This window comes from Enterobacter sp. 22452, assembly GCF_052045065.1.
Taxonomy (GTDB): domain Bacteria; phylum Pseudomonadota; class Gammaproteobacteria; order Enterobacterales; family Enterobacteriaceae; genus Enterobacter; species Enterobacter mori.
The window spans coordinates 407,817-465,341 of sequence record NZ_JBQEOB010000003.1; the positions used below are offsets into that span (position 1 = coordinate 407,817).

51 protein-coding genes, 1 other RNA gene and 3 pseudogenes (1 of these 55 cut by a window edge) are annotated in these 57,525 nt (G+C 54.8%); 24 read left to right on the forward strand and 31 right to left on the reverse strand.

Going from position 1 to position 57,525, the window contains the following annotated elements; translation table 11 throughout:
• The 3 genes from ACTJJA_RS11825 to ACTJJA_RS11835 all read right to left on the reverse strand — a co-directional run.
• Positions 1-2,831: Ig-like domain-containing protein (locus tag ACTJJA_RS11825; protein ID WP_440668116.1), on the reverse strand; the 2,831-nt coding region annotated here is incomplete at its 3' end.
• 40 nt (positions 2,832-2,871) lie between these two features.
• The gene (locus tag ACTJJA_RS11830; RefSeq protein ID WP_440668118.1) at positions 2,872-4,542 is read right to left on the reverse strand and encodes an Ig-like domain-containing protein; all 1,671 of its coding nucleotides are present in this window, start codon (positions 4,540-4,542) and stop codon (positions 2,872-2,874) included.
• Between the two features lie 66 nt (positions 4,543-4,608).
• Entirely contained in the window at positions 4,609-5,919 is a 1,311-nt protein-coding gene (locus ACTJJA_RS11835) for an Ig-like domain-containing protein (RefSeq protein ID WP_440668120.1), read from the reverse strand.
• A 1,256-nt stretch (positions 5,920-7,175) separates the two neighbouring features.
• Between ACTJJA_RS11835 and ACTJJA_RS11840 the strand changes: the two genes are divergently transcribed.
• From ACTJJA_RS11840 to ACTJJA_RS11850, 3 genes are all read left to right on the forward strand, one after another.
• A complete protein-coding gene (locus ACTJJA_RS11840) occupies positions 7,176-7,358 on the forward strand; it encodes a hypothetical protein (RefSeq protein WP_440668121.1) in 183 nt (60 codons plus the stop codon).
• Between the two features lie 372 nt (positions 7,359-7,730).
• Positions 7,731-8,705 carry a glutathione S-transferase family protein gene (locus ACTJJA_RS11845; RefSeq protein WP_440668123.1) on the forward strand — a complete coding sequence of 325 codons (975 nt, stop codon included), beginning with the start codon at positions 7,731-7,733 and terminating at the stop codon, positions 8,703-8,705.
• Positions 8,706-8,811: 106 nt separating this feature from the next.
• A complete protein-coding gene (locus ACTJJA_RS11850) occupies positions 8,812-9,177 on the forward strand; it encodes a DUF805 domain-containing protein (protein ID WP_010435895.1) in 366 nt (121 codons plus the stop codon).
• A gap of 41 nt (positions 9,178-9,218) precedes the next feature.
• On the opposite strand, the gene yhaJ is transcribed toward ACTJJA_RS11850, so the two are convergent.
• On the reverse strand, positions 9,219-10,121 hold the full coding sequence (yhaJ, locus tag ACTJJA_RS11855) for a DNA-binding transcriptional regulator YhaJ (RefSeq protein ID WP_003862655.1): 903 nt from the start codon (positions 10,119-10,121) through the stop codon (positions 9,219-9,221).
• Positions 10,122-10,225: 104 nt separating this feature from the next.
• Here yhaJ and ACTJJA_RS11860 point away from each other — a divergent pair, with 104 nt between their 5' ends.
• Positions 10,226-10,927 carry a pirin family protein gene (locus ACTJJA_RS11860; protein ID WP_010435898.1) on the forward strand — a complete coding sequence of 234 codons (702 nt, stop codon included), beginning with the start codon at positions 10,226-10,228 and terminating at the stop codon, positions 10,925-10,927.
• Between the two features lie 101 nt (positions 10,928-11,028).
• Here ACTJJA_RS11860 and ACTJJA_RS11865 read toward each other — a convergent pair.
• Positions 11,029-11,160 (reverse strand): annotated as a pseudogene (locus ACTJJA_RS11865) (hypothetical protein); the annotation flags it as partial.
• 275 nt (positions 11,161-11,435) lie between these two features.
• On the opposite strand from ACTJJA_RS11865, the pseudogene ACTJJA_RS11870 reads away from it, so the two are divergent.
• The 3 genes and pseudogenes from ACTJJA_RS11870 to ACTJJA_RS11880 all read left to right on the forward strand — a co-directional run bounded on the left by ACTJJA_RS11870 (position 11,436) and on the right by ACTJJA_RS11880 (position 12,734).
• Positions 11,436-11,908: pseudogene (locus ACTJJA_RS11870) on the forward strand (STM2901 family protein).
• Between the two features lie 2 nt (positions 11,909-11,910).
• Positions 11,911-12,228 carry a DUF1493 family protein gene (locus ACTJJA_RS11875; RefSeq protein ID WP_440668127.1) on the forward strand — a complete coding sequence of 106 codons (318 nt, stop codon included), beginning with the start codon at positions 11,911-11,913 and terminating at the stop codon, positions 12,226-12,228.
• A gap of 21 nt (positions 12,229-12,249) precedes the next feature.
• Positions 12,250-12,734 (forward strand): annotated as a pseudogene (locus tag ACTJJA_RS11880) (Hcp family type VI secretion system effector).
• A 75-nt stretch (positions 12,735-12,809) separates the two neighbouring features.
• Here ACTJJA_RS11880 and ACTJJA_RS11885 read toward each other — a convergent pair.
• From ACTJJA_RS11885 to ACTJJA_RS11935, 11 genes are all read right to left on the reverse strand, one after another.
• Positions 12,810-13,220, reverse strand: a complete 411-nt coding sequence (locus ACTJJA_RS11885) for a Spy/CpxP family protein refolding chaperone (protein ID WP_440668129.1) — start codon at positions 13,218-13,220, stop codon at positions 12,810-12,812.
• A 153-nt stretch (positions 13,221-13,373) separates the two neighbouring features.
• Complete coding sequence (gene pflB / locus ACTJJA_RS11890; protein ID WP_440668131.1) at positions 13,374-15,668, reverse strand: formate C-acetyltransferase; 2,295 nt, start codon at positions 15,666-15,668, stop codon at positions 13,374-13,376.
• 15 nt (positions 15,669-15,683) lie between these two features.
• Positions 15,684-16,892 (reverse strand): propionate kinase, encoded by a 1,209-nt coding sequence (gene tdcD, locus ACTJJA_RS11895; RefSeq protein ID WP_440668271.1) that lies wholly within the window; start codon positions 16,890-16,892, stop codon positions 15,684-15,686.
• A gap of 30 nt (positions 16,893-16,922) precedes the next feature.
• Positions 16,923-18,254 (reverse strand): threonine/serine transporter TdcC, encoded by a 1,332-nt coding sequence (gene tdcC / locus ACTJJA_RS11900; protein WP_010435911.1) that lies wholly within the window; start codon positions 18,252-18,254, stop codon positions 16,923-16,925.
• Between the two features lie 9 nt (positions 18,255-18,263).
• Positions 18,264-19,253, reverse strand: a complete 990-nt coding sequence (tdcB, locus tag ACTJJA_RS11905; protein WP_421511081.1) for a bifunctional threonine ammonia-lyase/L-serine ammonia-lyase TdcB — start codon at positions 19,251-19,253, stop codon at positions 18,264-18,266.
• A gap of 100 nt (positions 19,254-19,353) precedes the next feature.
• The gene (gene tdcA, locus ACTJJA_RS11910; protein WP_440668134.1) at positions 19,354-20,274 is read right to left on the reverse strand and encodes a transcriptional regulator TdcA; all 921 of its coding nucleotides are present in this window, start codon (positions 20,272-20,274) and stop codon (positions 19,354-19,356) included.
• A gap of 663 nt (positions 20,275-20,937) precedes the next feature.
• Positions 20,938-21,314, reverse strand: an RNA gene (gene rnpB, locus ACTJJA_RS11915) — RNase P RNA component class A.
• Between the two features lie 32 nt (positions 21,315-21,346).
• On the reverse strand, positions 21,347-22,492 hold the full coding sequence (garK, locus tag ACTJJA_RS11920) for a glycerate 2-kinase (protein WP_440668136.1): 1,146 nt from the start codon (positions 22,490-22,492) through the stop codon (positions 21,347-21,349).
• A gap of 76 nt (positions 22,493-22,568) precedes the next feature.
• Positions 22,569-23,459 carry a 2-hydroxy-3-oxopropionate reductase gene (gene garR / locus ACTJJA_RS11925; protein WP_010435921.1) on the reverse strand — a complete coding sequence of 297 codons (891 nt, stop codon included), beginning with the start codon at positions 23,457-23,459 and terminating at the stop codon, positions 22,569-22,571.
• Positions 23,460-23,479: 20 nt separating this feature from the next.
• Positions 23,480-24,250, reverse strand: a complete 771-nt coding sequence (garL, locus tag ACTJJA_RS11930; RefSeq protein WP_440668138.1) for a 2-dehydro-3-deoxyglucarate aldolase — start codon at positions 24,248-24,250, stop codon at positions 23,480-23,482.
• A 15-nt stretch (positions 24,251-24,265) separates the two neighbouring features.
• Complete coding sequence (locus ACTJJA_RS11935; RefSeq protein ID WP_010435927.1) at positions 24,266-25,600, reverse strand: MFS transporter; 1,335 nt, start codon at positions 25,598-25,600, stop codon at positions 24,266-24,268.
• Between the two features lie 411 nt (positions 25,601-26,011).
• Between ACTJJA_RS11935 and garD the strand changes: the two genes are divergently transcribed.
• The 8 genes from garD to ACTJJA_RS11975 all read left to right on the forward strand — a co-directional run bounded on the left by garD (position 26,012) and on the right by ACTJJA_RS11975 (position 34,061).
• The gene (gene garD / locus ACTJJA_RS11940; RefSeq protein ID WP_440668140.1) at positions 26,012-27,583 is read left to right on the forward strand and encodes a galactarate dehydratase; all 1,572 of its coding nucleotides are present in this window, start codon (positions 26,012-26,014) and stop codon (positions 27,581-27,583) included.
• Between the two features lie 177 nt (positions 27,584-27,760).
• Positions 27,761-28,615, forward strand: coding sequence for a tagatose bisphosphate family class II aldolase (locus ACTJJA_RS11945; RefSeq protein ID WP_108416143.1), 855 nt, complete (start codon positions 27,761-27,763; stop codon positions 28,613-28,615).
• A gap of 34 nt (positions 28,616-28,649) precedes the next feature.
• The gene (gatZ, locus tag ACTJJA_RS11950) at positions 28,650-29,921 is read left to right on the forward strand and encodes a tagatose-bisphosphate aldolase subunit GatZ (protein WP_440668143.1); all 1,272 of its coding nucleotides are present in this window, start codon (positions 28,650-28,652) and stop codon (positions 29,919-29,921) included.
• Positions 29,922-29,934: 13 nt separating this feature from the next.
• On the forward strand, positions 29,935-30,402 hold the full coding sequence (gene gatA / locus ACTJJA_RS11955) for a PTS galactitol transporter subunit IIA (protein WP_440668145.1): 468 nt from the start codon (positions 29,935-29,937) through the stop codon (positions 30,400-30,402).
• A 28-nt stretch (positions 30,403-30,430) separates the two neighbouring features.
• Positions 30,431-30,715, forward strand: coding sequence for a PTS galactitol transporter subunit IIB (gene gatB, locus ACTJJA_RS11960; protein ID WP_021242240.1), 285 nt, complete (start codon positions 30,431-30,433; stop codon positions 30,713-30,715).
• Positions 30,716-30,719: 4 nt separating this feature from the next.
• Positions 30,720-32,093: a galactitol-specific PTS transporter subunit IIC gene (locus ACTJJA_RS11965; RefSeq protein ID WP_440668147.1), complete on the forward strand. Its 1,374-nt coding sequence runs from the start codon at positions 30,720-30,722 to the stop codon at positions 32,091-32,093.
• Positions 32,094-32,133: 40 nt separating this feature from the next.
• On the forward strand, positions 32,134-33,177 hold the full coding sequence (gene gatD / locus ACTJJA_RS11970; RefSeq protein ID WP_440668149.1) for a galactitol-1-phosphate 5-dehydrogenase: 1,044 nt from the start codon (positions 32,134-32,136) through the stop codon (positions 33,175-33,177).
• A gap of 110 nt (positions 33,178-33,287) precedes the next feature.
• Complete coding sequence (locus tag ACTJJA_RS11975; RefSeq protein WP_100166503.1) at positions 33,288-34,061, forward strand: DeoR/GlpR family DNA-binding transcription regulator; 774 nt, start codon at positions 33,288-33,290, stop codon at positions 34,059-34,061.
• A 120-nt stretch (positions 34,062-34,181) separates the two neighbouring features.
• Here ACTJJA_RS11975 and rsmI read toward each other — a convergent pair whose 3' ends face one another.
• Positions 34,182-35,045 carry a 16S rRNA (cytidine(1402)-2'-O)-methyltransferase gene (rsmI, locus tag ACTJJA_RS11980; RefSeq protein WP_063146524.1) on the reverse strand — a complete coding sequence of 288 codons (864 nt, stop codon included), beginning with the start codon at positions 35,043-35,045 and terminating at the stop codon, positions 34,182-34,184.
• A 62-nt stretch (positions 35,046-35,107) separates the two neighbouring features.
• Here rsmI and ACTJJA_RS11985 point away from each other — a divergent pair, with 62 nt between their 5' ends.
• The 4 genes from ACTJJA_RS11985 to dolP are packed head-to-tail and all read left to right on the forward strand — an operon-like array spanning position 35,108 to position 38,798.
• Positions 35,108-37,249 (forward strand): penicillin-binding protein activator, encoded by a 2,142-nt coding sequence (locus ACTJJA_RS11985; protein ID WP_440668151.1) that lies wholly within the window; start codon positions 35,108-35,110, stop codon positions 37,247-37,249.
• Complete coding sequence (locus tag ACTJJA_RS11990) at positions 37,207-37,602, forward strand: YraN family protein (protein WP_440668153.1); 396 nt, start codon at positions 37,207-37,209, stop codon at positions 37,600-37,602. Before ACTJJA_RS11985 ends, ACTJJA_RS11990 begins: the two co-directional genes overlap by 43 nt.
• A gap of 20 nt (positions 37,603-37,622) precedes the next feature.
• Complete coding sequence (gene diaA / locus ACTJJA_RS11995) at positions 37,623-38,213, forward strand: DnaA initiator-associating protein DiaA (RefSeq protein ID WP_003861754.1); 591 nt, start codon at positions 37,623-37,625, stop codon at positions 38,211-38,213.
• A 9-nt stretch (positions 38,214-38,222) separates the two neighbouring features.
• The gene (dolP, locus tag ACTJJA_RS12000) at positions 38,223-38,798 is read left to right on the forward strand and encodes a division/outer membrane stress-associated lipid-binding lipoprotein (protein WP_089599837.1); all 576 of its coding nucleotides are present in this window, start codon (positions 38,223-38,225) and stop codon (positions 38,796-38,798) included.
• Between the two features lie 50 nt (positions 38,799-38,848).
• Here the strand turns inward: dolP and ACTJJA_RS12005 are convergent, their stop codons facing one another.
• Both ACTJJA_RS12005 and ACTJJA_RS12010 read right to left on the reverse strand, forming a co-directional pair.
• Positions 38,849-39,886, reverse strand: coding sequence for a permease (locus ACTJJA_RS12005; protein ID WP_440668155.1), 1,038 nt, complete (start codon positions 39,884-39,886; stop codon positions 38,849-38,851).
• A gap of 40 nt (positions 39,887-39,926) precedes the next feature.
• Positions 39,927-40,571, reverse strand: a complete 645-nt coding sequence (locus ACTJJA_RS12010) for an NAD(P)H-binding protein (RefSeq protein ID WP_108416137.1) — start codon at positions 40,569-40,571, stop codon at positions 39,927-39,929.
• A 135-nt stretch (positions 40,572-40,706) separates the two neighbouring features.
• Here ACTJJA_RS12010 and ACTJJA_RS12015 point away from each other — a divergent pair, with 135 nt between their 5' ends.
• Entirely contained in the window at positions 40,707-41,225 is a 519-nt protein-coding gene (locus ACTJJA_RS12015; protein WP_440668157.1) for a type 1 glutamine amidotransferase domain-containing protein, read from the forward strand.
• Here the strand turns inward: ACTJJA_RS12015 and ACTJJA_RS12020 are convergent.
• Positions 41,205-41,639 (reverse strand): YhbP family protein, encoded by a 435-nt coding sequence (locus tag ACTJJA_RS12020; protein WP_440668159.1) that lies wholly within the window; start codon positions 41,637-41,639, stop codon positions 41,205-41,207. The two genes, ACTJJA_RS12015 and ACTJJA_RS12020, sit on opposite strands and share 21 nt — an antisense overlap.
• Positions 41,640-41,653: 14 nt before the next feature.
• On the opposite strand from ACTJJA_RS12020, the gene ACTJJA_RS12025 reads away from it, so the two are divergent.
• Complete coding sequence (locus ACTJJA_RS12025) at positions 41,654-41,983, forward strand: GIY-YIG nuclease family protein (protein ID WP_440668161.1); 330 nt, start codon at positions 41,654-41,656, stop codon at positions 41,981-41,983.
• Here ACTJJA_RS12025 and ACTJJA_RS12030 read toward each other — a convergent pair.
• Both ACTJJA_RS12030 and ubiT read right to left on the reverse strand, forming a co-directional pair.
• The gene (locus ACTJJA_RS12030) at positions 41,970-42,473 is read right to left on the reverse strand and encodes a GNAT family N-acetyltransferase (protein ID WP_010435964.1); all 504 of its coding nucleotides are present in this window, start codon (positions 42,471-42,473) and stop codon (positions 41,970-41,972) included. The two genes, ACTJJA_RS12025 and ACTJJA_RS12030, sit on opposite strands and share 14 nt — an antisense overlap.
• Positions 42,467-42,991: a ubiquinone anaerobic biosynthesis accessory factor UbiT gene (gene ubiT, locus ACTJJA_RS12035; protein ID WP_010435965.1), complete on the reverse strand. Its 525-nt coding sequence runs from the start codon at positions 42,989-42,991 to the stop codon at positions 42,467-42,469. Before ubiT ends, ACTJJA_RS12030 begins: the two co-directional genes overlap by 7 nt.
• Before the next feature lie 220 nt (positions 42,992-43,211).
• Between ubiT and ubiU the strand changes: the two genes are divergently transcribed.
• From ubiU to ACTJJA_RS12050, 3 genes are all read left to right on the forward strand, one after another.
• Positions 43,212-44,207: a ubiquinone anaerobic biosynthesis protein UbiU gene (gene ubiU, locus ACTJJA_RS12040; RefSeq protein WP_440668164.1), complete on the forward strand. Its 996-nt coding sequence runs from the start codon at positions 43,212-43,214 to the stop codon at positions 44,205-44,207.
• A 7-nt stretch (positions 44,208-44,214) separates the two neighbouring features.
• Positions 44,215-45,093, forward strand: coding sequence for a U32 family peptidase (locus tag ACTJJA_RS12045; protein ID WP_042715089.1), 879 nt, complete (start codon positions 44,215-44,217; stop codon positions 45,091-45,093).
• A gap of 78 nt (positions 45,094-45,171) precedes the next feature.
• Positions 45,172-46,179, forward strand: coding sequence for a luciferase-like monooxygenase (locus ACTJJA_RS12050; RefSeq protein ID WP_047646424.1), 1,008 nt, complete (start codon positions 45,172-45,174; stop codon positions 46,177-46,179).
• A 96-nt stretch (positions 46,180-46,275) separates the two neighbouring features.
• Here ACTJJA_RS12050 and mtr read toward each other — a convergent pair whose 3' ends face one another.
• From mtr to infB, 9 genes are all read right to left on the reverse strand, one after another.
• The gene (gene mtr, locus ACTJJA_RS12055; protein WP_029485209.1) at positions 46,276-47,520 is read right to left on the reverse strand and encodes a tryptophan permease; all 1,245 of its coding nucleotides are present in this window, start codon (positions 47,518-47,520) and stop codon (positions 46,276-46,278) included.
• Positions 47,521-47,661: 141 nt separating this feature from the next.
• On the reverse strand, positions 47,662-49,557 hold the full coding sequence (locus ACTJJA_RS12060) for a DEAD/DEAH family ATP-dependent RNA helicase (protein WP_174340073.1): 1,896 nt from the start codon (positions 49,555-49,557) through the stop codon (positions 47,662-47,664).
• On the reverse strand, positions 49,550-49,630 hold the full coding sequence (gene yrbN, locus ACTJJA_RS12065; RefSeq protein ID WP_098946273.1) for a protein YrbN: 81 nt from the start codon (positions 49,628-49,630) through the stop codon (positions 49,550-49,552). Before yrbN ends, ACTJJA_RS12060 begins: the two co-directional genes overlap by 8 nt.
• Before the next feature lie 106 nt (positions 49,631-49,736).
• Positions 49,737-50,621 carry a lipoprotein NlpI gene (nlpI, locus tag ACTJJA_RS12070; protein WP_350361089.1) on the reverse strand — a complete coding sequence of 295 codons (885 nt, stop codon included), beginning with the start codon at positions 50,619-50,621 and terminating at the stop codon, positions 49,737-49,739.
• Between the two features lie 109 nt (positions 50,622-50,730).
• Positions 50,731-52,863 (reverse strand): polyribonucleotide nucleotidyltransferase, encoded by a 2,133-nt coding sequence (pnp, locus tag ACTJJA_RS12075; protein ID WP_440668167.1) that lies wholly within the window; start codon positions 52,861-52,863, stop codon positions 50,731-50,733.
• Between the two features lie 242 nt (positions 52,864-53,105).
• Positions 53,106-53,375: a 30S ribosomal protein S15 gene (gene rpsO / locus ACTJJA_RS12080; RefSeq protein WP_003861789.1), complete on the reverse strand. Its 270-nt coding sequence runs from the start codon at positions 53,373-53,375 to the stop codon at positions 53,106-53,108.
• A 155-nt stretch (positions 53,376-53,530) separates the two neighbouring features.
• Positions 53,531-54,481: a tRNA pseudouridine(55) synthase TruB gene (truB, locus tag ACTJJA_RS12085; protein WP_172701276.1), complete on the reverse strand. Its 951-nt coding sequence runs from the start codon at positions 54,479-54,481 to the stop codon at positions 53,531-53,533.
• Positions 54,481-54,885, reverse strand: coding sequence for a 30S ribosome-binding factor RbfA (rbfA, locus tag ACTJJA_RS12090; protein ID WP_010435986.1), 405 nt, complete (start codon positions 54,883-54,885; stop codon positions 54,481-54,483). The genes truB and rbfA overlap by 1 nt, the downstream gene beginning before the upstream one ends.
• A gap of 106 nt (positions 54,886-54,991) precedes the next feature.
• Positions 54,992-57,525, reverse strand: partial view of a translation initiation factor IF-2 gene (infB, locus tag ACTJJA_RS12095; RefSeq protein ID WP_089599828.1) — the 3' portion only. It continues 154 nt past the right edge of the window; only the last 2,534 of its 2,688 coding nucleotides appear in the window; its start codon lies beyond the right edge, outside the window; the stop codon is at positions 54,992-54,994.

Genomic DNA, 57,525 nt, shown 5'->3' on the forward strand with positions numbered 1-57,525 from the left:
GCCGTTCCGGTATCGCCGGTATCGCTCAGGGTCACGCTGGTATTTCCGTTCGCATCCGTGGTGGAGGTTGTCGCACTGAGCGTCCCCAGCGTCGTCGCCCAGGTCACCTGCACACCGCTGAGCACCGTACCCGTCACAGAGTCCTTCACCACGGCGGTCAGTGTAGCGTAGTCCGTCCCGTCGTTCGTGATGGATGCTTTATCGCTGGTCAGGGAATCGATGACCGGCTCAACGGCGCTGGCGGAGAGTGCCAGTATGGATTTATACTCCCCGGCCTTATCCGTGGCCTGCGGCGGCAGCAGCTTCCAGTCAGCCGGCGCGTCGCTCCCCAGTATCACCTCCGGTAACTGCGACGTCCCGTTCCAGGTCGCTATCAGCGACGTGGTGGTCTGCCAGCTCACCAGCCCCGTGGTCGTATCCAGCGCCCCCACCTTCAGCGGGAACGTCCTCAGCCCCTGGTTTTTGTTCATCACCACCAGGACGCCCGCCTGCGTCAGAACGCCGTCGGTGACGCTGGCCAGATATTCTGCGACGATGCTCCCCGGATAGCTCTGCTGCGCCACGGCCACCACCGACTGACTCCGGTCTGACGGCACCAGCGTCACCCGGACCACCACGTCGTCGCTTCCCAGGCTCGTTCCCTGCACTGCCGCCCCCGCCACCACCGGGTAGTTTGCCGTCAGGTCCGGGTTGTCCGTCACGTCATAACTGTCCCGGTATGTCCGGAAATCGAAGGCGGTAATATCCCCCGTCAGCGTATGCCCGAACAGATGGCTGCTTCCGGGTTTCACTGACTGCCAGCTCCACTGATACAGCGGACTGCGCAGCATCTCACTGCTGCCTGTCGCCAGCGTCTCGCTGGTACCGCCATAGTTCATGGACTGGTACAGCATGGCCCCGGCAGCGACAGCCGTAATCAGCACGTCAACCGACTGGCTGCTGCCGGTAATACTGGCCGTTACGGTGGAGCTACCGGTATCCCCGGTGTCACTCAGGGTCACACTGGTTTTGCCGTTTGCATCCGTGGTCGTCGTGGTCTCACTGAGCGTCCCCAGGGTTTTCGTCCAGCTCACCTGCACACCGCTGAGCACCGTACCTGTCACGGAGTCCTTCACTACGGCGGTCAGGGTGGCGTAGTCCGTACCATTATTGAGAATGGATGTTTTGTCACGCTGCAGGGAATCAATCACCGGCGTCACCGCGCTGGCAGAGAGCGCCAGAATGGATTTGTACTCCCCGGTTTTGTCCGTAGCCTGCGGCGGGTACAGCGTCCAGTCAGACGGCGCATCGGCACCCAGTCTGACCTCCGGAACCTGTTTATCTTCATTCCAGGAGGCGGTGAGTGACGAAGTGAACTGCCACGTCACCAGGCCGGTAGTGGTATCCAGACTCCCCACGTTCAGCGAAACCGTGGTCAGTCCCTGTTTTTTGTTCAGGATGACCAGTACGCCCTCCACCGTCTGCAGGCCATTTGACACGCTGGCCGTTTCTGTCACTTTTGGCCAGGACTGTGTTGCCGTTGCCACCACAGACTGGCTGCGGTCAGCGGGGAACAGCAACACCCTGACCACCACGTCATCCCCGCCCAGGGCAGTGCCCTGCACGGCAGGGGAGGACAGAAGCTGGGGATACCAGGCCGTCAGGTCAGCGTTATCGCTGACATCGTAGCTGTCCCGGTAGGTTCTAAAATCGAATGCCGTCCGGTCTGCAATCAGCGTATGACCAAACAGGTGCTCGCCGTTCAGTCGGACGGACTGCCAGGCCCACTGAGACACGGCATTACGCAGCTGTTCGCTGTTCTCAATAGCCAGAGGTTCGCTGTTACCACCGTAACTGATAGTCTGATACAGCGTCAGGCCGGCGGACTGAGAGGACAGCGTGATATCCACGGAGCGGAGGCTGCCGGTAATACTGGCCGTTACGGTGGCGATGCCGGTACCGCCGGTATCGGTCAGCGTGGTGATGGCCTGACCGTTTGCTCCGGTCTGCGAGGCGCTGGCGCCCAGATTACCCTGAGATGTCGTCCAGTTGACAGTCACGCCGGCAACGGGCTGTCCCGCGCCGTCGGTAACGGTTGCCGTCAGGGTAGCCGTATCTGTCCCGTTGTTGGCAATCACCGTTTTATCAGATGTCAGGCTGCTGATGGTGTCCGTGGCCGGCGTGCCGCCGCCAAGCGTGGTGTGCCAGGTTCCGTCCCCTTTCAGCACCGGGTCTGAGAAGACCCAGTTCGCCGGGAATCCCCCCGCGTTAATCAGTGTGACGGCATTATTCTGATACTCCACAACGAGCGTGCCGGTACCGGTCCAGGCGACAGTCCCGGTGGTGGCATCGTAATCACCGTAGCGACAGGAGGCGACCACTGAGCTTCCGTTCGTGGGAGCAACAAACCCCAGCGCGGCAGGCCGACCCGGCAGGGACAGCGTGGTGACGCTCTGTGAACTACCACCTACCAGCGCGGAGGATGCCACCGCGTTGGGGGCCGTTTGTGCGGCGTCAATATCCAGCCAGACCAGCACGGCGGCATCCGGGTCAATCCCCAGGTACTGGAGCGGGAACTGATCCTGAGCCGGGTAGAGCTGCTGTAAATCCGCGAACTGTGCGGAGCAGACCTCTTCAATATGGTTAAGATAGCTAAGGGAGGCGTCGGCAGTATCGACCTTACTCCAGGCATAAGAGTACATGGTGGTCATCGCCACGGAGAGGTAGTTCCAGTTGCTGGTGCTGGCGGCAATCACTCCCGTCCCGCCATGGTCAATGCTGTCCGGGGCACCCACGAAATCGGTTTCTTTGTAATAAAGCAGGCTTTTTCCTGCGGCTACATTACTGGTCATCGGTATATCTCCACATAATATTTAGTGTTTTATTTTTTTACTATATAAACACCAGTGAACCACTGATGTCAGAGCCGGGTATCTCCGGTAAGGACAGTGTGAAGGCCACCGTTTCTGGCACGGTATCGGTTATATCAAATGCACAGGCATGAGAGTCTTTCACGTCATTAACTGCGGTTGTAGCATTGCTCTGGGTGATGATGGCGTGCGTGTTTCCCGTAAGCGTCAGCCTCGCGACCGTTGCCGTTGAGCTGTACGTTGTCTGCAGGTACACGCTGCAGACACTGCGACCGTCAGCCCGTGAGCCTGTTGACACCCCGTAACTGAGCAAATCACCCCGGCCTGGCAACCAGTCAAGAAACCGCATACTGACATTCGCGGTTACGCCGGGTTTACTGATTAAACTGGCCTGTATCTGTACTGATTCAGCCGAAAAGTCATAGATTTGCGCCACGCCATATCCGGTATCATCCAGTGTGATGAGCTGCGTGTCCTGCCCGTCGGGATAAAAACATGCCGATGTCGGGGCCAGAATGGTTAATTCAACGGCTGCACTGGCAGGGCCTGTCAGGTTGATCGAATTGACGGGACGAACTGGCACCGCCGGAATAAACACCGGCGCACCAGTACTGCAGTTCATTGCCAGCTCACCGCTGATATTCACATCTCCGGGAAGGGAAAGTGCCGTTTTCCCCTGAAGGTCAGTCACATGATACTGCCCCTCTCCCTGTCCGTTACCGACAGGCAGGATGTTCGATTCCGGTATATGAAAAACGGCTTTTTGAGCGACAACCTCACCGGTGGTCACGGTCCGGGTGTCCGTCCACTGCGTTCCGGGGATTGGCGTATCGGGCGAATCCTTAAACCCAAACCATGTTGCGGTAAGGGTGTCACCTTCAGCCATGCCCGGGTAAACCACCTCCAGAGCGGTGCCGTTATTTGCCACGACCGAGGCATAACTGATCGTATTAGTTGAATCGGCATCAGGGAAAACAGGAGCAGGCAGCGTGGCCGGAGGGGGACATCCGACGATTTCTACTGTAAAGGGGAGCGAACTGTGAATATTTTGTGACTGCTCGATATAATCATAAAACAGCTCATAATGACCATTATAAAAACAGGATGCAGGCAAAGCGGCTGTTGCATCTATTGATAAAGGGAAAACGGGAGGATCCTGTATCACGTATGTTTTACTTGCCAGCCCATCCCAGTAAAAAACAATAAGCTCCCCGGGTAAGGGTTTAAAATAAGCGGCAGGCTCCGGTACATAAACCGTCACCCCTAATGAAATTTCATATGCATCCAGCTGATGGTCCGTTTCTGCATTGACAACCACGGGCGCACCAAGCAGAGGATCGCTGAAATGGATACTGCAGTCCGAGGTTATTGTTCCTGCCCTGGCCCTGACTATCCCGCCTGAAGGTGAATCCGCCGTAGCCTGAATGGTGGCTGAGCCAGCGGCATCCGTCACAGATGCATTGCCTGACAGTGTGATATAGAGCTGTCCGGAAACAAGTTCCCATATAACATTCATACCCGAAACCGGTAAACCATCAGATGTCTGAACAACGGCGGTCAGGACAACTGTCGTTCCCGGACTGGTTACGACAGGCGACGCGGTAACACCTGCAATAATATAATCATCCGACAACGGTAAATTGTTGTTAACCTGATTATCAGGAGTCAGTGATGACGAGATTTTTTCATTCATATATAAATCCCGGAGTTGGTCCTTGCCATGAAGTGCCGCCATATCCGGCGGCACTTCATGTAAGGGTTAAATTAAGTCAACATTGACGGTAGCCGTCGCTGAATTCTCCGGATTTCCTGTGCCAGAACGCTGAACGGTATAAGACCCCTGAGCGGTACCACTGGTACGTACTGCAGTAATATATTCCTGATCAATAATGAAGGTACAGAATCTGAGCGTCACATCAGTAGATTTAACGGTAATAGAGGTGCTTGTTTCTGACCCCGAAACAGGGACACCGGTAGACGAGTATTCCTGCCAGGAGGCGAGCACAATATCCCCCGCCGCCATACCGGAATAGCTGATCCGCATATTTGTCCCGCCGGCTGCCGCATTCGCATTAATCGTGTTGTTGGTCGCTTCCGGGAAGGAAGGTGCAGGCAGTGTTGCCGGTGGTGTTACACCATCGACGGTCAGGGCAAAGTTTTGTGAACAGTGCGTGTTCTGGTTTGCATCTTCAAAAACATAGAACACTGAATACTGGCCATTATATAAACACGCGGAATTAAACTCAGATGAAATGTTTACTGAAATAGGGAATTTTGTTGTGGAGTCGACCGGATACTGTCTGGAATCAATGATATCCGCCCCTTCCGTCCAGTAAAGCGTCACAAAGTCCCCGCTGGAGTAAGGTCCCTTACCCGGATCATTAATATACAACTGGACACCCAGTTTAATTTCGTCAGCATTCAGGGTGTGATCGTCATCGGCATTGAGAATTGAAACCACTGGTACTGTCGGGCTGCTAAAAAACACATTACAGGATGCAGATGTCCGGGCATCTACTTTCGCAGTGATAATTCCGGCCACCCCTGCATTTGAACAGGTTGCAGTAACAGTAGCAGTACCAGCAGCGTCTGTCACTGAAGATGAATCACTGGTTATAATGTAAAGGCCGCCAGCATCGACTGACCAGTCGACTGTTTTCCCGTCGACTGGATTTCCACTGGAGTCAAGCAGTGTTACCGTCAACGTAACCGTACCGTTCAGGGTGGTAATAAGCGGATCGGGTGTCAGGATGATCGTTGTTTCAGGTACTGCAGTGAGCACCGCATCCCCCGTTACTGAGATGTCATCACTCTCAGTCGCCGTGATGGTATAATCCCCCGGAATGATGCAGGTTGCTGTAACTGATGCAATCCCTGATGTCGTATCAGTTGTTCCTGATGTTGCAGACAACGAACAACCAATGCCGGGGGTGACAGAAAAATTGACAGTCGTTGCAGTTGTTACAGGGGTTGTTCCATCGCTGGTCAGAAGCGCACTCACTGTTGCGGGTGTTGTATTGTCATCAGGGATACTGACTGGGTCGATAGTAACAGCAATTTGATTTGGCATGATATTAATCCTGTTGGTGATGAATTAGGCCCTTGCACGTTTCTGACTTGCCGGCCAAATGAGTCTTAAGTATTGAGCAATAATCCAGTAAATCAATTTTCTGACCGGTGGATTTTTTCCGGTATCCGGAGAAAGAAACACCCCGTTGAAAATTAAAAACAATCTTCATAATCTGTATCGCTCAACAATGAATGTGTGACATGATGAACGGTCACGACACATGTTTTTGTACCTCTGGTGAAAATCACCGGTATGTCATACATGACAGAGTACAGAGTACAGAGTACAGAGTAATTGAAATTAGAATGCGTCATTTTTGCATATAGAGTGTGCCAGAAAAGAAGCTTACTCATTATTGGCAGGGCATAGAATGCGCAAATAAGGTTTTGTAGGATTCAGGCAAGGGAAAGCAGTCAATATAATGATAGTTGCTGTTGCGCGAGAGTTGACTGGCTTTATCTTGGATATGAGACGGATGGAGATATCTTGCGCACAACAACCATTGAATCAACAAGCTATATAAGAGCACCATGAACAAAAAAAGTATCAGTTCCCTGAAGATGGCCAGGCGCGGTACAAGAGTATCCCACGTTGACACCTGGCAACATCAGAACAATGCTGATTCGCGACGTAAAAATGTGGTAGACTCATATGACGGGTACTGTAATGCGGTACCCGAGAATATGCAGAGGTACCTATACAAAAAAACAGGCTGTTAAAGTGGTGGGGATGGAAAACCTTCCTCCCGGAAGAAGGCGTATCAGTTGAATATGGCAGAATATTTATCAGATTATTTTAACATGTGTGCTTGTTGCTATTGCTTGCCCTGAGTGTTCTATGCTCGTTTTTCTGGGTTCAGATTTCTCAATCTCATCACGATACTCCTGTTGTATTTTTTCTTCTTTCTGGCCCTTCGGTAAGGGATAACATGGTTTTTATTAATTTGCACGTAAATATTATACCATTTCTTTTGCAAATATGTTTATTTGTTGTCGCAATGAATCATAAAATGAAAATATTTATTTTATTTCGACATCAAATTTTATATGTGCGATGCAATAAACAACACCAGGTGAATAAATTTTATGCGTGGAACATATTTTTAAATTAAATCAAATACAACGGGGTAACTTCCGAAGTTAAAGTGTTCATGTGACTATCAACGCAATATACACTGAGGGACTCGTATTATACCTGTTTCTGCTACTCTACGTTCAGTTCAGATAATGCAAACAGAACATTAGCGCCAGGATACGTTGAAAACCGCCGTTGAGACTTTACTGGCACCGGCTGAGAGTAATTTTATCAATATTGAACCCTTCCTGTACGCCATTGGCAGGGATGATTTGAATGATCTACTGAATGATATTCTGATGCGGCGGGAACTGCTTTCCGGACATAATTTTTTGTCTGAAGATCACGTTTATCTGCATCAATAGCATGGTTTTCATTTACTGATGCGTTTTATCAGTCAGGGGCCGCGGGAAACGTTTTATCTCAATAAATATGACGTTTTCATTCTGAATCCTACACTAAAGACGGTTCGCCTTCTTTTTTTTACGCCGTCATCACTACCAGACCGCAACAGCACGGCACTTCACGGTTCATTGGTCAGGGGGACGATCTTGTGCTTGGACCCGGGGAGTAGTATTGAGTCAGCACGTATCAGGGCGTGATAGATTTTAATGAAGAGAGCATCTTCCATATTACTAAATTTGTTATTTTCGAGAGTTTTCCCTATACAAAAAATGAGTCAAAACATTATTTATTGTGTTGATAATGCTTGATTTTTTAAATAATCGAGAGTTTTTTTGAGCAAACATGTAGGGGTAATATGGTATGACACCAAATCCACCGGGGGTCGCTTCAAGCGCTCTGTTTCGGCCTTCCGTAACTGGCTGACCGCCGACGGCGCACCGGGCCCGAGCGGCGAAGGCGGCTTCGCGGCAGAAAAAGACCGTTATCATCTCTATGTTTCTCTCGCCTGCCCGTGGGCACACCGCACGCTGATTGTGCGCAAGCTTAAGGGGCTCGAATCCTTCATTCCGGTTTCGGTGGTCAACCCGCTGATGCTGGAAAACGGCTGGACGTTCGACAGTGATTTCCCTGCCGCCACCGGTGACGACCTTTATCACCACGATTTTCTCTACCAGCTTTACCTGCGCGCCGATCCACACTACACCGGACGCGTCACCGTACCGGTATTGTGGGACAAGAAAAACCAAACGATCGTCAGCAACGAATCGGCGGAGATCATCCGCATGTTCAACACCGCGTTTGATGCCCACGGTGCCCGCGCCGGTGATTATTACCCGGTTGAGCTGCGCGATAAAATTGACGAGCTGAACGGCTGGATCTACGACAACGTGAACAACGGCGTCTACAAGGCCGGTTTTGCCACCAGCCAGGAAGCGTATGACGAAGCGGTTGGAAAGGTGTTTGAATCGCTGGAGCGCCTGGAGCAGATCCTCGGCCAGCATCGCTACCTGACGGGCGACCAACTGACGGAAGCTGATATCCGCCTGTGGACGACGCTGGTGCGTTTTGATCCGGTGTACGTCACCCACTTTAAGTGTGATAAACACCGCATCAGCGATTATCTGAACCTGTATGGTTTCCTGCGCGATATCTACCAGATGCCGGGTATCGCCGAAACGGTCGACTTCGACCATATTCGCACCCACTATTTCCGCAGCCACAAGACGATTAACCCAACGGGCATTATCTCCATTGGGCCATGGCAGGATCTGGATGAACCTCACGGGCGCGACGTTCGTTTCGGATAAATATTCAGGGCATCAATAGATGCCCTTTTTTAATTCACAATCTCCATCTATCCTTACCTCGATCGCTTAGAAAACAAGTGATTGACTGACTAATGAGGCAAGGAAAATGGACTGGTATTTAAACGTACTGCGCAACTACATTGGATTTGGTGGCCGCGCCCGCCGCAAAGAGTACTGGATGTTCGTTCTGGTGAACTTCATCCTCGCCCTGGTGTTGAGTATTGTGGACAAAATTCTGGGCTGGGAGCGTGCCGGAGGAGAAGGCATTCTCACCACGATTTATGGCGTGTTTATAATGCTGCCTTCCTGGGCGGTTCAGTTCCGACGCCTGCACGATACCGATCGTTCAGCCTGGTGGCTCTTGCTGCTGTTGATCCCGATCGTGGGCTGGATTGTGATCCTGGTCTTCAACTGTCAGAACGGCACGCCGGGTGAAAACCGCTTTGGTCCGGATCCGAAAGCGGGCATGTAAATCAGAGCCCGGTGGCGCTTTCGCTTACCGGGCCTACGATTTTATTTATTGTGGTGGGCAAACAGCTTTGGTATTTCGCGCAGGCACCAGGATTTGGCTTCGCCCATGCTGTCGCGTCGCCACGCCATAATGATATCCACCTCGCTGGTATATTCCGGGCTGACAACGCGCAGTCGCCCTTCCGCAATGTCCTTTTCAACAAAAGGATAAGGCATCGTCGCCACACCCAGCCCGGCCAGCAATGCCTGACGCTTATCTTCCAGCGACGTGACGGTTAAACGCGGCTGTTTATCCAGCAGCTGTACCGTTAACACCGGACGTTCACGGGCGGTATCTGCTACCGCAACGCCACGATACTTCACGCGCGTAACCTCCGAAAGCGGCTCAGGCTCCTGATGGATCGGGTGATCCGGCGCGGCGACATAAACGTTCATCACGCTATAGAGCTTGCGGGAGTTAATTTCTGACGAAGAACGGAAGTGCATGTCCGGCGCAATAACAATATCCGCCCTGCCCGTTTCCAGACGCTCCCACGCCCCTGCCAGCACCTCGGTAATGATCGACAGCTGCGTATTGGCTTTCGCAGCCAGGCGGTCCACCAGCGGGAACAGCGCTTCAGTCGGCACCAGCGCTTCGGTAACTAACGTCAGATGGGTTTCCCAGCCGCGCGCCAGCGCTTCGGCGTCCGTCGTGAGTTTATCCGCCGCTTCCAGCAGCACACGACCGCGTTCCAGCAGCATGCGGCCAACGTTCGTGAATTTTGTTCGATGGCCGGAGCGGTCAAACAGCACCACGTCCAGCTCTTCCTCCAGCTTCTGCATGGTGTAGCTCAGCGCAGACGGAACGCGCCCCAGTTCATCTGCCGCCGCAGCAAAACTGCCGCGTCGGTCAATCGCGTCCATGACGCGCAGCGCCTCAAGCGTCAATGCTCTCTCTTTAGCCATCTCGTTCTCATTCAGGAAATTTGAACATACCGGGCAGAATATCTGGCTAACAATGCAGCGTCCATACCTTTACCATTGTTTTAGTGTAAAGAGAGGTCAAGTTTATGATTACGACAAGAACAGCTAAACAGTGCGGACAAGCCGATTTCGGTTGGCTGCAGGCCCGCTACACCTTTTCCTTTGGACACTACTTTGACCCTAAACTCCTCGGTTACGCTTCATTGCGCGTGTTGAACCAGGAAGTGCTCGCTCCGGGCGCCTCCTTCCAGCCGCGTACGTATCCGAAAGTCGATATCCTGAACCTGATCCTGGAAGGCGAGGCAGAATACCGCGATAGCGAGGGCAATCATGTCCAGGCAAAGGCTGGCGAAGCGTTGTTAATTTCCACGCAGCCGGGCATCAGCTACAGCGAGCATAACCTCAGCAAAGACAAAACGCTGACCCGCATGCAGCTGTGGCTGGACGCCTGCCCTGAGCGGGAAAATCCGCTGGTTCAGAAGATAGATTTAACGGACGATAAACAGCAGCTGATTGCGTCGCCGGACGGCAGCAAAGGCAGTTTGCAGCTCCGTCAGCAGGTGTGGCTGCACCACATCGAACTGAAGAAAGGCGAACAGGCTAGCTTCCAGCTTCACGGTCCGCGCGCCTATCTGCAGTCGATTCACGGTACGGTGCATGCGGTGACGCACACGGAAGAGAAAGAAGCGCTCACCTGCGGTGACGGCGCGTTTATTCGTGATGAAGCGAATATCACCCTGGTGGCGGATACGCCGCTGCGCGCGCTGCTGATTGATTTGCCGGTTTAAAAATCCCCCTCACCCCAACCCCTCTCCCCAAAGGGGCGAGGGGCTCGATTGGTTCCCTCTCCCCTTTGGGGAGAGGGCTAGGGTGAGGGGAGAGGAACTATTCACAACACCTTACTCGCCATAATCTCAATAATCTGCCGGTCCGTTGCCTGCATTGAGCGGCAGGCCAGTGCGCACAGGTTCGAGATAGACTGTTCCACGTCGTGGGCCACAATCCCCTCGTTGCCTGTTAGCCCCCGTCGCAGATCGTCCCGCTAGCGTTGCCGACTATGTTGCCGATTTCCAGCGATTGCGATTCAGATTGCAGCAGGTACTTAATGTTGGTGTGAGAAAATCTCAACCGGAGCAAGGGAGAAAAAATCCCCATGAACTGATAAAAAAAATAACCAAGACTTTCTAAGAATGATGTACTTTTAAAAATAGTAGCCACTCGTGAAAAAACGAATATTTCGGAATTTATAAAGATGAATGCCCTACTCTCAGCCCTTTGTTTTTTATAGGATGACATATCAACAAACCACCTGATGATTATGGTTATACTACGGACACCGTTGAAGAACTCAATGGAACATACTTTTATAAAGGTGTATGTAACATCTCCGCATCTGAGTTATTTTTTTGGATGCCACCGATGAACAGTTCGGCGGATTAAAGGATGCAGTAATGATGGCCACTATGATTCTTGGTTTACCTATACTTGAAACCAGAACAAAGCCAGAAACGGCTACAATAGGCACATCTGTGGCATCTAAGTACCTGCGAGATCTACTGAATGTACAGCTACCACACCGACTACCTACAATTACACTTGCAAGCTTTAAATACAGAAAACCAATGTATACCAAAAACTTAGGTGCGTTCATTGGCCGATGGATACCTGCACTAGGGATAACCATACTTGCTGCAGATGTTGCAATGATAAGTTACAAAACGCTTTCAAGATATAATACGATTGCTCACCCAAAAGACCGGATTTGGTGAAGATGAACAGTGAAGCTGATGTTTTAAAATTCTTCAGGGATAATTTACCAGAACAAGGCACATTTACGGGTAAACGGATTCCCCTCGGGATAGATGATGTTTTACAGGATTACACGGATCTGGATGATATCGTATATGCCATTGAGCGATTCGAAAAAAAGTATCTTATTGAAGTTAACACTGGAAATTATTTCCCCTGGACTCAAACCTGGTTTTTCAGGAAATTGTTTACTAAAGAACCGGTTAAGCAAATATCAAAGCCATTGACGGTAAGAATGTTTGCCGAAGCGGTAAAAGCAGGAAAATGGATACACGATTGATTTATAGAAGGAGTTTTTATCATGGCCGTACCTGTTCACATTTGGTTCTATGACGACGGTGGCTCACTCATTAAAGGTTCATGTGATGTTCAGGATCGTGAAGGGAGTGTTGAAATTAGAGGTTTAACCATAATTTGAGTATTCCAACCGATCCACTCTCCGGAAGATTAACCGGAACGAGGAAACACGCGCCTTTCCTGTTCGAGAAGGAAATTGATAGCTCATCTCCTTATCTTTATAAGGCGGTAGCGACAGGGCAAAACCTTAAGAAAGTTGAAATTAGATATTACCGAATTAATGACGCAGGTTGGGAGGTTGAATACTTTAGAACTGAGCTGGAAGGTGTGAAAGTTGTCTCTATCTCCCCTATTGTTAACGATACACGTAACTGCCCTGGTACTGGCCACCTTGAATCTGTTCAATTGCGCTACGAAAAAGCGACCTGGACCTATTGCGACGGGAATATTCAGTTTGCTGATGCATGGAATGAACGTGCGTCGGCATGATGTTTAGAATTCATTCTCACAGAATCCAATTGAAGCGATTCTGTGAGTTTTCATTTTAAATGATTGATTCCAGGATCACTCAGCCAGCGCGTTAGCCATATCGGTTCTGATCTGCTTACGCTGTTCCGGTGTCAATACCTGGCTGACATCGAAGTAATATTTCACGCGGTAATAACGGGTCTGCTCTTCAATTTTGCTGAAGGCGGTAAGCTGGCTTTTCACCGTGCTTTCGTCCCATTTGCCCGCCTGGAACATGTCGATCAACGCACCGTCCTTCACGCCCGTCATTGGGATCTTGCTGACATTTTGTTCCAGCTGCTGATGCAGATCTTCAATCTTTTTAACCTGCTCATTGCTGAGCTTCAGGTGCTGTACCAGCGGATCCTGCGATGGAGACGGGGCTGCCTCAACGTTCGCAGCCTGCGCGGTAAAACTGCACACTGCCAACGACGCTGCAACCAAAGCAATACGGGTCATTTTCATCATCTTACTGTCCTTACATTTTGTTATTGGGAAAAGCAGGAACATTGTTTTTCAAGAGCGGATGAATATGTGTGAGTAATTATATAAACAATTTTGTATGTTTAGCGGGCAAAAAAAATGCCCCCTGCGTTGAGGGGGCATGAGACCTGAATGTTGTCAGATTGATTGCGTAAACGTCCTTGAAATCACATCCTGCTGCTGCTCGCGCGTCAGGGCGTTAAACCGCACCGCATAGCCCGAAACGCGGATGGTCAGGTTCGGGTAATTCTCGGGATGCGCAATGGCATCGAGGAGCATTTCCCGGTTCATGACGTTGACGTTCAGATGCTGCCCACCCTCAATAGACGCTTCGTGATGGAAATACCCGTCCAGCAGCCCCACCAGGTTGGTTTTGCGCACCAGCTCGTCCTTGCCCAGCGCCTGCGGCACGATGGAGAAGGTGTACGAGATCCCGTCTTTGGCATAGGTGAAAGGCAGCTTGGCAACCGACGTTAGCGAGGCCACCGCCCCTTTTCTGTCGCGGCCGTGCATCGGGTTCGCGCCAGGCGCAAACGGCGTGCCGCCGCGGCGTCCGTCCGGCGTGTTCCCAGTCTTCTGGCCGTACACCACGTTGGAGGTGATGGTAAGGATAGATTGAGTCGGTACCGCGTTGCGGTAGGTTGGCAGCGCCTGAATTTTCTTCATAAAGCGCTCCACCAGGTCGCAGGCGATGCTGTCCACGCGGTCGTCGTTGTTGCCGTACTGCGGATAGTCTCCTTCAATCACGAAATCGACCGCCAGACCGGTATGGTCGCGCACCGGTTTCACCGTGGCGTATTTAATGGCCGACAGGGAATCCGCCGCCACTGACAGCCCGGCAATGCCGCAGGCCATGGTGCGATAGACGTCCCGGTCGTGCAGCGCCATCAGCGAGGCTTCGTAGCTGTACTTATCATGCATGTAGTGAATGAGATTCAGCGCGCTGATGTACTGCACCGCCAGCCAGTCCATAAAGTGATCGAGGCTCGCCATCACGGTGTCGTAATCCAGCACGTCGTCCAGCAGCGGCTCGGTTTTCGGACCGACCTGGATCTTCAGCTTCTCGTCCACCCCGCCGTTGATCGCGTACAGCAGCGTTTTGGCGAGGTTGGCGCGCGCGCCAAAGAACTGCATCTGCTTGCCGATTACCATCGGGCTGACGCAGCAGGCAATGGCGTAATCATCGCTGTCGAAGTCGGCACGCATCAGATCGTCGTTCTCATACTGCAGCGAAGAGGTGACGATCGACACCTGCGCGGCGTATTTCTTGAACGCGATCGGCAGCTGTTCAGACCAGAGGATCGTCAGGTTCGGCTCCGGTGCCGGCCCCATGGTGTGCAGGGTATGCAGATAGCGGAAGCTGTTTTTGGTCACCAGCGTGCGCCCGTCCAGCCCCATGCCGCCAATTACTTCCGTCGCCCAGATCGGATCGCCGGAGAAGAGCGTGTCGAACTCCGGCGTGCGCAGGAAGCGCACCATGCGGATCTTCATGATGAAGTGGTCGATCAGCTCCTGCGCCTGGACTTCATTCAGCCGCCCGGCCTGCATGTCGCGCTCGATGTAAATATCGAGGAACGAGGCCGTGCGCCCCAGCGACATCGCCCCGCCGTTCTGGGATTTCACCGCGGCAAGGTAGGCAAAATAGACCCACTGCACCGCTTCCCGGGCGTTCATCGCCGGACGTGAAATATCAAAGCCATAGCTCGCCGCCATCTGCTGGATCTGCAGCAGCGCGCGTTTGTGCTCCGCCAGCTCCTCGCGCAGGCGGATCGTCGCCTCGAGATCTTCACCGCGCTCGAGTTTCCCCTGCAGATCCGCAAACTGAAGTTCACGCTCGCGCACCAGATAAGCGATCCCGTACAGCGCCACGCGGCGATAGTCGCCGATGATGCGCCCGCGCCCGTAGCCGTCCGGCAAACCGGTCAGTACGCCGGATTTACGGCAGCGCATCATCTCCGGCGAGTAGACGTCAAACACGCCCTGGTTGTGGGTTTTGCGCAGGTCGGTAAACAGGTATTCAAACTGCGGATCCATCTCGCGGCCATAGGCCTCGAACGAGCTGCGGATCATGTTGATCCCACCGTACGGGTGCAGCGCGCGCTTGAGCGGCTTATCTGTTTGCAGACCAACGATCGTCTCCAGATCCTGGTCGATGTAGCCCGGCCCGTGGGCCGTAATGGTGGTGGCAATGTTGGTGTCAAAATCCACCGGGGCGTGGGTGGCATTCTCCTGGCGAATGCCGACCATCACCTTCTGCCACAGCGCCGTCGTTGCTGGCGTCGCCTGCGCGAGGAAAGCTTCATCGCCTTCATAAGGGGTGTAGTTATGCTGAATAAAATCGCGCACGTTAACGGCGTTTTTCCATTCTTCACCGCGAAACCCGGCCCATGCGTCGCTGTAGGGCGCGACGCCCGTATCGATTGTAACTTTCATGTGATTCTCGCTTTATCAGGCGTAAGCCGCAGCCGGGGTAACCTTCCCAAGACGGAGGGCGTCCAGCGCGATCATTTTTTCTTCGTTGGTAGGGACAACCGCGCAGGCCACGCGGGACGACTCGGTGCTAATGACGCGCTCACCCGCGCTGCCCGGCAGGGCATTTTTGGCATCGTCGAGGATGATGCCGAAGACTTTCAGGCGTTCCGCCACCAGCGCGCGGACAAGCTTCGAGTTTTCGCCAATGCCGCCGGTAAAGACCACCCCATCCAGGCGGTGCAGGGACGCCGCGTGACCCGCAATGTGCCGCGCAATGCGGTGAACGAAGGTATGGATAGCCAGCTGTGCCCGCTCGTTGCCTTCGTGCCAGGCTTTCTCCAGCGCGCGTAAATCGGAGGAGAGACCGGAGATCCCCAGCAACCCGGACTCTTTATTGACCACGCGCTCCAGATCTTCAAACGACTGGCCGGTCTGCTGGGCAATCCACGCCATCGCACCGAAGTCCACATCGCCGCAGCGCGTGCCCATCACCAGCCCTTCCAGCGGCGTCATCCCCATTGAGGTATCGACGCTTTCGCCGTTGCGCACCGCGCAGATGGACGCCCCGTTCCCGAGATGGGCAATCACCAGCCCGCTGTCATCGGGGGACAGCCCGAGAAGCGTATGCGCCTGCGCGGCCACGTAACGGTGAGAGGTGCCGTGGAAGCCGTAGCGGCGCACGCCCAGCTCTTCAAAATAGCGGTACGGCAATCCGTACAGATACGCCTGCGGCGGCAGCGTCTGGTGGAAGCTGGTATCAAATACCGCCACCTGCTGCACGCCCGGGAACAGGCGCTCTGCGGCTTCCACGCCGCTCAGGTTGGCGTAGTTATGCAGCGGCGCCAGCGGGGAGACCTGGCGGATCTGCGCAATCACCTCTTCCGTGATCAGGGTCGACTCGCTGAAGAGGTCGCCGCCGTGTGCAATGCGGTGGCCAATTAAGGCCACGCTGCTCATCAGGTTACGCTTCTCCAGCTCCAGGGCGATGGCAGCCAGCGCCCCTTCGTAGTCCTGGTGAGCCAGTCGGACTGGCTCACCCCCGTTCACGGAAATAAAGGCCTTCTCGGTGTTGATCCCGTCCGCAATCCCCGTCATCAGGGCATCGCAGCTGCTGGCGTCGAGCACCGAAAACTTAACAGAGGACGATCCGCAGTTAATAACCAGTACTACCGGAAACTCAATCATCATGTGACTCCGCTCTTCCTGAGCAATGGGTTAGAACAGTTTGTAAACGATATTCAGAATGGTCAGCAGACCAACCACGGTAACGAAGATGTTCTCGGTACGGCCTTTGTATTTCGCCAGCGCCGGTGCTTTGCGGATGGCGTACATCGGCAGCAGGCACAGCAGAGAGGCGATGATTGGCGCGCCCATAGCTTCAATAAGGTCCAGAATGTTCGGGTTGGCGTAGGCCACAACCCAGGTGGAGCCCATGATGAAGATCATGCTGATGGTGTTCAGCTTGCCGACGGAGACTTTCTTCTTATCGCCCTTATAGCCGAACTTGAGCACCAGACCGTTCAGCCCTTCCAGCGTGCCGAGGTAGTGACCAAAGAAGGATTTGAAGATAGCGACCAGCGCAATGATGGATGCGCCGTATTCCAGCACGGTGGCGAAGGTAGATTTAGTGCCTGACAGCGACGCGAAGTGGTTCGCCAGATAAGAGAGCACCGGAATGTTCTGCGCCTTGGCGTCCGCCATGTTCTGCGGAGAGAGGGTGAACAGGCAGCTGAAGGCGAAGAACATCACCACGGCCACCATCAGCAGGCTGGCGCGGCCGATGATTTTGGAACATTTCTGCTCGGTAAACTCTTTCCCGAACTCCGGCTCGTACTCTTCGCGCTTGGAGACCACAAACGAGGAGACGATAGGCGAGAAGTTAAAGGAGAAGACCATGATGGAGATCCCCAGCCACACGGTGACCAGAATGCCGTCATGACCGGTGAAGGCGATATCGCTCAGGTTGACCTGGTCGATCACCGCCGAGTTCCAGTAAGGGATCAGCGACAGGGAAATCAGCACCAGGCTGGCGATAAACGGGAACACCAGGAAGCTCATGACCTTCACCATCAGGTCTTTACCAAACCAGATAACAAAGGCCATCAGCAGCAGCAGGAACAGCGCCACAAAGCCACGGTTCAGCGCGGGCAGCTGGAGCTGGTTTTCCCAGAAGGTCATGAAGGTGTTGGTAATAGTGACGCCGTAAATCCACAGCAGCGGGCAAATCGCAAAGAAGTAGAGGAACGTGATCACCACCCCGCCGGTCTTACCGAAGTGCTCTTCTACCGTTTCGGTGATGTTGCCCGAGACGTTACTGCCTGACAGACACAGGCGCGCCAGCGCCCGGTGGCAGTAGAACGCAATCGGGAACGCGAGAACCAGCATCAGCAGAATGGGGATCAGGCCACCAAAGCCTGCGCGAATGGGGAAGAACAGCACGCCCGCGCCAATGGCGGTACCAAACAGGCCAAGCGTCCAGGTGGTATCAGACTTACGCCAGGAGGACGTTTTTGTCTGGCCAACGATAATGCTTTCTGTGTTGCTCATAGGTCACCTTTATGCGTCAACGAAGCCGGTAATTTGGGAAACACGGGAGAGATCGATATTGCCGCCGGAAATAATGCAGACGGTTTTACGACCCTGAATATAATGGTCAAGTTTGCCGCTTAATAACGCCGCGCAGGCCAGCGCGCCAGCACCTTCTGTCACCACTTTATTTCGCTGAATGAGCGCGATCATGCTGTTGCGAATATCGTCCTCACTGACCAGAACAATGTCGTCAACTAATTCACGAACAATTTCGAAGGTTAATTTACCGGGACGAGAAACATCGCAGCCGTCTGCTAATGTTCCGGTGACGCGATGGTTAACGATTTCCCCGGCCTGATAAGACGCTGCCATACCGTGCACGTTCTCAGACTGCACGCCGATAATATTAATGGTCGGGTTGATGGATTTAATCGCTGTGGCAATCCCGGCAATTAATCCGCCGCCGCCGATAGGCACAATGACGTTATCCACGTCGTATAAATCTTCAAGAATTTCCAGACCGATGGTGCCCTGCCCGGCAATCACTTTTGGGTCATCGTAAGGCGGAATAAAAATGCGCCCTTCCATTTCGACGATTTCGCTCACCCTGGCGATGGTGTCGTTAAAGTTCTCGCCGTGGAGCACCACTTCGGCGGAGTAGTCGCGCGTGGCGGCAACCTTAGATTTCGGCGCGCCCATCGGCATCACCACTTTGCCGTCGATACCGAGCATGGCGCAGGAGAGCGACACGCCCTGCGCATGGTTTCCCGCCGAACAGGCGACAACGCCTTTGCGTTTTTCAGCATCGGTGAGCGAGCTTAACTTATTAAACGCGCCGCGAATTTTGAATGAACCGGTACGCTGCATGTTTTCAAACTTCAGGAATATCTCACCCTTACAACGTTCGCTGAGATAATTCGAGCGCGGCATGCCGGTTTTATAGATTTTTCCTGCCAGTCGTTTTCTGGCATCCTGAATATCTTCAATCGTTACCGGGAGATCGTAAGTAATGTGCATAATATCCTCGTTATAATAATTCATTGTTTTCAGGCAAAGTCAGGGTATCAGAGCGTTACAGAGATAAGCTCTGGGTGTTTTTAAAATGGATACTTATTATTCATCGTCGTCTTTCGATATTCATCGACGAATATTGTTTTGCCAGTTCAACTAATACTGATGCTGATTTTTTAATACTGTAATTTTTAGACCACACCGCGGCGTAACGCGCCACGGGTAATTCATCTTCCACCGGCAAGACAATAAACTGGTCAGAACCGAACGGCGCAATCATGTCGCGGGGAATCACCGTCAGATAATCGGCATTGAGGACAAGGTTATAAATGGTAACGACGGAATCGGTCTGGACGATGTTTTCAATGCTGATGTGGTTGTCTTGCAGGGTGGTCAGAAGTTCTTTGTAGTAGCCCATATCGGTTTGCGGCATCACCCACTGCTCGTGCGTGAGCGATGCCAGTGTCGTCGGGCCGGTGCACGTTCGTGATTTGCTGGCGACCAGCACAAACTCGGACTCAAACAGCGGCTCGACGTGCAGGTCCTGCAGCAGCATTTCATCGCTTAACGTGCCGATAGCGAAATCCAGCCGACCGTCGCGAATGGCGGGCAGGAACGAAGAGAGCTGTGCTTCGTACATCGAGACGCGCGCTTTCGGGAACACTTCCTTGAATTTTTTGATCATCTCAGACAGGAAGGTGAAGCCTATCAGCGACGGATAGCCAAAGGAGACGTCCATAACGGTGCTAAAACTGAGGCTGTTGATCTCGCTCACCATGTTTTTCATTTCGCGGGTGATCGACTCTGAATACGAGAGCAGAACCTGGCCTGCTGCGGTCAACTTAACGCCCGTGTTTTTACGAATCATCACTTCAACCCCGAAGTAGGATTCGATATCGCTGATGATTTTGCTGACGGCCGGTTGCGTCAGGCCCAGTTGTCTTGCCGCAGAACCTATGGAGCCACTTTTAATGACTTCCTGAAATACCACGAGGTGCTGTGTTTTCGGTAGAATAATAGTTTTCATAATATTCTGCGCTTATTTCCCTATGACGGAGCGAATTCTACCTAATAGTGTTTCAGGGGGTATGTGCTGTTACTCACAATTTGCCTTTTCGCATCAATACCAACCTCGACAGAACACCATTAAAATACTTATATATCAATAAGTTGATAATATAAAAACACACCAATTCGCTGATATTGATCAACAAAAATGGCGGTAATAACTTTATTTTATGGTGATAACCCCGGTGGATTTTTTGTATTTTAAAATATCAATAAAGACTATCTTTCAGACAATTAACGGCTAATAAAGAACCATTTTCTATTTAAAACATTTTTGTATTTTATCAAATAGAACAATAATGATGTTGCCCGCGCACACAAAAGAGTCGAATACATCACACATTCACACTGGGAATGTTTTTGAATTCAATATTTATATATCAAATATGAAAACGATGAACACCATTACCGTAACATCAGCAACAAATTAACAACGCTGAGAAAGCGTTCTTTTTTAGCGGGAAATTTTGTGATTAGGATCGTATATGGCAAATGAACGGATTCATTAACCACATAAACAGTGAAATGTGCTTAGCGTCGCAATTTTGAGAATTGGTATCATTTTCCCACATGGCCGGATGACCTGAAAGCAAAAACCCCGCCGAAGCGGGGTTCTTTAAGAAGTTGAAGCTGACCGATAAGCCGGGTTCTGTCGTGGACAGTCATTCATCTAGGCCAGCAATCGCTCACTGGCTCAAGCAGCCTACCCGGGTTCAGTACGGGCCGTACCATGTGAACCCCTATTTGGCCTTGCTCCGGGTGGAGTTTACCGTGCCACGGACTGTTACCAGCCGCGCGGTGCGCTCTTACCGCACCCTTTCACCCTTACCTGATCCCGCTTGCGCGGGCCATCGGCGGTTTGCTCTCTGTTGCACTGGTCGTGGGTTTCCCCCCCAGGCGTTACCTGGCACCCTGCCCTATGGAGCCCGGACTTTCCTCCCCTCCGCCCGTCTCCCCCGAAAGGGACGACGACGAAGCGGCGACTGTCTGGTCAGCTTCGGCGCGCAGTATAGAGGGTTTGCGCGCCGCTGTCACCCTTGGGTGTGCATCCCCACCTGCAAAGTCGCGGCGATATTGCGTGAGGCGCGGTAAATGTTGTCATAGGCGCCGCGAAACGCCTCTTCCAGTGAACCAATGCTGGTCAGCACGCTGAACACGGCGTCGATGCCGTACTGGTGCACGACGCCCACGTCCGGGGTCAGGCTACCGGCAATGCCAATCACCGGCTTATGGTATTTTTTGGCGACGTTCGCCACACCGACGGGCACTTTGCCGTGAATGCTCTGGCTGTCGATACGCCCTTCCCCCGTCAGCACCCAGGTGCAGTCGTGGATATGCTCTTCAAGGTTGAGCGCCTGGGTGACAATCTCAATCCCGCTCTTAAGTTCCGCGCCGAGAAACGCCATCAGCGCTGCACCCATACCGCCAGCAGCACCGGCTCCCGGTACGTGCTTCACATCGATACGCAGGGATTTTTTAATCACGTCGGCAAAGTGGCTGAGATTGGCGTCCAGCTCGAGGATCATCCCCTCGGTCGCCCCTTTTTGTGGGCCAAAGACGCGCGACGCGCCTTTCTCTCCCACCAGCGGGTTGGTGACGTCGCAGGCGACGCGGATCGCACAATGCTGAAGACGCACATCAAGGCCCAAAAGATCAATACTGTTAAGCGCCATCAGGCTGCCGCCGCCGTAGCCGATCTCCGTGCCGTTGGCATCGCTGAGCTTCGCCCCGAGCGCCTGCAACATCCCCGCACCACCGTCGTTGGTCGCGCTGCCACCGATACCGATAATAATATTGCGCGCGCCTTTATCCAGCGCGCAGAGGATGAGCTCCCCGGTGCCGCGTGAAGTGGTGATGAGCGGGTTGCGCTGTGCCGGAGGGACTAATGCCAGACCGCTGGCTGCCGCCATCTCGATAAACGCCGTGCTGCCGTCGCCGGACATTCCCCAGCAGGCATTCACCTTTTCACCCAGCGGGCCCGTGACGACGGCATAATGTTCGCTGCCGTGGGTGGCGGCGATCATCGCTTCAACCGTGCCTTCCCCGCCGTCGGCGACGGGAACAGAAACATAAAGTGCGTCGGGGAAGATTTCCCGAAATCCTTTTTCTATCGCCTGAGCTACCTCGGTGGCAGAAAGGCTTTCTTTATAAGAGTCTGGCGCGATTACGATTTTCATAGTTGTAGCCTGTTACAGCACGGATCCGGCCTGGACCGTAGGCCCGGTAAGCAAAGCGCCACCGAGCAGGACGTCATTAGCGAGCAACTTCCACTTTCGCCAGTTTTTCGTAGTAGCACGCGATGGCGCTATGGTCGGCGGTGCCCAGACCGTCCGCGCGCAGCGCCTGCATCATCTCCATGACCGCAGCGGTCAGCGGCAGCTGTGCGCCCACGCCGTGAGAGGTATCCAGCGCGTTAGCCAGATCTTTAATGTGCAAGTCAATGCGGAAACCCGGCTTGAAGTTACGATCCATCACCATCGGCGCCTTCGCATCCAGCACGGTGCTTCCCGCCAGGCCGCCGCGGATCGCCTGATAGACCAGATCCGGGTTCACGCCCGCCTTGGTGGCCAGCGTCAACGCTTCTGACATCGCCGCGATATTCAGCGCCACAATCACCTGGTTCGCCAGCTTGGTGACGTTACCCGCGCCGATTTCACCGGTATGCACCACGGAACCGGCCATGGCTTTCATCAGGTCGTAATATTTGTCGAAAACTGCCTTGTCGCCGCCCACCATCACCGACAGCGTGCCGTCGATGGCTTTTGGCTCGCCGCCGCTGACCGGTGCGTCCAGCATGTCCACGCCTTTCACCTTCAGCGCCTCGCTGATTTCACGGCTGGCCAGCGGGGCAATAGAGCTCATGTCGATAACCACCAGGCCCGGCTTCGCGCCGTCGATAATGCCGTTCTCGCCCAGAGCGACCTCTTTCACATGCGGGGAGTTTGGCAGCATGGTGATGATCACATCGCACTGCTCGGCAACCGCTTTGGCCGTGGTTGCCGCTTCTGCCCCGGCTGAAATCACTTCAGCCACGGCGTCTGAATTACGGTCTAACACCACCAGTGAGTAACCCGCTTTGATGAGGTTCTTACTCATTGGTTTACCCATGATACCTAAGCCAATAAAGCCCACTTTCAGCGTCATAATCTTTTCCTCAGTGATGGTTATTTTTTAAAAGCGTCTGCTAATTTCTGCGTGGCGGAGCGGAACACGCCGAGATCGCTGCCAACGGCAACGAACGTCGCCCCCCACTCCAGATAGCGGCGGGCATCGGCTTCAACCGGGGCCAGAATGCCGCAGGGTTTGCCGTGCGCTTTGGCGCGAGCAAAGATGTGCTGAATGGCGCGCTGCACGTCAGGATGACCCGCATTGCCCAGATGCCCGAACGCAGCGGCCAGGTCGCTTGGACCGACAAAGATGCCGTCCACGCCGTCGGTTGCGGCGATGGCATCGACGTTATCCACGCCCTGTTGGCTCTCGATCTGCACCAGGATGGTGATGTTCTTGTTGGACTGGGCGAAGTAGTCCGGCACGGTGCCAAACATGTTGGCGCGGTGCGATACGGACACGCCACGAATGCCCTCCGGCGGGTAGCGGGTAGAGGCCACGGCCAGCACCGCCTCTTCTTCCGTTTCCACGAACGGGATCAGGAAGTTGTAGAAACCGATATCCAGCAGACGCTTGATGATGACCGGCTCGTTCGTCGGTACTCGCACCACCGGTGCGCTCTGGCTGCCCTTCAGCGCCATCAGCTGCGGAATAAAGGTGCTGATGTCGTTAGGCGCATGTTCGCCGTCCAGCACCAGCCAGTCGAAACCGGCCAGTCCAAGCACTTCAGTGCTGATCGGGCTTGCCAGCGCAGACCAGCAGCCAATCTGAATCTGATGCGCCGCGAGGGCCGCTTTAAACGTGTTCGGGAAGATATCGTTACTCATCGCTTATACCTTTGCTTATTTCTGCAATTCCATACGTTTGATGTCGCCTACCACGAACAGGTAGCAGAACATCGCCATCAACGCTGAACAGCCAACAAATACCAGTGCCGCGTTGAACGAATGCAGCTCACTGACCAGATAACCAATGACCAGTGGAGTCGCGATGGACGCCACGTTGCCAAAGACGTTAAATACCCCACCGCACAGGCCAACAATCTCTTTTGGCGCGGTGTCGGAAATCACCGGCCAGCCCAGCGCGCCGAAGCCTTTGCCGAAGAATGCCAGCGCCATCAGGGCCACCACCAGCGTGGTGTTGTTGGTGTAGTTGCACAGAATGATGGACGACGCCAGCAGCATGCCGAGCACAATCGGCAGCTTGCGCGCCAGGGTTATCGACTTACCCTGCTTAATCAGATAATCCGAGAACACCCCGCCCAGCACGCCGCCGGCAAAACCGCACAGCGCCGGAATGGAGGCCACCAGACCCACTTTCAGAATCGACATCCCTTTTTCCTGCACCAGATAAATCGGGAACCAGGTAAGGAAGAACCAGGTGATGGTGTTGATAAAGTATTGACCAAAAAAGACGCCCAGCATCATGCGGTTGGTCAATAACTGTTTGATGTAATGGAGCTTAGGACCGCCTGCGACCTGCGCACCGGGCTTTTTGTGGTCCATATCCACCACCGCGCCGCCTTCGGAGATGAACTTCAGCTCCTGCTCTGACATGCGCGGGTGGTCGGTCGGGTTATGGATATACTTCACCCATACGCCGGTCAGCACAAAGCCAATCACGCCCATCACGGTAAAGACGTGTTCCCAGCCCCAGGCGAAGGTCAGCCAGCCCAGCAGCGGAGAGAAGATGGCCAGCGAGAAATACTGCGCGGCGTTAAACAACGCCGACGCGGTGCCGCGCTCTTTGGTCGGGAACCAGGCCGCCACGATACGGGCGTTTGCCGGAAAAGACGGCGCTTCCGAGAAGCCGAGCATAAAGCGCATGATGAACATCGACACGCCCGCCCAGGCCAGTGGGAAGACATCCACAAAGCCCTGCAGAAAGGTGAACAGCGACCAGAAGAACAGGCTGTAGGTATAGACCTTTTTGGAGCCGAACTTATCCAGCAGCCAGCCGCCGGGAATTTGCATCAGCAGGTAGGCCCAGCCGAACGCAGAGAAGATATACCCCATCGAGACGGCACTGAGCTGCAGCTCTTTTGCCACTTCCGTACCGGCAATCGACAGCGTCGCACGGTCAGCGTAGTTAATGGCCGTGACGATAAAAATAATCAATAATATTAAATAACGGGTGGGCACACCTTTTTTCGATTCTACAACGGTATCCAGAATCATGTTTATTTCCTCAGGCACAGCGAAATTTATATTTATAATTTTAGAAAACATATTTCCTGATTATTTATCGATAGCAGGCAATATCAGGTAATTAACCAGACGCAATATCAATGTGATTCAGTATAATCACCACTTTATGGCATCGCACTGGATTAACGCTCAATTATCACCCCTGAAATGAATAAGTTTTTGAGCATATGCACAAAGCACTGGGCGCTGCTGCACAGAATCACGTATTCACAGCCACAGTGCGCTATCTCTCGCTTTAGGGGGTGACCTGGATCACATTCTTATATCTCAAGTCCTGACATTCTTTATTTAAGTAAGCAGCGTCTTTATTTCGAAAATAAGTAAATTACTATCTGTGTGGCTGCATTAATGATCAGACACTTTGCTGGAGAATAGTGAACAATGGCCGACATTGAAATTCGACAGGCATCGCCGACGGCGTTTTATATAAAAGTACATGACAGCGATAACGTGGCGATTATTGTCAACGACAACGGCTTAAAAGCGGGAACCCGTTTCCCGGACGGGCTGGAACTGATTGAGCATATTCCGCAGGGGCATAAGGTGGCGCTGGTGGATATCCCGGCGCACGGTGAAATCGTGCGCTACGGTGAAATTATTGGCTATGCCGTTCGCGCAATCCCGCAGGGGAGCTGGATTGAAGAGTCGCTGGTTGAACTGCCAAAAGCGCCGCCGCTGAATACTCTGCCGCTGGCTACGCGCGTGCCGGAACCGCTGCCGCCACTGGAGGGCTATACCTTCGAAGGCTACCGCAACGCGGACGGCAGCGTCGGCACCAAGAACCTGCTCGGCATTACTACCAGCGTGCACTGCGTGGCGGGCGTGGTGGATTACGTGGTCAAAATCATCGAGCGCGACCTGCTGCCGAAATACCCGAACGTGGATGGCGTAGTAGGTCTGAACCACCTCTACGGCTGCGGCGTGGCGATCAACGCGCCCGCGGCGGTAGTGCCAATCCGCACCATTCATAATATTGCGCTTAACCCGAACTTTGGCGGGGAGGTGATGGTCATCGGTCTGGGGTGTGAAAAACTTCAGCCTGAGCGCCTGCTGCAGGGCACCGAGGATGTGAAAGCGATTCCGGCCGACGAGGCCAGCATCGTGCGCCTGCAGGACGAGCATCACGTCGGCTTTCGATCGATGGTCGACGATATTTTGCAGGTAGCTGAACGCCATCTGGACAAGCTCAACAAGCGCCAGCGCGAAACCTGCCCGGCCTCTGAGCTGGTGGTGGGCACCCAGTGCGGCGGTAGCGATGCGTTTTCCGGCGTGACCGCCAACCCGGCGGTGGGCTATGCGTCCGATCTGTTCGTGCGCTGCGGCGCCACGGTGATGTTCTCCGAAGTGACCGAAGTGCGTGACGCTATCCATCTGCTGACGCCGCGCGCCGTCAACGAAGAGGTGGGCAAGCGCCTGCTGGAAGAGATGGCCTGGTACGATAACTATCTCGATATGGGGCAAACCGACCGCAGCGCCAACCCGTCGCCGGGCAACAAAAAAGGCGGCCTGGCCAACGTGGTGGAAAAAGCCCTTGGTTCGATTGCCAAATCCGGCCAGAGCGCGATTGTCGAAGTGCTCTCCCCGGGCCAGCGCCCGACCAAACGCGGCCTGATTTATGCGGCAACGCCTGCCAGCGATTTCGTCTGCGGTACGCAGCAGGTGGCGTCCGGCATTACGGTTCAGGTCTTTACCACCGGGCGCGGCACGCCGTACGGCCTGATGGCAGTGCCGGTGATTAAAATGGCGACCCGCACCGAGCTGGCAAACCGCTGGTATGACTTAATGGACATCAACGCGGGCACCATCGCCACCGGGGAAGAGAGCATTGAGGACGTGGGCTGGAAGCTGTTCCACTTCATTCTGGATGTCGCCAGCGGGCGGAAGAAAACGTTCTCTGATCAATGGGGATTACATAATCAGCTGGCGGTGTTTAACCCGGCACCGGTGACGTGAGTTTGCTGTAAACCTCGCTTAGCATGGCTTCGGCCATGCTTTTTTTTTGCTTTCATTTCTTTCGCATTCTTACCTTTCGTTTCGATTCTTTCATTTTTAAGATACCAATCACAAAATAACATTCCGAAACCCTATATTGTCTTTCGCATAAACAAAACGAAAGGTTTCGGAGGAAAGATGTTCATCATCTCGTCGAAAGCGATGCTGCTGAAAGCACAGCGCGAAGGTTACGCCGTACCGGCATTCAATATTCATAATCTCGAAACGCTGCAGGTGGTCGTTGAAACGGCCTCGGAGATGCGCTCTCCGCTGATCGTGGCGGGTACGCCCGGCACATTCAGCTATGCCGGAACCGGTAACGTGGTCGCCATCGCCAGCGATCTGGCCAAAACGTACAACCAGCCACTGGCGATCCACCTCGATCATCACGAAGATTTCGACGATATCGCGCAGAAAGTCCAGAGCGGGATCCGCTCGGCGATGATCGACGGATCGCATCATCCATTCGCTGAAAATGTCGCGCTGGTGAAGAAAGTGACAGACTACTGCCACCGTTACGATGTGAGCGTGGAGGCTGAACTTGGCCGTCTTGGCGGGCAGGAAGATGACCTTGTGGTCGACAGCAAAGATGCGCTTTACACCAACCCGCTACAGGCACGCGAGTTTGTTGAATTAACGGGTATCGACTCATTGGCCGTCGCCATCGGTACCGCGCACGGCCTCTACACTGCCACGCCGAAACTTGATTTTGAACGTCTGGCAGAGATCCGCAATCAGGTCGATATCCCGCTGGTGCTGCACGGCGCTTCCGGTTTATCTACGGCCGATATCCTTCAGGCCATTCGCCTCGGTATCTGTAAGGTCAACGTTGCCACAGAACTCAAAATCGCCTTCTCGAATGCCCTGAAAACCTATCTCGCGTCACATCCCGAAACCAGTGACCCGCGACATTACATGGTGCCCGCCAAACGCGCCATGAAAGAGGTGGTGCGTAAAGTTATTAACGATTGTGGTTGTGAAGGAAAGCTCTAAATACGAAAGCCTGAAGTCCTGACCTGGAGGAAACGTGAAAGATATTATTACCCGCCATAAAGCGGGAGAAGATCTCGGTATTTGCTCAGTTTGCTCAGCGCACCCGCTGGTTATCGAAGCCGCATTGCGGTTCGATCTGCATACCGACAACAAGGTACTGATTGAAGCCACCTCAAATCAGGTGAACCAGTTCGGCGGTTACACCGGTATGAAACCCGCTGATTTCCGTGATTTTGTTTTGAAGATCGCTAAAGAGGTGGGCTTTCCGCATGAACGTTTGATCCTGGGCGGCGATCATCTGGGGCCAAACTGCTGGCAAAACGAACCGGCAGACGCGGCGATGGAGAAATCCTTCGCCTTGATCAAAGCCTATGTCGCGGCAGGGTTTAGCAAGATCCACCTGGACGCCTCAATGTCCTGCGCCGACGATCCTGTTCCACTCCCGCCAGGGGTGGTGGCACAACGTGCTGCCCGACTGTGCAAAGCCGCAGAAGAGACGGCCACTGAAGAACAAAAAGCGGCGCTAACCTACGTCATTGGTACTGAGGTTCCCGTTCCCGGCGGTGAAGCCAGCAGTATTAACAGCGTTCATGTTACCCGTGTGGAAGATGCCGCGCAGACGCTGGAAACGCATCGTGAGGCCTTTGCCGCGCTCGGTCTGAACGAGGCGATGACGCGTGTGATTGCGTTAGTTGTGCAACCCGGCGTGGAGTTCGACCATACGCAAATCATTCACTACCAGCCGCACGCGGCAGAAGCGCTTTCCGGCTGGATCCGCCAGACACCCATGGTCTATGAGGCGCACTCCACCGACTACCAGACTCGTCAGGCCTATCGCGCTTTGGTTCGCGATCACTTCGCGATCCTGAAAGTCGGTCCGGCGCTGACCTTTGCCCTGCGAGAAGCCATTTTTGCCCTCGCACAAATGGAGAAGGCCCTCATCGCCCCTGAGCAACGCAGCCATGTGCTTGACGTGATCGACGAAGTCATGCTGAACGAGCCGGATTACTGGAAAAAGTACTACCGCCCTACCTGGAGCCAGACAATGGTGGATATTCACTTTAGCCTGTCCGATCGCATTCGCTACTACTGGCCGCACCCTCGCATTCGCCAGAGCGTTGAGAGGTTAATCGCTAATCTGAGCGCAATCGCCTTGCCTCTGGGGCTGATCAGCCAGTTTATGCCCGTCCAGTTCGAACGATTGTCTATGAATGAGATCGCCGCAACACCGCAAAATCTCATCATCGACAAAATACAGGATGTATTACGCGCCTATCGATTTGGCTGCACCCCTGAACCCGTCTGATGCCGGAGAGTGTATGAGTCACGTTTTTGTCCGTACCGGAATTGAGTTTGAAACCTGCCAGCAGGCGCTGGCGCATATTGGCGAGGAGATGCTGGCTAACGGTGTTGTACACGCCACCTACCCTGCCGCCCTTCTGGAAAGGGAGATGAACTACCCCACCGGCATTGCCCTTGAACGCCATGCGGTCGCTATTCCGCACTGCGAAGCCGTGCATGCGAAACGCCCCGCGATTTACCTGATTCGTCCGGACAAACCGGTGCATTTTCAGCAGGCCGATGATGATGGCGAGGTCGCCGTCTCACTCATCATCGCGTTAATCGTTGAAAACCCTGCGGCGCAAATGAAATTGCTGCGCCGCCTTTTCAGTGAGCTACAAAACCCGGACACGCTGGACATGCTGCTGGCTGCGCCCGCAGAGGGCCTGGCCGATCGTTTCCGGGAGACGATCCTTGAGCCTGTCGCCTGTGCCCGGGCTTCATAACATACTGATAATAAAAAAGGAGTGCCCTATGAAACGCAAAGTTATTGTTGCCTGTGGCGGTGCTGTCGCCACCTCAACCATGGCAGCAGAAGAGATCAAAGAACTGTGTGAAGCCCACCACATTGAGCTGGATCTGGTCCAGTGCAGGGTGACTGAAATCGAAACCTATATGGACGGTGCAGATCTGATTTGTACCACGGCGAAAGTTGACAGAGCCTTTGGCGACATCCCGGTGGTGCATGGCATGCCGTTTGTATCCGGCGTCGGCATCGAAGCCCTGCAGCAAAAAATTCTGACCATCCTCGAGGGGTAAGAACATGTTTACCGAAATCATGCGGTACATCCTCGACCTGGGGCCAACCGTAATGCTGCCCATCGTCATCATCATCTTCTCCAAGCTGTTGGGGATGAAGCTGGGCGATTGCTTTAAATCCGGCCTACATATCGGCATTGGCTTCGTCGGGATCGGGCTGGTTATCGGCCTGATGCTTGACTCCATCGGCCCGGCGGCCAAAGCGATGGCTGAGCAGTTCCAGATTAACCTGCACGTGGTGGATGTCGGCTGGCCAGGTTCATCCCCAATGACCTGGGCATCTCAGATTGCGCTTATCGCTATCCCTGTTGCCATTGGCGTCAACGTTATCATGCTGGTGACGCGGATGACGCGGGTGGTGAACGTCGATATCTGGAACATATGGCACATGACCTTCACCGGTGCGATGCTGCACCTGGCAACCGGCTCTTACTGGCTGGGGATCCTGGGCGTTGTGGTGCACGCCGCGTTTGTTTACAAGCTGGGGGACTGGTTTGCCAAAGACACGCGGGACTTCTTCGGTCTGGAAGGGATCGCCATCCCTCACGGCTCGTCAGCTTACCTCGGCCCAATCGCTGTTCTGGTCGATACGATTATCGATAAAATCCCAGGCCTGAAGCGTATTCATTTTAGCGCTGACGACGTGCAAAAACGCTTTGGCCCGTTTGGCGAACCGGTCACGGTAGGGTTTGTGATGGGACTGGCCATTGGCATGCTGGCAGGCTACGACACCAAATCCGTTCTCCAGTTGGCCGTGAAAACCGCCGCCGTGATGCTGCTAATGCCGCGCGTTATCAAACCGATCATGGACGGCCTGACGCCGATTGCTAAACATGCCCGTAAACGTCTGCAGGCAAAGTTTGGTGGGCAGGAGTTCTTAATCGGTCTCGATCCGGCGCTGCTGCTGGGCCATACATCCGTCGTCTCCGCCAGCCTGATTTTCATACCGCTCACTATCCTGATTGCTGTTCTGGTGCCGGGAAACCAGGTGTTGCCATTCGGTGACCTTGCCACTATCGGCTTTTTTGTGGCGATGGCGGTCGCGGTGCATCAGGGCAACCTGTTCCGCACGCTTATCTCTGGCGTCATCATCATGGGCATTACGCTGTGGATTGCGACCCAGACCATCGGCCTGCACACCCAGCTTGCGCAAAATGCTGGCGCGTTGAAAGCTGGCGGGCTTGTGGCCTCCATGGACCAGGGCGGTTCACCCGTCACCTGGCTGCTCATCCAGTTGTTCACCTGGCAAAACGTGGTGGGGTTCATCGTGATTGGTGCAATTTACGTCACCGGCATCCTGCTCACCTGGCGACGTGCCCGCGTGTTTAACGCGGCAGAAAAGAACGCCGCTACCCCGCAAAGCCAGACGGTGTCTTGATATCCGGGGAGCCATGCTCCCCTCTTTTTCTGGAGTGAATATGAAATCAGTGGTAATTCACGCTGAGGGCAACGTGCGCGTTGAAGAACGTCCAATCCCTCACATTCAGGCTGTGGATGATGTGCAGGTGCGTATTGCCTGCTCAGGATTATGTGGCTCCGATATTCCGCGAATTTTTGCCGGAGGGGCACATTATTATCCCATCACCCTGGGACATGAATTTAGCGGTCATGTCGAAGCCTGTGGTACCAAAGTGCACGATCTCAAGGCAGGCGATCCGGTTGCCTGCGTGCCATTACTGCCCTGCTTTTCCTGTCCGGCGTGTGAAAAAGGCTACTTCTCGCTCTGCAAGCAGTATCAGTTTGTCGGATCTCGCAGCGAAGGCGGCAACGCGGAATATATCGTGGTGAAGCGAGCAAACCTGTTCCGCCTTCCTGCAGAGATGGCAATTGAAGATGGTGCATTTATTGAGCCCATAACCGTAGGGCTACACGCGTTTCATCTCGCTTCCGGCTGCGAGGGTAAGAACGTCATCATTGTCGGCGCAGGCACTATCGGCCTGCTGGCGATGCAGTGTGCACTGGCATTGGGCGCCAACAGCGTTATCGCGATCGATATCAACGACGATAAGCTCGCGCTGGCAACAACGCTGGGGGCAACTCAGGTGTTTAATAGCCGCGCTCTGGCCGCAGACGACATCCTTAACGCCTTGAGCGACAACCCGTTTGATCAGTTGGTTCTTGAGACTGCTGGCACACCGCAAACCGTTACGCTCGCCATTGATATCGCCGGGCCGCGAGCCCAGGTCGCTCTGGTGGGTACGCTGCATCATGACCTGAACTTACCGGCGGCGACATTTGGCAAGATACTGCGTAAGGAGTTGACGCTTCTGGGAAGCTGGATGAATTATTCGGCCCCGTGGCCGGGTGAAGAATGGAAAACCGCGGCACGCCTGCTCACAGAGAAAAAACTGCAGCTAAAGCCCCTTATTGCTCATACCGGCGATAGCGATAGCTTTGCTCAGGCCGTGCAGGGACTAAACGGTGCGCCAATGCAGGGCAAAATCATGCTGCGCTTCGCGTAGTGCTTCGAGCCAGCAACCTGAGCTGGCTCACATTTCCTTTCGAATATTACCGTACCCCTTTCGCATACCTTCGATTAGAATAGAGGCAGTTAATTATCAGGCATTTCAATATGAACTCATTTGAGCGACGCAATAAAATCGTTGACCTCGTCAACGCTCAGGGCAGTGTCATGGTGCTGGATCTGTCGAATATGTTTGGCATTTCAGAAGTGACGATTCGAACAGATCTGCGCCTGCTGGAAGAAAAAGGATTGGTCACGCGTTTTCACGGTGGCGCAGCAAGACCCGGCAGCAGCCTGGCGGAAAGCGAAAATCAGGAAGTGGTGCTGGAAGACCGTTATAAGCTGGCAAGCGACCCGAAAAAGCGCATCGCACAGGCTGCAGCGGCCATGATTGAAGAAGGGATGACGATCATTCTCGATAGCGGTAGCACCACCATGCTCATCGCCGAAGCACTCACCAAAAAAGCCAATATCACCGTCATCACCAACAGCCTGCCTGCCGCGTTTGCCCTCTCGGAAAACAAAGATATTACGCTCGTGGTCTGCGGCGGTACCGTGCGCCATAAAACGCACTCTATGCATGGCACCATCGCCGAGCGCTCTCTGACCGGGATCAGCGCGGATCTGATGTTTGTCGGCGCGGACGGTATTGATGCCACCAACGGCATTACAACGTTCAATGAAGGCTATTCGATTAGCAGCGTAATGGCTGCCGCCGCGCATAAGGTGATTGCCGTGCTGGACGCCAGCAAGTTCAACCGGCGCGGGTTCAATCAGGTGTTGCCGATGGAAAAAATCGACTGTGTGATTACGGATGATGGGATCGGAAAACACGAAAAAGAACTGTTGGGTAAAACGGGCACCGAGATCATTACGGTTTAGCAAACGATGCAGGTCAGCGTATGACCTGCGCAATTTTCTTTTCCGACATTTATTCCGACATTTTAGATTTGTAGGCCGGGCAAGCGCAGCGCCGCCCGGCAAAAACAGGCGGAGTATGGATTACTCCCCCTGCTGCTCCAGCGCATACTTATACAGCGCATTTTTCTTCACGCCGTGAATTTCCGCCGCCAGCGCAGCGGCCTTCTTCAGCGGCAGTTCCGCCTGCAGCAGCGCCAGCGTGCGCAGCGCGTCGGCAGGCAGTGCGTCTTCCTGCGCTTTATGCCCTTCGACAATCAGCACCATCTCACCCTTGCGGCGGTTTTCGTCTTCCTTCACCCACGCCAGCAGTTCGCCCACTGGCGCGCCGTGGATCGTTTCCCAGGTTTTGGTCAGCTCGCGCGCCAGCACCACGTAGCGGGATTCACCCCAGACAGTCACCATATCTTCCAGGCTTTCCAGCAGGCGGTGTGTGGATTCGTAAAAAATCAGGGTACGCGGCTCGGCCTCCAGATCCTTCAATACGTCGCGACGGCCTTTGGATTTAGCTGGCAGGAAGCCTTCATAGCAGAAGCGGTCAGACGGCAGACCTGCGGCGCTTAACGCAGCAATCGCCGCGCACGGCCCCGGCAGCGGCACAACGCGAATACCGGCTTCGCGACAGGTACGCACCAGGTGATAGCCAGGATCGTTGATCAGCGGCGTACCGGCGTCGGAGACCAGCGCAATGTTCTGCCCTTCCTTAAGTTTCGCCACCAGCGTTTCAGCTTTTTGTTGCTCATTGTGATCGTGCAGGGCAAACAAACGGGCGTTAATCGCGAAATGTTGCAGCAGTAAGCCGGTGTGGCGGGTATCTTCAGCAGCAATTAAATCAACAGCTTGCAACACGGTGAGCGCACGTTGGGTAATATCAGACAAATTCCCGATAGGAGTAGGTACAATATAAAGCTGGCCTTGAGAATTATCTGCCGTTTCGTGTTGTTTCATTGTTTCGTCCGTATTGCCGATTTAATATTGAGCATTGCGTAAAAAAAATCACTGGATACAGTATGGTACCGTTAACGTTTCTTCGAAAAAAAGCCACGCGCAGCGTGCCGCTTCTGCTCGCAGCCCTGATCTTTGCAGGCTGTGGCACCCAGGCACCCGATCAGACCGCTGCCCATATGCAGGGATCCGCTCAGGCTGATTCTGGCTTTTATCTGCAACAAATGTCGCAGAGCTCAAATGATACCAAGACCAACTGGCAATTACTCGCCATTCGTGCACTGCTGAAAGAGGGTAAAACCCAGCAGGCCGCCGAACTGTTCAATCAGCTACCGCAGGATCTTAACGATGATCAGCGCCGCGAGCAGGGTCTGCTCTCTGCAGAACTGAAGGTGGCGCAGAAAGATTATGCGGCTGCGAAGAAAATCCTCGGAGACATCGATGTCGGTGCGCTGGACAAAAACCAGCAGGCGCGCTTCTGGCAGGCGGGAATTACCGCCGAGCAGGGTCGCCCTTCCCTGACGCTACTGCGCGCGCTTATCGCCCAGGAGCCGCTGCTCGCCGGTGCGGATAAACAGAAGAATATCGATGCGACATGGCAGGCACTCGCCTCCATGACCCAGGAACAGGCGCAAACGCTGGTCATTAACGCCGACGAAAATGTCTTGCAGGGCTGGCTGGATCTGCAGCAGATGTGGTTTAACAACCGCAGCGATCCAACGATGCTGAAAGTAGGTATTACCGACTGGCAAACCCGCTACCCGCAAAACCCGGGCGCGAAAATGTTGCCGACCCAGTTGGTGAATGTGCAGAACTTTAAGCCAGCCTCGACCAGCAAAATCGCGCTGCTTCTGCCGTTGAACGGCCAGGCGGCGGTCTTTGGTCGCACCATTCAGCAAGGCTTTGAAGCGGCGAAAAACGGGACAACTGCCGTAAGCGGTAGTGCCGTACCGGCTCAGTCCGCACAGGCAGCCAACGTGAACGACGTTGTCAGCCCTTCTGCCGCTGAAACCAGCGACCTGACTGCAGCACAAGCGCCAGCGCAGGGGACAATGCAGAACCCGGTCACCGCGCCGACGACGCCACCAGCCGCAACGCCTGCACCTGAAGCAGTACAGGCTCCTGCGGAAACTCAGGCTCCCGTGACGGCTGAACAGCCACAACCGCAAGCCGCGCCAGCAGAACAGCAACCTGCCACGCAGCCTCAGGCCGTGGCAACCACCAGCGCCAACCCGAGTGCTGAGCTGAAAATCTACGACACCACCGCTCAGCCGCTCGATCAAGTGCTGGCGCAGGTGCAAAAAGATGGCGTGAGCATCGTTGTCGGTCCCCTGCTGAAAAACGACGTGGAAACGCTGATAAAGAGCAACACTACGCTGAACGTGCTGGCGCTTAACCAGCCAGAGAACGTGCAGAACCGCGCCAACATCTGCTACTTTGCTCTCTCGCCAGAAGATGAAGCCCGCGACGCGGCGCGTCATATTCACGAACAGGGTAAACAGGCGCCGCTGCTGCTGATCCCGCGCAGCGCGTTGGGCGATCGCGTCGCCAATGCCTTTGCCGATGAGTGGCAGAAGATCGGCGGTGGCGTGGTGCTGCAACAGAAATTTGGTTCCGCCTCAGAACTGCGCGCTGGCGTCAACGGCGGCGCAGGTATCGCCCTTAACGGCAGCCCGGTCAGCGCCAGCCTGCCGCAGCAGCAGAGCGTGACCATCGGCGGCCTGACCATTCCGGCCCCTCCTACCGACGCACAAATCAGCGGTGGCGGCAAAGTGGATGCGGCCTACATTGTCGCAACACCGGAAGAGATTGCCTTCATCAAGCCGATGATTGCGATGCGCAACGGCAGCCAGAGCGGCGCAACCCTCTACGCCAGCTCGCGCAGCGCGCAGGGCACCGCAGGCCCGGATTTCCGTCTGGAAATGGACGGCCTGCAGTACAGCGAAATCCCAATGCTCGCGGGCAGCAACCCACCGCTGATGCAGCAAGCGCTGAGCTCGGTACGTAACGACTACTCGCTGGCACGTCTGTACGCCATGGGCGTGGATGCGTGGGCGCTGGCAAACCACTTCACCCAGATGCGTCAGGTGCCGGGCTTCGAGCTCAACGGCAACACCGGCGATCTGACCGCCACTCAGGACTGTGTGATTAACAGGAAGTTATCATGGCTCAAATACCAGCAGGGGCAGATCGTCCCGGCCAGTTAAGCCGCAAAGCGACCGGCGATGCGTGGGAGTTAAAAGCGCGTCGCTGGCTTGAAGGCAAAGGACTGCGTTTTATCGCCGCCAACGTCCGCGGGCGCGGCGGCGAAATCGACCTGATCATGAAAGACGGTCAGGTCACCGTGTTTGTAGAAGTGCGTTTTCGACAGTCCTCCCGTTTTGGCGGTGCTGCCGCCAGCGTGACGTTCGCCAAACAACAAAAATTATTACAGACTGCCCACTTGTGGCTTGCCCGCCATAATGGGAGCTTTGATACTGTGGATTGCCGGTTCGATGTGATAGCCTTCACCGGAAATGAGATCGAATGGCTTAAAAACGCTTTTGGCGAAGACGCATAATTGAGATTTAAAGGGATAACGTGCTCGAAAGAATTAAAGTGTGCTTCACAGAAAGCATTCAAACACAGATTGCCGCGGCGGAAGCCCTCCCGGACGCGATCTCCCGCGCAGCAATGACGCTGGTACAATCTCTTCTGAACGGCAACAAAATCCTCTGTTGTGGCAATGGTACTTCAGCCGCCAACGCACAGCATTTTGCTGCCAGCATGATCAATCGTTTTGAAACAGAACGCCCGAGTTTACCTGCCATTGCACTTAATACCGATAATGTGGTCTTAACAGCGATTGCTAACGATCGTCTGCATGACGAGATTTACGCGAAGCAGGTGCGCGCCTTAGGCCATGCCGGGGACGTGCTGCTGGCCATCTCCACGCGCGGTAACAGCCGGGATATCGTTAAAGCCGTTGAAGCGGCGGTCACCCGCGATATGACCATCGTTGCGCTGACCGGCTATGACGGCGGCGAGCTGGCAGGTTTACTGGGGCCGCAGGATGTGGAAATTCGCATTCCGTCTCACCGTAGCGCGCGTATTCAGGAGATGCACATGCTCACGGTGAACTGCTTATGCGATCTGATCGATAACACGCTTTTCCCTCACCAGGATGATTAAGGAGTTCTAATGAAGGCTTTATCGACCCTTGCAGTCCTTATGTCTGCACTTCTACTTCAGGGATGTATTGCCGCTGCTGTTGTCGGTACCGCAGCTGTCGGCACCAAAGCGGCGACCGATCCGCGTTCTGTCGGGACGCAGGTTGATGACGGTACGCTGGAGCTGCGCGTCAACAGTGCGCTGTCGAAAGACGAACAAATCAAGAAAGAAGCGCGTATTAACGTAACGGCTTATCAGGGCAAAGTGCTGCTGGCAGGCCAGGCGCCTAATACCGAATTAGCCTCCCGCGCTAAACAGATCGCGATGGGTGTAGAAGGGACAACAGAGGTGTTCAATGAAGTGCGCCAGGGCCAGCCAATTGGTTTGGGCGATGCGTCCTCCGATACCTGGATCACCACGAAAGTGCGCTCTCAGCTGCTGGGATCGGACCAGGTGAAATCGTCAAACGTGAAAGTGACCACCGAGAACGGCGAAGTGTTCCTGCTGGGTCTGGTGACTGAGCGTGAAGGGAAAGCGGCGGCGGATATCGCCAGCCGGGTGAGCGGCGTGAAGCACGTCACCACCGCATTTACATATATCAAGTAATTTACACCTGACTGTAAGCCCGGTAAGCGCCAGCGCCACCGGGCTTTTTTTTACATCAACGCAATACTGCCCACAATCACGCCACTCAACGCCACCAGCCCCGCCGTCAACCACAGCGCTTTCGCGGGGAATGACTTACGCAGCATGATAAGCGACGGCAGGCTGATCGCCGGCAGCGTAATCAACAGCGCCAGTGCAGGCGCGGTGCCCATTCCCGCCAGCATCATGGTCTGGACAATCGGAATTTCCGCCGCCGTTGGGATCACGAAGAGGCAGCCTGCAACGGCCATCGCAATGACCCACATCAGCGTGTTGTCGATAGCGCCATCCGCATGCGGGAAGAACCAGACGCGCGCCGCCCCCAATACCAGCACCGCCAGGATATAAACCGGGATGGTGCTCCAGAAAAGCTGCCACAGCGCGATACCCCAGCGCGCAAAAAAACCACCCTGCGGCTCGCTGATGTCCAGCTCAACGGCAGCGGTCTCAGGCGCGTTGTCCTTCACCAGTTTTTGCACCAGCGTCGCCACCACCAGCACCGTCGCCAGCCCGGCAACCAGGCGGATCGCAGCAAAATGCCACCCAAGCACAAAGCCCATAAAGACCAGCGTTGCCGGGTTGAGCAGCGGGTTACCCATCCAGAACGCCAGCGCGCCGCCCATCGACACGCGCTGACGACGCATACCCGCCGCAACCGGTGCGGCGCAGCAGGAGCACATCATGCCCGGCAGGGAGAAAATTGTCCCCAGCAGCGTGCCCTGAAAACGCGGCTGGCCGAGTGTTTTCACCAGCCAGTTGCGCGGGATGAGCACCTGTATCAGCGAGCCCAGAATCACGCCCAGTACAGCGGCTTTCCAGACGGCAAGGAAGTAGACCATGGCGTAATCCCACGCCGCCTGAAGCGGGCTGGAATCAGCCTGGGCGAGAATAGATTTACCGATGCTGTGCGTTTCGGCGGCGGTGAAGGCTTTGCCGTAGTACGGCTGCCATTTCACATACCAGAGGCCAACAATGACCACGAGAAAGAAAAGTGCGGGCTTCCACCATTGAACAGGTGTTGCCGCCTGAGATGAAGACTGACCAGTCATAGCATTCCCCGGAGAGTATTAGGTTATTAGCCGGGGGAGTTTACGCCTCGTCCTGGGCGATTTCACGCAGTTTTGCCGAAGGGATAATGTTGACCCCCGCTTTCAACGGTGCCAGCCCTTCTTTTAGCATCGCAAGGGCGACGTCCCGCGCATCGATAGATTTCCAGTTGCCGGGAAGGATCTTAAACAGCGGGGCCAATATCGACTCGTTAAATCGGCGTTCGTCCCTGTGGCCGCTGAGCATCGAGGGACGCACAATCGTCAGTTGCTCCCATTTCTGCGCGATCAGCGCATCCTCCATCTTGCCCTTCACCTTGTTGTAGAAAAAAGGCGATCCGGCATTGGCACCCAGCGCGCTGACCACCAGAAAATGTTTGGCCCCCAGTTTTTTCGCCGTGAGCGCCGTGTCCACCACCAGCGTGTAGTCGGCATGGATAAATGCCTCTTTGCTGCCCGCCTCACGCCGCGTGGTACCCAGACAACAAAAGGCGATATCAATGGGATCCTGGACCTGCGCCAGCGCGTCCGTCAGCTGCGGATCGTGCGGGTTAAATACGCCGGAGACGTCCGCCAGCGGCCGACGCGTAGGCGCTGCAATGTAGTTCACGCGGCGATCCTGAATCAGCAACCGCAGCAGATGATCCCCCACCAGCCCGGTGGCGCCCGTAATCAATACCTGACTCATCGTATCCCCTTTACAGAATTGTCCGTTTGCGAACTCAGCGTGGTCGACCACACTTAGAAGTCTGTTATCTGTTACAGGTAAGTATTTACCACAAGCGGAGAAAAATCAGTCTGAAGCCAAAACAACGGAGGAAGCATGGGCAAGAAAATCGCAGTCTTGATTACCGACGAGTTTGAAGATTCAGAATTCACCTCTCCAGCAGAGGCGTTCCGCAAGGCGGGACACGACGTCATCACCATTGAGAAAGAGGCGGGCAAAACGGTGACAGGCCATAAAGGCGAGGCCAGCGTGACGATTGACGAGTCAATTGATAACGTCAGCCCGTCCGATTTCGACGCCCTGCTGTTACCCGGCGGCCATTCACCCGACTCCCTGCGCGGAGATGAGCGCTTCGTCACCTTCACCCGTGATTTTGTGAGCACCGGTAAGCCGGTATTTGCAATCTGCCACGGCCCACAGCTGCTGATCAGCGCCGATGTGGTTCGCGGGCGTAAGCTTACCGCCGTGAAGCCGATCGTTATCGATCTGAAAAATGCGGGGGCCGAGTTTTACGATCAGGAGGTGGTCAACGACAAAGACCAGCTGATCACCAGCCGAACCCCGGACGACCTCCCGGCGTTTAACCGCGAAGCGCTACGCCTGCTCGGCGCGTAGCCAGTGCAGCTTCTTGCCAAAGCCCAGGGTGTTGTCGGTAAATTTCAGCTCATCGAGGCGGATTTCCCACACCGGGGCTTTTAGCGCAGCGGCAACGGGAAAGCGGCGCGTGTAGTGCCTACGATGCGCGTCGCTCTCTTCTCCATCCAGCCGACGAATTTCCCCTTTGAACTGCACGCCGCGGATCAGCGCGACCGTTTTCGGCTGGCCGTTCACCGTGCCCGCCACCTTTGCCTGCTGGCCGGTCATTTGCGCATGACGCGTATTGTCTTCACTCATGACATAAAAAGCCACGCGCTCAGGGTCGTAGTAGTAAAACGCGTTGGCGCACCACATCTCACCCTCGTCACAGACGCACCAGGTGACAACATGCTGCTTCGCCAGCCAGTGGTTAATGGCGGCCAGTGTTTCCATTTTCGTTCTCTCTCATGCTATGGTGCGTTCACCTTAACATACTGAATCTGTTTACCGTGTGCTGGTTTCTCTATCTTGTCCGAACCGCTGATAACGCTCTCTACACCGGGATCACCACCGATGTGGCGCGACGTTTTATACAGCATCAAACGGGGAAAGGGGCAAAGGCGCTGCGGGGGAAAGGAGAACTGCAGCTGGCATTTTCAGCCGCAGTGGGCGACAGAGCGCTGGCGCTCAGGCTGGAATACCGCATCAAGCAGCTCACGAAGCGCCAGAAGGAGCGCCTCGTCACCGGAGACGGCTCCTTTGAGGCGCTACGCGAGAGCCTGATTAAAAGCGATTGAAATGGTCGTGGTAGTCCACCAGGCCATTGACGCCGTTGAGGGCGTCGTCCGCCAGACGGTGCACCTGGAAAGCGGATTCCGTACCCGGCCAGCGGCAACGCAGGTCGTAATGTGCGGCCTGCTCGAAGCCTAATCGCCCATAGAACGCCGGATCGCCCAGCGTGACCACGGCGGCATAGCCAAACTCATTCAGCGAGTCCAGCCCTTCATAGACTAACTGGCGCGCCAGACCTTGCCCGCGATAGTTTTCATCTACCGCCAGCGGTGCCATTCCTACCCACTGAAGATCGTCGCCCTGAACGATGACCGGGCTGAAGGCGACATAGCCGACAACCTGACCTTCATCATCGGTAGCAACCAGACCCAGCGTGATCAGGCCGTCTTCACGGAGATCGTGGACCAGTTGAGCTTCCGCATCGCTCTCAAAAGAGCGGCGCAATAACGCATCGATACCCGGTGCATCAATCCCAATTTCGACTCGAATCAGCATGGCTCACCTACTGAAGTGTGTTTACTGTCCGGCGGGGTTTTCAGCCCGGCCTCAACAAAATCTGCCATTTGCATCAACATCACGCGCAGCGCTTTCGGCATCTGCTCCAGCTCAATGGCATCCATTAAATTCTTCACGTACAGGCCAAGCTCCGTGTCCCCTTCAATCACCAGACGGCGCTGGAAGAAGAGCGTATCCGGATCCTGCTTACGTGCGGCGATCATCAGCAGATCGCTGGCATCAGCGCTAAAGCTCACGTCCGCCTCGGCGGATTCGCGCACGATCAGCTGGCCGTTCTCTACGGAGGTAAACCAGCGCAGCCCGATGTCGCGTACCTCAATGCTCAGCCAGCGGCCTTCCAGGAACTCCAGCTCGCCGTCCTGCAGTGCCTGGCGGAACTGCCAGCTCAGGACCTGCTCCAGCACCTGGCGCTTAAGCGCGAACGGTGCCAGCTTGACCGGCACGCTCAGCATAGATGGACCCAATTGTACGAGACGTGAACGCAGTTTCTCCAGCACGAGCTTTACTCCCTGATATCTGTAATCCCGCTATTTTGCCACATCCATTCCAGAACATAGCGGCGTAAATCAACAAACCGTCGTCCGGCTTACCTCATTATTGGTGTCATCAATACGCCATTAGCTGCCTTAAATCAAAAATTGTCGCCTGTGGGTTAATTAAAATCCCAGCTCGTTAACAATTTTGCGATCCCAGCGATCGAGAACATCAGGATAAATTATGGAGCTGCTCTGCCCTGCCGGAAACCTTCCGGCGCTTAAGGCGGCCATCGAAAATGGGGCCGATGCGGTCTATATCGGGCTAAAGGATGATACCAACGCTCGCCATTTTGCTGGCCTCAACTTTACGGAGAAAAAGCTTCAGGAAGCCGTTAACTTCGTTCATCAGCACCGCCGCAAACTGCATATTGCCATCAACACCTTTGCCCATCCTGATGGCTACGTCCGCTGGCAGCGGGCGGTGGACATGGCGGCACAGCTGGGTGCCGATGCCCTGATCCTGGCCGACCTTGCCATGCTTGAGTATGCAGCAGAACGCTATCCGCATATTGAGCGCCACGTCTCTGTTCAGGCATCCGCCACCAACGAAGAAGCCGTGCGTTTTTATCATCAAAACTTCGACGTGGCCCGCGTGGTGCTGCCGCGCGTGCTCTCTATTCATCAGGTTAAGCAACTCGCGCGCGTCACGCCAGTGCCGCTGGAAGTTTTTGCCTTTGGCAGCCTGTGCATCATGGCTGAAGGCCGCTGCTATCTCTCCTCTTATTTAACCGGTGAATCGCCGAATACCGTCGGAGCCTGCTCCCCTGCCCGCTTTGTTCGCTGGCAGCAGACCCCTCAGGGGCTGGAGTCTCGCCTGAATGAGGTGCTGATTGACCGCTATCAGGACGGTGAAAACGCCGGTTATCCAACCCTGTGCAAAGGCCGCTACCTGGTCGACGGCGAGCGCTACCACGCGCTGGAAGAGCCCACCAGCCTCAACACGCTGGAGCTGCTGCCGGAACTGCTGGCGGCCAATATTGCCTCGGTGAAAATCGAGGGTCGCCAACGCAGCCCGGCCTACGTGAGCCAGGTGGCGAAAGTATGGCGTCAGGCCATCGACCGCTGCATGGCGGACCCGCAGAACTACGCTCCGCAGGCGACCTGGATGGAGACGCTCGGTTCGATGTCCGAAGGCACGCAAACCACCCTTGGCGCGTATCACCGTAAATGGCAGTGAGATAACCATGAAATATTCATTAGGACCGGTGCTCTACTACTGGTCAAAAGAGACGCTGGAAGATTTTTACCAACAGGCCGCCGCCAGCAGCGCCGATGTGATTTACCTCGGCGAAGCGGTGTGCAGCAAGCGCCGTGCCACCAAAGTGGGCGACTGGCTGGACATGGCGAAAAGCCTGGCCGGAAGCGGCAAGCAGGTGGTGCTCTCGACGCTTGCGCTGGTGCAGGCGTCTTCCGAACTGGGCGAGCTGAAGCGCTATGTCGAAAACGGCGAATTCCTGCTGGAAGCGAGCGACCTCGGCGTGGTGAACATGTGCGCTGAACGCAAGCTGCCGTTTGTCGCGGGCCATGCCCTGAACTGCTATAACGCCGTGACCCTGCGCCTGCTGCTTAAGCAGGGGATGACGCGCTGGTGCATGCCGGTTGAACTCTCCCGCGACTGGCTGGCAAACCTGCTGAATCAGTGCGACGAGCTGGGCATTCGCAATCAGTTTGAAGTGGAAGTGCTGAGCTACGGGCATCTGCCGCTGGCCTACTCCGCCCGCTGCTTTACCGCGCGCTCGGAAGACCGCCCGAAAGACGAATGCGAAACCTGCTGCATCAAGTACCCGAACGGACGCAGCATGCTGTCGCAGGAAAACCAGCAGGTGTTTGTTCTCAACGGCATTCAGACCATGAGCGGCTATGTTTATAACCTCGGCAACGAGCTGGCGTCGATGGACGGTCTGGTGGATATGGTTCGTCTGTCGCCGCTGGATACCGGCGTGTTTGCGATGCTGGACGCCTTCCGCGCCAATGAAAACGGCGCCGCTCCGCTGCCGCTGACGGCAAACAGCGACTGCAACGGTTACTGGAAACGTCTCGCCGGGCTGGAACTACAGGCGTAAAAAAGGCTCACTTTGTTAACAACGGTTATCATTTTTTAATGCAGTATTAAAGATTCACCGTCGACAAAGTGAGCTGTTATGACTGACAAAACCATTCCGTTTTCGGTGCTGGATCTGGCGCCGATCCCTCAGGGCTCCTCGGCTCGAGAAGCCTTTTCGCACTCTCTCGATCTCGCTCAGCTGGCCGAAAAGCGTGGCTATCACCGCTACTGGCTGGCCGAGCACCACAACATGGTGGGCATCGCCAGCGCCGCCACCTCGGTACTGATTGGCTATCTGGCGGCAAATACGACTACCCTGCACCTGGGCTCCGGTGGCGTGATGCTGCCTAACCACGCCCCGCTGGTGATTGCCGAGCAGTTTGGCACCCTGAATACGCTCTATCCGGGGCGTATTGATTTGGGCCTTGGTCGCGCGCCCGGCAGCGACCAGCCGACCATGCGCGCCCTGCGCCGCCATATGAGCGGCGATATCGACAACTTCCCGCGCGACGTGGCCGAGCTGGTGGACTGGTTCGACGCGCGCGATCCTAACCCGCACGTGCGCCCGGTGCCGGGCTACGGCGAGAAGATCCCGGTTTGGTTGTTGGGATCAAGCCTGTATAGCGCACAGCTCGCCGCGCAGCTTGGACTGCCATTTGCGTTTGCCTCGCACTTCGCACCGGATATGCTGCATCAGGCGTTGCATCTCTACCGCACGAACTTCAAACCGTCCGAGCGTCTGGAGAAGCCGTACGCGATGGTCTGTATCAACATCATTGCCGCCGACAGCAATCGCGACGCGGAATTCCTGTTTACCTCCATGCAGCAGGCATTTGTGAAGCTGCGTCGCGGTGAGACGGGCCAGCTGCCGCCGCCGGTGGAGAATATGCATCAGCTGTGGTCAGCCTCGGAGCAGTATGGCGTTCAGCAGGCGCTGAGCATGTCGCTGGTGGGTGATAAAGCGAAAGTGCGTCACGGGCTGGACGCGGTGCTGCGCGAAACGCAGGCGGATGAAATTATGGTTAACGGCCAGATTTTCGATCATCAGGCGCGATTGCATTCGTTTGAACTGGCGATGCAGGTGAAAGAAGAATTGGTGGGGTAGTTTTTTTGCCGGATGGCGGCTTCGCCTTATCCGGCCTACGGTTTTCTCCCTCTCCCTTCGGGAGAGGGGCGGGGTGAGGGGATCAGGCCGCACGGTTTAATGGTAAACAGGCAACAGGTTAAAACTCGACAGCACGTGGACCAACGCGTTGCCAACGCCAAACACCAGGATCAGTGCAATCATCGGCTTGCCGCCCCAGACGCGGAATTTCGGGCTGCCGAAGCGTTTACGTGATTTACGCGCCAGCAGCGCCGGCACAATCGCCGCCCAGATGGTTGCCGCCAGTCCGGCATAGCCGATGGCGTACAGGAAACCGTTCGGCCACAGCAGACCACCCACAATCGGCGGCAGGAAGGTGAGCAGCGCGGTTTTGAAGCGCCCCATCGCAGAATCATCAAAGCCAAACAGATCCGCCAGGTAGTCAAACAGCCCCAGGGTCACGCCAAGGAATGAACTCGCCACTGCAAAGTTAGAGAAGACCACCAGCAGCAGATCCAGGCTGCGGCTGTTCAGTACGCCGCTCAGGGCCTGCACCAGCACGTCGATGTTACCGCCCTTCTGTGCAATGCCGATAAATTCTGGACGTGGGATGTTGCCCATCGTCCCCAGCAGCCAAATCACGTACAGCCCCAGCGCCAGCAGCGTACCGTAGACCAGACACTTCACAATGGTGCGCGGATCTTTGCCGTAGTACTTCATCAGGCTCGGCACGTTGCCGTGGTAGCCAAACGACGCCAGACAGAACGGCAGCGTCATCAGCAGGTACGGCGTGTAGGAGGTGTTCACTTCGGCGACGTTAAACAGCGTGGCGGGCGTAACGTGCCCCAGCAGGCTGCCGAAGGTCAGGAAGAAGGTGATGACCTTAGCGCCCAACACGATCGCCGTCATGCGGCTCACCGCCCTGGTGCTCATCCAGACGATAAACGCCACGCCCAGTGCAAAGCAGAGCCCCGCCAGACGCGCCGGAACGTTCAGCGACATCTCAGCAAAAGTGTGATGCAGAATCGAGCCGCTTGCAGAGATGTACGCATAGGTCAGGATATAGAGCACAAACGCGATGGACAGCCCGTTCACCAGGTTCCAGCCTTTGCCCAGCAGATCTTTGGTGATGGTGTCGAAGCTGGAGCCAATGCGATAGTTCAGGTTCGCCTCAAGGATCATCAGCCCGGAGTGGAGCATACAGAACCAGGTGAACACCAGCGCCGCCAGCGACCAGAAGAACCACGCACCGGACATGACCACTGGCAGGGAGAACATCCCAGCACCAATGATGGTACCGCCGATGATCACCACGCCGCCAAGCAGCGAGGGTGACGTTTGGGTGGTGGTTAGTGTCGCCATACAGCCATTACTCCAGTCAAAAATGTGGTATGCAGTTTAATGTGCAGCACTGTACCAGTACAAGAGTACAAAGGGAATAAAAAAAGCCCCGATAGCAATTATCGGGGCTGTATATATTACTTTACGTCAGTGGCGTAAGGCTTACGCGTCACGGCGACGGCTTGAGCTGTCGTCACGACGTGGGCCACGGCTTTCACGGCGTTCGCCGGAGAAACGACGTGGTTCACCGCGACCTTCGCTACGACCGCCTTCACGACGTTCGCCACCGAAGCTGCGGCCACCGCCACGACGTTCGCCACCGCGGTCAGAGCGAGGCTGTGCATCACCCATCAGCTGCATGTTCATCGGCTTGTTCAGGATGCGAGTACGCGTAAAGTGCTGCAGTACTTCGCCCGGCATGCCTTTTGGCAGTTCGATGGTGGAGTGAGTACCGAACAGCTTGATGTTACCAATGTAACGGCTGCTGATGTCGCCTTCGTTAGCGATCGCGCCAACGATATGACGAACTTCAACACCGTCATCACGGCCAACTTCAATGCGGTACAGTTCCATTTCGCCAGCGTCACGACGCTCGCGACGTGGACGGTCTTCACCACCACGCTCTGGACGGTCACCGCGTGGGCCACGGTCATTGCGGTCATTACGGTCGCCACGACGTTCGAAACGATCGTCACGGTCACGGAATTCACGCTTAGGACGCATTGGCGCATCTGGTGGCACGATCAGGCTACGTTCGCCCTGAGCCATTTTCAGCAGTGCTGCAGCCAGGGTTTCCATATCCAGCTCTTCGCCTTCAGCGGTAGGCTGAATCTGCGACAGCAGCGCACGGTACTGATCCAGATCGCTGCTTTCCAGCTGCTGCTGGACTTTCGCGGCGAATTTTTCCAGGCGACGTTTGCCCAGCAGATCTGCGTTTGGCAGGTCAGCTTCTGGAATGGTCAGCTTCATGGTGCGTTCAATGTTACGCAGCAGACGACGCTCGCGGTTCTCAACGAACAGCAGCGCACGGCCCGCACGACCCGCACGACCGGTACGACCGATACGGTGAACGTAAGACTCAGAATCCATTGGGATATCGTAGTTTACAACCAGGCTGATACGCTCAACGTCCAGACCACGTGCTGCCACGTCGGTTGCAATCAGGATATCCAGACGACCGTCTTTCAGACGCTCCAGAGTCTGCTCACGCAGGGCCTGGTTCATGTCGCCGTTCAGCGCTGCGCTGTTGTAGCCGCTACGCTCCAGGGCTTCAGCCACTTCCAGGGTCGCGTTTTTGGTACGAACGAAGATGATCGCCGCATCAAAATCTTCTGCTTCCAGGAAACGTACCAGCGCTTCGTTTTTGCGCATGCCGTACACAGACCAGTAGCTCTGGCTGATGTCCGGGCGAGTGGTCACGCTGGACTGAATACGCACTTCCTGCGGCTCTTTCATGAAGCGGCGGGTAATGCGACGGATAGCTTCTGGCATGGTTGCAGAGAACAGAGCGGTCTGATGACCTTCCGGGATCTGCGCCATGATGGTTTCGACGTCTTCGATGAAGCCCATACGCAGCATTTCATCTGCTTCATCCAGTACCAGGCCGCTCAGTTTAGAGAGGTCCAGAGTACCGCGCTTCAGGTGATCCAGCAGACGGCCCGGCGTACCGACGACAATCTGTGGGCCCTGGCGCAGGGCGCGTAACTGCACGTCATAACGCTGGCCGCCGTACAGGGCTACCACGTTTACGCCGCGCATATGTTTAGAGAATTCCGTCATTGCTTCAGCAACCTGAACAGCCAGTTCACGGGTTGGAGCCAGGACGAGGATCTGCGGAGCACGCAGGTCCGGATCGATGTTGTTCAGCAGCGGCAGCGAGAACGCTGCGGTTTTTCCGCTACCAGTCTGGGCCATGCCCAGCACGTCACGACCGGCGAGTAAATGCGGTATGCATTCTGCCTGGATCGGAGATGGTTTTTCGTAACCCAGATCGTTAAGGGATTCAAGGATAGGAGCCTTCAGGCCCAGATCTGCAAAAGTGGTTTCGAATTCAGCCATGTAGTACAAGTGCCTCGATATTAATGGCGGCCAGTCTACATAACTCATCGTGAAAATTTTCGGTAATTTTCATTGAAAGTGTGAACCGGCTCAAAGTAGGTGTATTGACGAACAACAACGCCCTCACCAGTTAAGGTGATGGCAATCAAAAGATTACGGGCTGATGTTTATGTCGTCAGCTATTGCTGGTCCGATTCTGCCAGGTCGTCTTGCTCCTGGCCCAAGAGCGATAATTCCAACAATGCATAACGGTGCTCAACGAAGTTGTGTACGTTGTTAGCAACCGCTAATTTGAACAGTGCCGTAGCGCTGTTCATATCCCCCAGACTTAGGTAGTACTTACCTAAATAGAAGTTGGTTTCACTGAGATGCTCAGCGAGCGAGGTGTTATCCGTTGCGTCCGCCTTGAGGCGTTCCATTAGCGTTGCTTCGCTAATGTTGCCCAGGTAGAACTCGACAATGTTCCATCCCCATTGTTCCTTGTCCGATTTCTCGAAGCGCTGTTTCAGTGCTTCTTTGGCCTGCTTCTCATCGAGCTTCTGCTCAACGATGTAAAGCCACAGGCTGCGGAAAGGATCATTAGGATCGTCTTGATAAAACGCCAGCAGATCATCTTGCGCTAACTTATCACGACCGCCGTAATACAATGCGATACCGCGATTCAAGTGCGCGTAGTTGTAAGTTGGATCAAGCTCAAGTACAGAATCAAACGCTTCATAGGCAGCATCAAAATTGCCTGCCTGCGTTAAGTAAATGCCTAAGTAATTGAATACTTCAGGCATATCAGGTCGAATTGCCAGCGCTTGTGAAAAATCATTCCGCGCTAATGCCCTCAGACCGAGACTATCATACAACACTCCGCGCTCATATAAAAGCTGTGCGCGTTCGTCATCGGTTAAAGCCCGACTGGCAAGAATTTGTTCCATGCGTGCCAGAATCACTTCCTGCTGCAAAGTCGGTTGCAATGGCACTGCGAGGACTTCGCTCTTACGCCAGGCAGAGTTGCTGCATCCTGCCAGCGTTAAAGCTGTCGCAACGAAACACCAGCGCAAAAAAGGCTTCATTTCCCACTCCCGAAGACAACTATTGGATGAACGTCCTGTCCCCCGGCGGCTTAACAAGGCGTCCTGCCTGATAATAAACCCTCCGCCGAAGCGGAGGGCAAATGCTACCTTACTCGCCTTGTTCTGCGGCTGGCGCTTCTGGCGCAGCGGCAGGAGACTGCTCGGTTGCTTCTTTAATGCTCAGACGGATACGGCCCTGACGGTCAACTTCCAGAACCTTAACCGGCACTTCCTGACCCATCTGCAGGTAATCGGTCACTTTCTCAACGCGCTTGTCAGCGATCTGAGAGATGTGAACCAGACCTTCTTTACCGCCACCGATGGCAACGAATGCGCCAAAGTCAACGATACGGGTCACTTTACCTGCGTAAACACGACCCACTTCGATCTCTGCAGTGATCTCTTCGATGCGGCGGATAGCGAATTTCGCTTTTTCGCCGTCGGTTGCTGCGATCTTCACAGTACCGTCATCTTCGATTTCGATCGTGGTGCCAGTCTCTTCGGTCAGCGCACGGATGACGGAACCGCCCTTACCGATAACATCTTTGATCTTGTCTGGATTGATCTTGATGGTGTGGATACGCGGAGCGAACTGAGAAATGTCACCACGTGGCGCGTTAATCGCCTGTTCCATCACGCCCAGGATGTGCAGACGCGCACCTTTTGCCTGGTTCAGAGCAACCTGCATGATCTCTTTGGTGATACCTTCAATTTTGATATCCATCTGCAGCGCAGAGATACCTTCGCGGGAACCCGCGACTTTGAAGTCCATATCGCCCAGGTGGTCTTCGTCGCCCAGGATGTCAGACAGAACAACAAAGTTGTCGCCTTCTTTCACCAGACCCATAGCGATACCAGCCACAGCGGCTTTGATTGGTACGCCTGCATCCATCAGCGCCAGAGAGGCACCACACACGGAAGCCATGGAAGAAGAACCGTTAGATTCGGTGATTTCAGAAACCACACGCACGGTGTACGGGAATTTGTCAGCTTCTGGCATCACTGCCAGCACGCCGCGCTTCGCCAGGCGACCGTGACCAATTTCACGACGCTTCGGCGAGCCAACCATACCGGTCTCACCTACGGAGTACGGAGGGAAGTTGTAGTGGAACAGGAAGCTGTCAGTACGCTCGCCCATCAGTTCGTCGATGTTCTGTGCGTCACGTGCGGTACCCAGGGTCGCGGTAACCAGCGCCTGCGTTTCGCCACGGGTGAACAGTGCGGAACCGTGAGTACGTGGCAGTACGCCAGTACGAACGTCCAGACCACGGATCATGTCTTTTTCGCGGCCATCGATACGCGGTTCGCCTGCCAGTACGCGGCTACGAACGGTGTTTTTCTCGATAGCGTGCAGAATTTCGCTCAGCTCGTTAGCATCCAGGGATTCATCTTCAGCCAACAGCGTCGCGATGGTTTCAGATTTGATGACGTCAACCTGAGCGTAACGCTCTTGTTTGTCGGTGATGCGGTATGCATCGCTCAGACGTGCGCCTGCCAGTGCAGCAACGCGAGCATTCAGCGCGTCGTTAACCGCTTCTGGCTGCCAGTCCCAACGTGGTTTACCGGCTTCTTTCACCAGGTCGTTGATGTTCTGGATAACGATCTGCTGCTGGTCGTGGCCAAATACCACAGCGCCCAGCATCTGGTCTTCGCTCAGCAGTTCAGCTTCGGATTCAACCATCAGAACCGCTGCTTCAGTACCCGCAACCACCAGGTCCAGCTTACTTTCTTTCAGCTCTTCCTGGGTTGGGTTCAGCACGTACTGATCGTTGATGTAGCCAACGCGCGCGGCACCGATTGGGCCATTGAATGGAATACCAGACAGTGACAGGGCAGCGGATGCGCCGATCATAGCAACGATGTCCGGGTTAACCTGTGGGTTAACGGAAACAACGGTCGCGATAACCTGTACTTCGTTAACGAAGCCTTCCGGGAACAGCGGACGAACCGGGCGGTCAATCAGACGCGCGATCAGGGTTTCGCCTTCGCTTGGACGGCCTTCACGACGGAAGAAACCACCCGGGATTTTACCGGCAGCGTAGGTACGCTCCTGGTAGTTAACGGTCAGCGGGAAAAAGTCCTGACCTGGTTTAGCTTTTTTCTGGCCAACAACGGTAACGAATACCGCGGTGTCATCCATGCTTACCATAACGGCAGCAGTAGCCTGACGTGCCATCATGCCGGTTTCCAGCGTGACGGTATGTTGACCATACTGGAATTTACGAACGATCGGATTCAGCAAAGTTCTGTCCTTTCTTAAATGTATGACAGCACACCACAGGTGTGCTGACGATTTAACCCGACCTTCTTCGCATCCTCGCGACTAATGACAACCGACACCCCCATGGGTGAAGCCTCTCATTAGCCGCGCGAACCTCTGCAATGAAGATCATTTATAGCAACAATACAATAGTTTCCAGTGAATTGCTGCCGTCTGGTTGAAAAAAGGGGCCATCAGGCCCCCTTTTCTGAAACTCGCAAGACTTAGCGACGCAGACCCAGACGCTCGATCAGCGCGGTGTAACGTGCAACATCTTTACGTTTCAGGTAGTCGAGCAGTTTACGACGCTGAGAAACCATACGCAGCAGACCACGACGGCTGTGGTGATCTTTTTTGTGCTCTGCAAAGTGACCCTGCAGGTGGTTAATCTGTGCAGTCAGCAGTGCAACCTGAACTTCGGTAGAACCGCTGTCGTTAGTACCACGACCAAACTCAGAAACGATTTTAGCTTTAGCTTCAACGCTTAGAGACATTTTCAAACTCCAGAATATAAAGAATGTAAGGATGCCGATCTCTAATTCAGCAATCCCAGTATACGACCAACAAATTGTTAAACAATTTGCAGATCGTTAAGCGGCGATATTCTACTCGTCTCCCCTGCTTATCGCAAGGTGAGGTGTTATCGCCGTCACGCTTCGATCGGATACTCGACGACCAGACGACGCGGCGCAACGCGCCCTTCACCGTCCATTTCGCCCATACCGATGAATTTCCCGTCGTCACCTTCCGTCACGCGTACCAGCCCTTCAAGCGGCGCATCCGCCGTACGAACCGGGTTGCCGTTCTTAAAGTAAACGGACGATGTTAAAGGAAGATTAACGATCGGGAAGTCCGCCGCCGGACTGTCCATTGGCATCAGCAAGGGATCCAGCAATTCTGCTGGCGCTATTCCCTGCACTTCCGCCTGTTCAACCAGCTCGCGAAGATGCTCAAGCGTCACCATGCGTTCGACCGGATACTTGCTGACAGCCAGACGACGCAAGTAAATCACATGCGCCCCGCAGCCCAGCTTTTCACCGAGGTCATCGATAATGGTACGAATATAGGTGCCTTTCGAACAGTGTACTTCCAGCTCCAGCTCATCGCCTTCATGGCGAATGAACAGCAGTTCATACACGGTAATCGGACGGGCTTCACGCGGAACGTCGATGCCCTGGCGCGCATATTCGTAGAGCTTCTTGCCCTGATATTTCAGCGCCGAATACATCGACGGCACCTGCATCGTGTCACCACGGAAGCTTTCCAGCGCCGCATCAAGCTGCTCTGCGCTGAAGGTCACCGGGCGCTCTTCCACGACCTGGCCATCCGCGTCGGAAGTATCCGTGCGCTGGCCCAGCTTAGCGATAACGCGATAACGCTTATCGGAATCCAGCAGATACTGGGAGAACTTTGTCGCCTCTCCCAGGCAGACCGGCAGCATACCGGTCGCCAGCGGATCCAGCGCGCCCGTATGGCCCGCACGGTTGGCGTTAAAAATACGCTTCACTTTTTGCAGTACGTCGTTGCTGGATGCGCCCTGCGGTTTATCCAGCAGCAGTACGCCATGCACGTCGCGACCGCGACGACGAGGACGACTCATCAGTCCTCCTTGCTGTCGTCCGCTGGGTTCACACGACGCTCATCGTCATGTTTCACCACGCTGGTCACCAGGTTGGACATGCGCATACCTTCTACCAGCGAGTTATCGTAGAAGAAGGTCAGCTCAGGCACGATACGCAGACGCATCGCTTTGCCGAGCAGAGAGCGGATGAAACCAGAGGCTTCCTGCAGCGCTTTAATGCCGTTTTTCACCGCGGCTTCGTCCTGATCGTTCAGAAAAGTCACGAACACTTTGGCATACGCCAGATCGCGGGACATCTCAACACCAGACACGGTGGTCATCATACCAATACGCGGGTCTTTGATTTCGCGCTGCAGGATGAGCGCGATCTCTTTTTGCATTTCCTGCGCCACGCGCTGTGGGCGACCGAATTCTTTCGCCATAATAAATTCTCCAGACAAAAAAGGGGCTAAAAGCCCCTTTTAAAATTATTGCCGGGTGGCGCTTCGCTTACCCGGCCTACGTCAGCCAATCTTCAGTCGACGAAGATTACGCGATGGTACGCTGAATTTCGATGATCTCGAACACTTCGATCATATCGCCAACGCGAACGTCGTTGTAGTTCTTCACGCCGATACCACATTCCATGCCGTTACGGACTTCGTTAACGTCATCTTTGAAGCGGCGCAGGGATTCCAGCTCGCCTTCGTAGATAACCACGTTGTCACGCAGTACGCGGATTGGGTTGTGACGCTTGATGTTACCTTCGGTAACCATACAGCCCGCGATCGCACCGAATTTCGGTGATTTGAACACGTCACGTACTTCAGCCAGACCGATGATCTGCTGTTTCAGCTCAGGAGACAGCATGCCGCTCATCGCTGCTTTCACTTCGTCGATCAGGTTATAGATGACGGAGTAGTAGCGCAGATCCAGGCTTTCAGCTTCAATCACTTTACGCGCAGACGCATCCGCACGAACGTTGAAGCCAACCAGGATAGCGTTAGAGGCAGCAGCCAGGGTTGCGTCGGTTTCGGTGATACCACCTACGCCAGAACCGATGATCTTCACTTTCACTTCGTCGGTAGACAGTTTCAGCAAGGAGTCGGAGATCGCTTCCACAGAACCCTGAACGTCGGCTTTCAGAACAACGTTCACTTCGTGAACTTCGCCCTCGGTCATGTTCGCGAACATGTTCTCGAGTTTAGATTTCTGCTGACGAGCCAGTTTAACTTCACGGAATTTACCCTGACGATACAGTGCAACTTCACGCGCTTTCTTCTCGTCACGCACAACGGTCACTTCGTCACCGGCAGCCGGAACACCGGACAGGCCCAGGATTTCCACTGGAATGGACGGACCCGCTTCCAGGACTTCCTGACCCAGTTCGTTACGCATCGCACGAACGCGGCCGTATTCGAAGCCACACAGAACGATGTCGCCTTTGTTCAGCGTGCCTTCGCGAACCAGAACGGTTGCAACCGGACCACGACCTTTATCCAGGAAGGATTCGATAACCGCGCCGCTTGCCATACCTTTACGAACCGCTTTGAGCTCCAGAACTTCAGCCTGCAGCAGGATAGCGTTCAGCAGGTCGTCAATACCGGTACCCGCTTTTGCAGATACTGGGATGAACTGTGCTTCACCGCCCCACTCTTCCGGCATAACGCCGTACTGAGACAGTTCGTTCTTCACGCGATCCATATCGGCTTCTGGCTTATCGATTTTGTTGACTGCAACAACCAGAGGTACTTGCGCCGCTTTTGCGTGCTGGATAGCTTCAATGGTCTGTGGCATCACGCCATCGTCTGCCGCAACAACCAGTACAACAATATCCGTTGCCTGAGCACCACGAGCACGCATTGAGGTAAACGCTGCGTGGCCTGGGGTATCCAGGAAGGTGATCATGCCGTTTTCGGTTTCTACATGGTAAGCACCGATGTGCTGGGTAATACCACCCGCTTCGCCGGATGCCACTTTAGTAGAGCGAATGTAGTCAAGCAGAGAGGTTTTACCGTGGTCAACGTGACCCATGATGGTCACAACAGGTGCACGCGGTTCAGCCGCTGCGCCAGTGTCACGGTCGCTCATTACTGCTTCTTCCAGCTCGTTTTCACGACGCAGGATAACTTTGTGGCCCATCTCTTCAGCAACCAGCTGTGCGGTTTCCTGGTCGATGACCTGGTTGATGGTCGCCATTGCGCCCAGCTTCATCATCGCTTTGATGACCTGAGAGCCTTTAACGGCCATCTTGTTCGCCAGATCGCCAACGGTGATGGTTTCACCAATCACAACGTCACGGTTAACGGCCTGAGCTGGCTTCTGGAAGCCCTGCTGCAGAGCGGAACCTTTACGCTTGCCGCCTTTACCACCGCGAACGGCTGCACGCGCTTCTTCACGGTCAGCTTTAGATTCAGCGTGCTTGTTACCTTTTTTCGCTGGACGCGCGGCTTTGGTGTTGCGACCACGGCCACGGCCGCCTTCAACTTCACGGTCGTTGTCGTCTTCAGCCTGACGCGCGTGCTGAGAAGTGGTCACATGATAGTCGCTGGTGTCTTCAGTCGTTTCAGCGGTATTCACGCCATTCTTCTCGTTTTCTTCTGCCATACGGCGCGCTTCTTCAGCAACACGGCGAGCTTCTTCTTCCAGCTTACGGCGGGCTTCTTCTTCCGCTTTACGCTTCAGCTCGGCAGCTTCATTTTCACGGCGGGCTTTTTCAGCCTGGGCGGTTTTGGTCATTTCGTCTGTCTGTTGATTGCTCACTTTGTCTTTTTCCGCAGCGTCACGCTTCACTTTATCACTTGCGTCGCGTTTCGCTTTTTCTGCGGCCTCACGTTCAGCTTTTAATTCTGCTTCACGTTTGGCGGTTGCTTCCGCCGCACGCTGAGCTTGTTCTTCCGCTTCACGCTGTGCCTGCTCTTCCGCAGCAAGGCGTTCTGCCTCTTGCGGATCACGTTTTACAAAGGTGCGCGTCTTGCGGACTTCAATTTGTACCGATTTACTTTTGCCACCGGTACCAGGGATGTTTAACGTGCTACGCGTTTTGCGCTGCAGCGTTAACTTGTCAGGCGTAGAGCCGTGTT

What these genes read in the sequence shown, in the direction of transcription:
- pflB (WP_440668131.1), bottom strand. Translation starts at nt 15,668, where the DNA reads ATGAAAGTTACAATCGATACGGGCGTCGCGCCCTACAGCGACGCATGG.
- tdcC (WP_010435911.1), bottom strand. Translation starts at nt 18,254, where the DNA reads ATGAGCAACACAGAAAGCATTATCGTTGGCCAGACAAAAACGTCCTCC.
- nlpI (WP_350361089.1), bottom strand. Translation starts at nt 50,621, where the DNA reads ATGAAGCCTTTTTTGCGCTGGTGTTTCGTTGCGACAGCTTTAACGCTG.
- garL (WP_440668138.1), bottom strand. Translation starts at nt 24,250, where the DNA reads ATGAGTAACGATATCTTCCCGAACACGTTTAAAGCGGCCCTCGCGGCG.
- ACTJJA_RS11885 (WP_440668129.1), bottom strand. Translation starts at nt 13,220, where the DNA reads ATGATGAAAATGACCCGTATTGCTTTGGTTGCAGCGTCGTTGGCAGTG.
- rbfA (WP_010435986.1), bottom strand. Translation starts at nt 54,885, where the DNA reads ATGGCGAAAGAATTCGGTCGCCCACAGCGCGTGGCGCAGGAAATGCAA.
- dolP (WP_089599837.1), top strand. Translation starts at nt 38,223, where the DNA reads ATGAAGGCTTTATCGACCCTTGCAGTCCTTATGTCTGCACTTCTACTT.
- tdcA (WP_440668134.1), bottom strand. Translation starts at nt 20,274, where the DNA reads ATGAAAACTATTATTCTACCGAAAACACAGCACCTCGTGGTATTTCAG.
- ACTJJA_RS11985 (WP_440668151.1), top strand. Translation starts at nt 35,108, where the DNA reads ATGGTACCGTTAACGTTTCTTCGAAAAAAAGCCACGCGCAGCGTGCCG.
- ACTJJA_RS12025 (WP_440668161.1), top strand. Translation starts at nt 41,654, where the DNA reads ATGCTATGGTGCGTTCACCTTAACATACTGAATCTGTTTACCGTGTGC.
- gatD (WP_440668149.1), top strand. Translation starts at nt 32,134, where the DNA reads ATGAAATCAGTGGTAATTCACGCTGAGGGCAACGTGCGCGTTGAAGAA.
- ACTJJA_RS11965 (WP_440668147.1), top strand. Translation starts at nt 30,720, where the DNA reads ATGTTTACCGAAATCATGCGGTACATCCTCGACCTGGGGCCAACCGTA.
- ACTJJA_RS11935 (WP_010435927.1), bottom strand. Translation starts at nt 25,600, where the DNA reads ATGATTCTGGATACCGTTGTAGAATCGAAAAAAGGTGTGCCCACCCGT.
- garR (WP_010435921.1), bottom strand. Translation starts at nt 23,459, where the DNA reads ATGACGCTGAAAGTGGGCTTTATTGGCTTAGGTATCATGGGTAAACCA.
- truB (WP_172701276.1), bottom strand. Translation starts at nt 54,481, where the DNA reads ATGAGTCGTCCTCGTCGTCGCGGTCGCGACGTGCATGGCGTACTGCTG.
- garK (WP_440668136.1), bottom strand. Translation starts at nt 22,492, where the DNA reads ATGAAAATCGTAATCGCGCCAGACTCTTATAAAGAAAGCCTTTCTGCC.
- gatA (WP_440668145.1), top strand. Translation starts at nt 29,935, where the DNA reads ATGAGTCACGTTTTTGTCCGTACCGGAATTGAGTTTGAAACCTGCCAG.
- ACTJJA_RS12060 (WP_174340073.1), bottom strand. Translation starts at nt 49,557, where the DNA reads ATGGCTGAATTCGAAACCACTTTTGCAGATCTGGGCCTGAAGGCTCCT.
- ACTJJA_RS11835 (WP_440668120.1), bottom strand. Translation starts at nt 5,919, where the DNA reads ATGCCAAATCAAATTGCTGTTACTATCGACCCAGTCAGTATCCCTGAT.
- rpsO (WP_003861789.1), bottom strand. Translation starts at nt 53,375, where the DNA reads ATGTCTCTAAGCGTTGAAGCTAAAGCTAAAATCGTTTCTGAGTTTGGT.
- ACTJJA_RS12030 (WP_010435964.1), bottom strand. Translation starts at nt 42,473, where the DNA reads ATGCTGATTCGAGTCGAAATTGGGATTGATGCACCGGGTATCGATGCG.
- ACTJJA_RS11830 (WP_440668118.1), bottom strand. Translation starts at nt 4,542, where the DNA reads ATGAATGAAAAAATCTCGTCATCACTGACTCCTGATAATCAGGTTAAC.
- mtr (WP_029485209.1), bottom strand. Translation starts at nt 47,520, where the DNA reads ATGGCGACACTAACCACCACCCAAACGTCACCCTCGCTGCTTGGCGGC.
- garD (WP_440668140.1), top strand. Translation starts at nt 26,012, where the DNA reads ATGGCCGACATTGAAATTCGACAGGCATCGCCGACGGCGTTTTATATA.
- ubiU (WP_440668164.1), top strand. Translation starts at nt 43,212, where the DNA reads ATGGAGCTGCTCTGCCCTGCCGGAAACCTTCCGGCGCTTAAGGCGGCC.
- ACTJJA_RS12045 (WP_042715089.1), top strand. Translation starts at nt 44,215, where the DNA reads ATGAAATATTCATTAGGACCGGTGCTCTACTACTGGTCAAAAGAGACG.
- rsmI (WP_063146524.1), bottom strand. Translation starts at nt 35,045, where the DNA reads ATGAAACAACACGAAACGGCAGATAATTCTCAAGGCCAGCTTTATATT.
- yhaJ (WP_003862655.1), bottom strand. Translation starts at nt 10,121, where the DNA reads ATGGCTAAAGAGAGAGCATTGACGCTTGAGGCGCTGCGCGTCATGGAC.
- tdcB (WP_421511081.1), bottom strand. Translation starts at nt 19,253, where the DNA reads ATGCACATTACTTACGATCTCCCGGTAACGATTGAAGATATTCAGGAT.
- tdcD (WP_440668271.1), bottom strand. Translation starts at nt 16,892, where the DNA reads ATGATTGAGTTTCCGGTAGTACTGGTTATTAACTGCGGATCGTCCTCT.
- ACTJJA_RS11860 (WP_010435898.1), top strand. Translation starts at nt 10,226, where the DNA reads ATGATTACGACAAGAACAGCTAAACAGTGCGGACAAGCCGATTTCGGT.
- ACTJJA_RS11975 (WP_100166503.1), top strand. Translation starts at nt 33,288, where the DNA reads ATGAACTCATTTGAGCGACGCAATAAAATCGTTGACCTCGTCAACGCT.
- gatB (WP_021242240.1), top strand. Translation starts at nt 30,431, where the DNA reads ATGAAACGCAAAGTTATTGTTGCCTGTGGCGGTGCTGTCGCCACCTCA.
- ACTJJA_RS12010 (WP_108416137.1), bottom strand. Translation starts at nt 40,571, where the DNA reads ATGAGTCAGGTATTGATTACGGGCGCCACCGGGCTGGTGGGGGATCAT.
- ACTJJA_RS11875 (WP_440668127.1), top strand. Translation starts at nt 11,911, where the DNA reads ATGAACAGTGAAGCTGATGTTTTAAAATTCTTCAGGGATAATTTACCA.
- ACTJJA_RS11850 (WP_010435895.1), top strand. Translation starts at nt 8,812, where the DNA reads ATGGACTGGTATTTAAACGTACTGCGCAACTACATTGGATTTGGTGGC.
- ACTJJA_RS11990 (WP_440668153.1), top strand. Translation starts at nt 37,207, where the DNA reads ATGGCTCAAATACCAGCAGGGGCAGATCGTCCCGGCCAGTTAAGCCGC.
- ACTJJA_RS11945 (WP_108416143.1), top strand. Translation starts at nt 27,761, where the DNA reads ATGTTCATCATCTCGTCGAAAGCGATGCTGCTGAAAGCACAGCGCGAA.
- ACTJJA_RS12015 (WP_440668157.1), top strand. Translation starts at nt 40,707, where the DNA reads ATGGGCAAGAAAATCGCAGTCTTGATTACCGACGAGTTTGAAGATTCA.
- ACTJJA_RS12050 (WP_047646424.1), top strand. Translation starts at nt 45,172, where the DNA reads ATGACTGACAAAACCATTCCGTTTTCGGTGCTGGATCTGGCGCCGATC.
- ACTJJA_RS12020 (WP_440668159.1), bottom strand. Translation starts at nt 41,639, where the DNA reads ATGGAAACACTGGCCGCCATTAACCACTGGCTGGCGAAGCAGCATGTT.
- yrbN (WP_098946273.1), bottom strand. Translation starts at nt 49,630, where the DNA reads ATGAAAATTACCGAAAATTTTCACGATGAGTTATGTAGACTGGCCGCC.
- ACTJJA_RS12005 (WP_440668155.1), bottom strand. Translation starts at nt 39,886, where the DNA reads ATGACTGGTCAGTCTTCATCTCAGGCGGCAACACCTGTTCAATGGTGG.